The following is a 57,671-nucleotide window of genomic DNA, read 5'->3' on the forward strand; positions in this document are numbered from 1 at the left end:
CAACTGAGCTAAGGAGGAATTTAACTCTTTTATTTCAATCTCGATAGCTCCTCTGATTAATCCCGCATGTGCGGGACTCTAACCAACTGAGCTAAGGAGGAATTTAACTCTTTTATTTCTATCTCAATAGCTCCTCTGATTAATCCCGCATGTGCGGGACTCTAACCAACTGAGCTAAGGAGGAATTTAACTCTTTTATTTCAATCTCGATAGCTCCTCTGATTAATCCCGCATGTGCGGGACTCTAACCAACTGAGCTAAAAATGGATTTTGCGAGTGCAAATATAATTTAAATTTTAAATACTAAAAAACAAAATTCTTGATTTTTCAAAAAAAATAGACCGATTTAATCTTTAAACACAAAACGATAAATATCATTACCATTAGCATAAAGCACTAAAGCTATCAGCAAAAAGAATCCAATCATTTGGGCGTACTCCAAAACTTTTTCATTAGGTTTTCTGCCACTTACCATTTCATACAATAAGAAAACGACATGACCACCATCTAAAGCTGGAATTGGCAATATATTCATAAAGGCTAAAATAATAGAAATTAAAGCCGTAGTCATCCAAAAGGACTGCCAATCCCAAGCAGGTGGAAATAAACTACCAATAGCCCCAAAACCACCAACTTGTGAAGCCCCTTTTTTGGTAAACACATATTTAAACTGTGCGATATAATCTCTTAAGGTCCAATATCCGTAACTAATCCCAGAGCTAATACTTTCACTTAGTGAATAACTTTTATGCTCAAATCGATCAGCTAGTGAATTTTGAACAGCAATACCAATTTTCTTGTCTTCATTTAACACAATTTCAGTAGTGATTTTTTCTGAATTTGAGTTGATATAAGTCAACTGGATGGTATCGGATTTAGCTCCAGCAACGGCTTTTGTAAAATCATCCCAATAAGGTGTTGATTTTCCATCAACGGCTAAAAGTTTGTCGCCTTTTGCTAATCCTGCTTTGACACCAGGTTGATTAGGCAATACGGAATCAATTATAGGTTCTAGTTTAAAACCAAAAGGAAACATCACACCTTTCTGAAATAATTGACTGCCTATATCCTCAGGAAGTTTAATGGTTTCTCTGTTTCCATCAGCATGTTCTACAGTGATTGTGCTGACATCTCTTAACATCAAATATTTATTGACCTCAGGTTGATTTTTTAATGGCTCGCCATCCACACTTAGAATCACATCACCATCTTGAAACCCATAATCGTATAAGACTTCGTTTACGGCTAAGCCATTGTCTAAATTTTCCTTAGGAATATAATCTGTACCCCAAACAAAAAGCACCATGATATAAATGACAATTCCCACAATAATATTCACAGTAACTCCACCAAGCATAATTATGAGTCGTTGCCAAGCGGGTTTGCTTCTAAATTCCCATGGTTGAGGTGGTTTTGCCATTTGCTCTTTATCCATGCTTTCATCGATCATTCCTGCAATTTTCACATAACCACCAAGTGGCAACCAACCAATGCCATAAACGGTTTCTCCAATTTTCTTTTTAAACAAAGAAAATTTTACATCAAAAAAGAGATAAAATTTTTCAACCCTAGTTTTAAATAGTTTTGCTGGTATAAAATGGCCTAATTCGTGCAATACCACTAAGATTGATAAACTTAAAATGAGTTGTATAGCTTTTATCCAAAAGGTTTCCATAAAATTTTTATATCAAAAAGTTGACAAAAATAGACTTTTAAAATTGCATAAAAAAATATGCCTTTTTTTTATTTTCATCTTAACAAAATATTGTAGAATACATCCACTCAAACTCTTTATAGCATTGGTTATATTTGTAAAAAATTAGAATGCTCAAGTTTTTTTCAAGATATAAGTTTATTGCTGTGGTGATGTTTATCTTATCTGTGATCATCGTCACAATAATTTATAATCTCTACAAACCCGAACCTCGATTAAAAGTTTATCAACCTGATGAATTTACCAAAGAACTTGTAGATACTTCACTTCAACGCGTAAGAAAATTTCATCATATTAGTGATTTTAAGCTGATTAACCAATACGGCGACACTGTAACTCAAGACAATTTCAAAAACAAAATTTACATCACAGATTTCTTTTTTACCACTTGCCAAAGCATCTGCCCAATTATGACCAAACATATGGAAAAAATTCAAGCAACTTTTAAAAATGATGATGAGGTTATGTTGCTTTCACATTCCGTAACCCCACAAATTGATGATGTTGAGCGTTTGCGAAAATACGCAGAAGAGCACAACGCCATAAAAGGGAAATGGCATTTGGTCACTGGCGATAAGAAAGCAATTTACAAATTAGCTCGCCAGTCTTACTTTACCACCAAAACCACAGGCGATGGCGGAAAATACGATATGATTCATACTGAAAATTTTGTATTGATTGACAAAGAAAAACGCATTCGTGGCGTTTATGATGGCACCAATCCCGAAGAAATTGAACAAGCAATTAAAGACATCAAAATTTTAAAGCAAGAATATTTACAACAGTAATTAAGAGATTTTTTTATGCCATATCACACTAAACTATATTTTAATTAATTAACTTATTCTTAAACTTCATTCTCTTTATAAGTAGTTAAATACTTTAACTTTGTTTCATAAAAAAAAACTAAACATGAAAACACTTTACCAAAAATTTTTACTCATCGGTGTTTTAGCCCTTTTGGCTATACCAAATGCCTTTGGACAGACGACGATTTACAACGCAGACTTTTCCAACGAGGGAGATGGTTTTGCAGATCACACAACTTCTAACCCTCCTGCTCCTGCACCAGCAAGTGTAGGTCCATTTGGTACTGCACCAAATTCTTGGATATTAAGTTATACATCAATTCCAGGGACTGATACCTCTGCTAATTCTTTTAAGGTTGTAGGCGGAGTTTTAAAATCAGATGACTGGGGCGGGCAAGGTATTTTTGAGAGTCAAGTAATTGATGTTTCAGGGATGGCTAGTGTTGATGTTAGTGCTACTTCAGTGAATTCTGGTGCCAATGATGATAATTTCACTTATTTCTATATTTTAGATGGTGGTGCGAGAGTTAATACAAATATTGGTGCTACTATCACAGGTGATGCTGTTAACTACAATGTCTTAAATTTAGATGTTTCAGCTGCTTCAACTTTAGTAGTAGGATTTGAATTTAATGAAAATGGTGGAGGCGACGGTTATGAAACATCTTCGTTTACTGTAACTGGAACACCCTTATCCTCAGACACCCAAGTCAATTTTGCCTCGGCATCAACTTCAGTTTTAGAAAATGCTGGTAGCGTTGATTTAACTTTGAGCATCACCAATGAAGACGATACCAACCCCACTTCGGTTGATGTGGTCTTAACCACAGGTAACTCCACCGATATTGGTAATTATACCACACAAACGGTAACTTTTCCTGCGGGTTCAGCTGCTAATCAAACGCTAACGGTTAATGTCACAGATAATGCAATAGATGATGCCGATAAAAATTTAACTTTTACATTGCAAAACGTTACAGGAGGAACTAATGCCCAAATCGGTGCTCAAAACACATTTGATTTAACGATACAAGATGATGAATTAGCAGCACCAATAGCTTTACCTTACAATGAAGACTTTGCAAGTTGTGCCACAGCAGAATGGACAGCATTTGACCAAGCGGGTTCAAATTCTTGGACTTGCGGTGGTGGAGAATATGCAATGAATGGTTTTTCTGGTGGCACTGGCGATGATATTGATTGGTTAGTCTCTGATTTTAGAATCAATTTTGATGACTTTGCATCGGTTACCATAGCAGTTACAACTGCTGAACAATTTGGTGGTGTAGTTAATGAACCCGGCGAATTTAGATTAGTTTACTCAACTGATTATGACGGTTTAGGCAATCCCACTACGGCAACTTGGACAGACTTGACCTTTGACCCAAATAACACTTCAACTGGCTCTGGCTTGTCAGCACCTTCAACCTTTAATGTTGATGCATCAGGAGTTTCTGGAACGGCTTTTTTAGCCTTTATTTATGACGAAACCGTTACAGGTGCAGATACTGAAGATTGGAGAATTCAAAACATCAATATCATTTCAGGTTCTACACCAATCATAACTTTGTCTGAAACTTCACTTTCTGGATTTACTTATGAAGAAGGCAATGGTCCATCTTCAGAGCAAACTTTTACTGTAGAAGGGACTAATTTAAGTGGTGATCTCAATCTAACAGCACCGACAAATTTTGAAATCTCAACAACTTCAGGTTCAGGTTTTGCAAACTCAATTGCATTAACACCCACAAGTGGCGAAGTTGCAATTACAACAATTTATGTAAGATTATCTTCTGGCTTAACTGTTAACACTTTTAGTGGAACTCTTACAGCAACAAGCTCAGGTGCTTTACAACAAGACCTCAGTTTAGCTGGTGAAGTTACAGTAGCTGGCTTAACAACCATTGCAATAGAAGATTTTGATGGTTCTACGCCAAGCTGGACTTTTTCTAATGACATACTATTTTTTGACAATGGAACTGACGGCAAATATGGTGTATTTCCTGTGTCAACAAATCCAAGTTTAAATAACCCTAATTTTTCTCAAAACGTTTTATTTGAAAATGACTTAGATGACGAAGGAGATAATGGAACTACTGGTTTTGCCACAGTAACTTTTGAAGAAATTTCTGTTGTTAATTTTTCAAATATAACTCTTAGTTTTGATTGGCAAGTGATCAATTATAATGCTAATAATGATGATGCTAAATATGAAATTATAGTCGATGGTGTAAGTCAAGGTGAAGTTTTTCTTGTTGACGGTGGCGTTGACGCTACTGATGGATCTGGAAGTGTTTCTTTTAATGTTCCTGATAACTCAACCAGTGTAAGTTTACTTATTTCTGTTAGAAATAATGGAGGAGATGGTTTTTCTGCATTTGATAATATAAAATTAGAAGGAGTCTATAACGGCGACTTAATTTATACTGCTGGAGCTTGGTCTCCAAACGCTCCAAGTGCTTCTACTGGTGCAGATGATGCTTTGGTTCAAGACGGAACATATGTAACTTCTGGTGATATCAATTTAAATTCTATTTCTGTTCTATCTGGTGCTAATGTTGAAATAAGCTCTGGCAATGTGCTTAATATTGGCTCATCGATAAATAATAACGGAACTTTTACTTTCAAAAGCGATGCAACTAGCACAGCCCAACTTGCTGATGCCTCTGGTGTAAGCATTACTGGAAACGTAACAGTTGAACGCTTCATTCCTGCAGGAGACAACAACCTTAGAGCCTTTAGATTTCTCGCTTCACCTGTAACCACAAGCAATTCTATCAGAATGAACTGGCAAGAAGGTGCTGCGAGCAATACAGATGATCCAAATCCAGGATTTGGAACACACATTACAGGCTCAACTATAGATGGTACAAATGGTTTTGATGGAACAATCTCTGGAAACCCATCTTTATTGCTATTTGATAATTCAACTCAAATCTGGAGTCCAATTGACAATACTGATGTTAATACGTTAGAAGTTGGTAATGCCTATAATTTATTTGTTCGTGGAGACAGAAGTGTTGACTTAACAAGCAGTCCTCAAACGCCCACCAACACTACCTTACGAGCAACAGGAAGTCTAATTACTGGAAGTTTAGATTTATCATCAAGTCTTGCTACAGGCAATGCCGAATGGAGTTTGCTCGGTAATCCTTACCAAGCCATTGTTGATTTTAATGCCTTAACTTTTAATGGTGACATTAATAGCAATATGTTGTTTATTTGGAATCCTAATGCCTCCACACAAGGTGCTTATGAAGCTATTGATAATACAACGCCAGCTCAACAAGTGATACAACCTGGACAAAGTTTCTTTGTACAAAACTCCGCAACAGTTACAACTGCTCCTGGATTGGTATTTACAGAAACGGCTAAAAATACTTCAGGTATGATTACAAGTGTGTTTAACACAGATCAAATCGCAATAGCAAACCTTGAGTTGTATAATCCGAGTGATGTGCGTCTAGATATTGTCAAGTTCAGATTTGAAGCTGGAGCCAATAACGGCATTGATGATTTTGATGCGGGTAAATTATCAAACCCAACTGAAAATTTAGCCTCTGTTAATGGAAATACACTCTTGTCTATTGAAAGACGAGATATGCCTCAAGCAGATGAGATTGTGCCGTTGTCTATCACACAATTCCAAACCGCACAATACGAGTTCAGATTAGACACCGCCAACTGGGATGATGCGATTAATGTATATGTGGTTGATAATTATCTCAACACACAAACATTAATAACACCAAATCAAGCCTATAGTTTTAGTGTTGATACAAGTATTCCAGAAAGTATGTCAGAAACCCGTTTTGGCTTAAACTTTGATAACACGACTTTAAGTGTCAATGATAGCAACTTTGGTGCAGGCTTTAGCCTTTATCCTAACCCATCTCAAGATGGGGTATTTAGCATCAAAACGAGAAACTTAAATGGAGACAAGGTTGATGTAAAACTTCACAATATTTTAGGTCAACAAGTTTTGAGCCGAACGTTTAACGTAGAAGCTAATGGCGAAGTAAAAGTTAACGCATCTGAACTCTCATCTGGCGTTTATATGGTAGAGCTTAATCAAGCAGACCAAAGATATAAAAGCAAATTAATCATTAAATAAACAATCAAAATGAAAAGCACAATCTTAAAGACAAGTTTAATTTTAGCCGTGATATTGGTTACAACTTCATCACTGTATGCACAGTTGCCACCTGGCTTTGGCGATACCAATGTAGATGACACCACAGCACCAGCACCTATTTCTGGTTTGGTAGCCTTAGGAGTGATTGTTGGAGCAGCGATTGGTTATAAAAAACTAAAATAGCGACGAAAGAGACATATATCCTAGTTTTGATTTAAATCCCACTTCTTTAAAAAAAGAAGTGGGATTTTATTGTTTAATGTTATTTTAGATGTCTCCCATATATACGAGATTCTTAAAACACCTGTTTACCACAGGCTGATACATCGGTATTATGCTTTTTTTAATGACATTATTATTTCAGATTGGTATAATTTGACATCAATACAATTCTCTATCCTGACTGCCGTAAATTTGATTAGTCGAACTCTCGTTATTTAAACAATCTCAGCATTGATTCTTTCATCCAAAATCTTAGAACATCGGGGTTTTAAGTCTTTGTATGTACCTGATTTTACAGCACATTTACCTTTGTAGTGAATAAGGATTGTGCATTGTTCAGCTTGGATAGGATCGTGATCACAGGCTTTAATTAATGTTTCAATGACATGGTCAAATGTGTTGACTTCGTCATTATAAACAATGATTTCGTGTTCTTTTGAAATCTGTTCTTCTAAGACAACATCTTCTTGTATTTGTTCTTTTTGACTCATACTGCAAATATAATAGTCCAAAATTAATTTTTCATATATTTTGCACAAATCCAGTCGTTTTTTAATTGGTATTTAACACAATTTAAGTCTAATTCTTGGCAAACATCATCAATTTTGCTTAAATCATTTTCGTAAAATCCGCTTAAAAAAACTTTGCCACCTTTCTTTAAATGTCGATTATAAACAGGTAACTGTTCTAAAAGTATGTTTCTGTTGATATTGGCTAACACCACATCAAATTGACCTTCAATTAGTTCTTCGTCACCTTGTTTTACAGTGATATTTTTACATTGATTTCGGTCTTTATTTTCTAAAGTATTGATAAAACACCATTCGTCAATATCAATAGCTAAAATATGTTTTGCACCCAGTTTTTCTGATAGAATTGATAAAACGCCAGTGCCACAACCCATATCGAGAACCGAAAGATGTTTTAAATTTTCTTCGAGGAGCATTTCCATCATCATATGTGTTGTAGGATGATGACCTGTGCCAAAAGACATTTTAGGTTCGATGATCAATTCATGTTCAACATTAAAAGCCTTGTGAAACGGAGCTCTTATCACACAGTTTGAAGTGATGTAAACGGGTTTAAAATTATCTTCCCAAGTTTGGTTCCAATTGACATCTTCAATATCGTGCAATGTGTAACTCAACTCAAAATCTGAATTGTGAAATATTTGACAATCATCAATGTTTAGAGTTGATAAGTGTTCAGTTTTAATGTAAGCCTTAAGCTGTTTGTTTTCTTCAACAAAACTTTCAAAACCGAGTTCGTCGAGTTGAGCGATTAAAATTTGTGTGCCTTCTTCTTTAGGTTTTACTTTAAAACGAACTTCCGTATATGTCATTTTTAAAACTTTAGAAAGCCTTGATTATACTCACAAAATCATCTGCTTCTAACGAAGCACCACCGATTAAACCGCCATCGACATCGGGTTGAGAAAAAATTTCTTTGGCGTTGTTAGGCTTCACGCTACCGCCGTATAAAATCGACGTATTTTCAGCCGTTTCTTGATTATACTTTTCAACCAAAAGCGAACGTATAAACGCGTGCATTTCTTGGGCTTGTTCTGGGGAAGCGGTTTCGCCAGTGCCGATAGCCCAAACAGGTTCATAAGCTAAAACCACTTGTTTGAATTCATCTTTGCTCAATTGAAAAACAGAATCTTCAAGTTGTTGTTTCACTACATCAAAATGTTTGTTGTTTTTTCTGTCTTCTAGAACTTCGCCTATACAAAACATCAACTGCATTCCAGATTGAACCACTTTAGATGATTTTTGTGCTAATAGTTCGTGACTTTCGTTAAAAATAGAACGGCGTTCGCTATGTCCAATAATCACCGTTGAAACGCCAACACTACTCAACATATCTGTGCTGACTTCACCTGTAAAAGCACCGCTATCAGCAAAATGCACGTTTTGAGCCGCAAGTGAAATATTAGAATTTTTTATCAATTCGTTAACGGAATATAAATTTGGAAATGTCGGTGCAATAACCACTTCAACTTTAGTATTTTTAGGCACTTTAGTGGTTAATTCTTTTGTGAGTTGTTGAGACTCTTCAAGGGTTTTGTTCATTTTCCAGTTTCCAGCAACAATGTGTTTTCTCATCATATTTTTATTTAGGTTAAGTAGAATATCTAATTCTTGGGTCGAGCCAAGTGTAAATTATATCTACAAATATATTGATAATGATAAACATAAGTGCAATGATAAGCACAGCACCCATAATAATTGGTAAATCTAAGGTTTCTAAAGCGTTAACAATTTCTTTTCCCAAACCATTCCAACCAAAAATATATTCAACGAAAACGGCTCCAGCAAGCATTGATGCAAACCAACCTGAAATAGCAGTAATCACAGGATTTAATGCGTTTTTAAGTGCGTGTTTGTAAATGATATTAAACTCAGAAAGCCCTTTGGCACGTGCGGTTCTGATGTAATCTTCTTGCAACTGTTCTAATAAAGCATTTCTCATCAATTGTGAGACAACCGCCAAAGGTCTAATGCCAAGCACCACAGCAGGAAGCAGTAAATTTTTTAAAATCAAATGTCTTTGCTCACCAAAATCATCTAATTCATAAAGATTTCCTGTCATGTTTAAACCCGTTAAATCTTTAAGTACATAAGCAAAAAACCAAGCAAATAAAATAGCACTGAAAAAAGAAGGCAAGCTCATCCCTAAGGTGCTTAGCAGTTGAATACTTTTATCTAAAACCGTGTCTTGGAAAATAGCTGAAAAAATACCGAGTAAAATTCCTACGAGTAATGCAATCGTAATCGCACTGATAGCCAAAATAGCGGTATTAGGCAAAGTTTCAGCAATAATTGAAGCTACAGTTCGACCATTTTGCTGAAATGATTCTCTTAAATATGGCGTTTTGAGAGCGATTTCGTAATTTGAAATACTAAATAATTGTGTTGCTTTATATTTATTTGAACTTAACGAAGTGTAATGATTGTCATCTTTTTTATGAATGGATAATGGCGATAAATCATTTAAATAGTATAAATACTGCACTGAAATAGGTTGATCAAAACCATATTTTTGTTTGATTTTATCAATTTGTTCTTGCGATTGGTTTTGACCTAACATCATTTGAGCTGGGTCTCCAGGCAATACCGAAAACATAAAAAATATAACCGTGACCACACCAAATAAGGTGAGTAATGCGTAGCCTATTCTTTTAAATAATAAAATCAGCAAAGTTGTATATTTTAAACTCTGATTGAGCGTAATCTAAAACTCTAAATCTTCAGCATCATGCCAATGCACTTTTTGTTTGATGGTACCTTTGTTCAAAACTAATAACCCAGGGTTAGAACGCACAATGGTTTTGATAGCGGTTTCATCTGCAAAGTAAAAATCGAGCTCGGTTTGTAATTGTTCATTTATTATGTTTTGTGCTTTTATACCTGATGAAGTCAACACAATCAGCTTATAGCCTTTTGATTTTGCTTTTTCAAGAACAGGTTGAATCGCTTTCCAAGCTTCAATTTCGCTTTTAGATAAATTATAAGATGCTATCATAAGCAATTGAGGTTCAGCCATCAATTCTTCGGTATAATCTTCTCCGTTTTTTTCTAATGAAAAATCGTGAATTGGCGGAATATAACCTTCATCAACAAGCTCAGTTTCATATTCAATAAGTTCGCCGTCAACTTGTGGATAACTGCCTTGAGTGGTTATGGTTTTTTCTTCACCGTCAATATTAAATTTCCAATGATAATTATAAACAGCTTTTTGTGCACCTTCAGGCACAGTCATCGACTCGGGAATGTTGGCACCGATGTGGTATGGTCTAAAATCCACAACAGGTAAATGGTTTAAGCCATAATAGCTTAAATATCCACTAACCACAAACGCAATTAAAAACACCACAAACGCCACAGATTTTGGCAGAATGGGTTTGAGATATTGTTTTTTAAAGAAAATAAATAGAATTAAAACCAATAAAATCACGTCTTTATAAAATGATTGCCAAGGATTTAATGGAATAGCATCACCAAAACATCCACAATCTGTTACTTTATTGAAAAAAGCCGAATAAAAGGTTAAAAACGTAAAAAAGATAATCATCAATAACAAGCTCCATCGTGTGAATTTAGGAGCAAAACCGAGTAATAAAGTTAGACCGAGAAGCAATTCAAAAATTACGATAAAAACTGATAGAGGCAATGCTAATGGGACTAAAAATTCTAATTCAAAAACACCAGGACCAAAATATTCTTCTAGCTTATACGAAAAACCCAAAGGGTCAACGAGCTTAACATATCCACTGAAAATGAATAAAGCTCCTACTATTATTCTTGCAATTTGATAGATATATTTCATAACTTCATTATTTTGATTCTTTCATTAATATTAAAGCAAATACAGCATAGTTCAGCATATCTTGATAGTTGGCATCAACACCTTCACTGACTTGAGTTTGACCTTTGTTGTTTTCTATTTGTTTGACTCTCAATAGTTTTTGTAAAATTAAATCGGTAAGCGAACTCACACGCAAATCTCGCCAAGCTTCACCGTAATCGTGGTTTTTGTTTTCCATCAAAGCCTTCGTGTCTTTGACCACTTGATCGTAAAGTTTTGTGGCTTCTTCAACGTCTAAATCGGGTTGTTGAGCTACGCCTTTTTTAAGTTGAATCAAAGCCATAGCCGAATAATTGATAATACCAATAAATTCACCTTCTATATCATCGGCAACTTTTTGAGGTTTACCGTCTTGCAAACTTCTGATGCGCTGGGCCTTGATAAAAATTTGATCGGTCAGTGATGGTAATCTTAAAATACGCCACGCACTACCGTAATCAGACATTTTTTTTATAAAAAGTTCTCTGCATTTTTTGATTACATCATCAAATTCTTGTGAAGTCTTGCTCATACATTTTAACTTAAATTCTCAAATATAAAACACATGTCTTAAACATTGTCTATTTTTTTAAAATTAAAAACCGAATTATCAATTCTAATTAAATATCTACTTAACGGACGTTAAATTTTAAAAATTCTGTTGCACAAATAAAAAGTAGTTTATAGTTTTATAAAAAATTGAAAGATGAAAAGGCTTAATTTATTAAAAAAATTAGATAAAGAACGTTCTAAAGCAAATGAAGATAAGCTTTTGGATGATGTAAAGAGTTTTTTAAATCAACTTCAAAATGAGGATGAAAACATTAGAAAGCAAGTTTTAAAAAACATAGATTCTGATGATGATGTGAATGATTTTGTATTTGACGATTTAGACACCAAACGCATTTATCATATCTCTCAGATTGAAAAAATATGTGTGAATTACCGTTTGCGGTTTTTAAATTCTAACTTATTTAAAGGTGATTTGCCACAGGAAGCAATACAAGAAATCAAACGCCTTAATACTGAACACCATACAGAATTAAAAGGCTTTAAAATCATAGCACCATCAAAATTATTTAAATTAAAAAACGCTGATGATCCTATTTTAATGGCATCAATGGGAAATGACTACTATTATTTTATCCACAAATGGGGTGACGATTTACATCCTTTACGCAGGTTTTTGGTTTGGCCAGTCAAAACCTTAGAAAATTTTGTTTTTTCAATGTTTGCGTTGAGTTTAATTATCACATCATTAGTGCCGAATGGTCTTTTTATGAACGAAAATTCTAACACAGAATTTTTCCTTTTATTTATTTTTATGTTTAAATGGTTATTGGGAATGGCAATTTATTATGGATTTGCTAAAGGTAAAAATTTTAATACGGCGATTTGGCAAAGCAAATATTTTAATGCTTAACTTTGCAGAAATTTCAATACTTTTGAAACCCTGCCAGTTTGGTGGGGTTTTTAGTTTAATATTTTAAAAAAATGAAAACACAAGATTTAGTTCACATTGCCGAAGAATTTGGAAGTCCTGTTTATGTTTATGACAGTGAAAAAATTATTTCACAATACAAACGCTTGACTAATGCTTTTAAAAATGTAGAAAATTTGCGTTTGCATTACGCTGTTAAAGCACTTTCAAATTTGAGTGTTCTGAAGCTTTTCAATCAATTAGGTAGTGGTTTAGATACGGTTTCTATTCAAGAAGTTAAACTCGGTATAGAAGCTGGTGTTGAGCCTTCTAAAATTATTTATACGCCTAATGGTGTTTCAATTGAAGAGCTTGAAGAAGCGATAGGCTTAGGGGTTCAAATCAATATAGACAATCTTGTAGTTTTAGAACAATTTGGTACAAAACATCCTGAGGTGCCAGTTTGTATTCGTATCAATCCGCATGTGATGGCTGGTGGTAACACCAATATTTCTGTCGGACATATCGATTCTAAATTTGGGATTTCTATTCACCAAATGCCACATATTTTACGTATTGTAGAAAACACCAAAATGCACATCAACGGCGTTCATATGCATACGGGAAGTGATATTTTAGATATTGATGTGTTTCTGCATGCAGCTGAAATTTTGTTTGAAGTCGCAGAAAATTTCAAGGATTTAGAGTTTTTAGATTTTGGTAGCGGTTTTAAAGTGCCTTATCACGACAACGATATTCAAACCGATATTGATGAATTGGGCAAAAAACTCACTAAGCGTTTTAATGCATTTTGCAAATCTTATGGCCGTGAGTTGGCTTTAGCCTTTGAACCAGGTAAATTTTTGGTGAGTGAAGCTGGATTTTTTTTAGTGAAAGTGAATGTTGTTAAGCAAACCACATCAACGGTTTTTGCACAGGTTGACTCGGGTTTCAATCATTTAATTCGTCCGATGCTTTACGGTGCACAACACGACATTATCAATGTGTCTCATCCTGATCGTAAAAAACGATTTTATTCTGTTGTGGGTTACATCTGTGAAACCGATACGTTTGCCAACAACAAAATGATCAGCGAAATCAGTGAAGGTGATATTTTGGCTTTTAAAAATGCTGGTGCTTACTGTCAAACTATGGCCAGTAATTATAATTCTAGATTTAGACCTGCTGAAGTGTTATGGCATAAAGGCAAAGCCCATTTGATTCGCCAACGAGAAACTTTTGAAGATTTGGTAAGAAATCAGGTGGTTTTGGAATTAGATGTTTAGTTTTTTATTTGGTTCTTAAATAATGATGTTATTTTTGAGGATGTTTTATCTTTACATTTGACTAAAATAAAACCTGATGATTTCCCAATCCTCCATCCAAAACGTTCTTGACGCCGCTCGGGTTGAAGAGGTGATAGGCGATTTTGTTCAACTAAAAAAATCCGGAAGTAATTTTAAAGGTTTAAGTCCCTTTACTGACGAACGCACGCCGAGTTTTATGGTGTCTCCTGTTAAGCAAATATGGAAAGATTTTTCGAGTGGCAAAGGTGGCAATGCCATTTCCTTTATCATGGAGCACGAACATTTTTCGTATCCCGAAGCCATCAAATATCTCGCCAAAAAATACAATATTGAAATAGAAGAAACCGAACAAACCGACGAGCAAAAAGAAGCAGCTAGCGAGCGTGAGAGCATGTATTTGGTTAATAGTTTTGCACAAGATTTTTTTGTTAATCAAATGATGAAAACCGACGAAGGTCGGTCTGTGGGTTTAAGTTATTTTAAAGAACGTGGTTTTAATGAAGACAGCATAAAAACTTTTAAATTAGGTTATTCGCCAGAAGCTTGGCAAGCACTTACTGACAAAGCCATCAGCAAAGGCTACAAACTTGAGTTTTTAGAAAAAACAGGTCTGACTGTTGTTAAAGACGATAAAAAATTTGATCGATTTCGTGGCAGAGTCATTTTCCCTATTCACTCACTCACTGGGCGTGTTCTCGGGTTTGGTGGTCGTATTTTGTCGCAGGACAAAAAAACAGCAAAATATCTCAACTCACCAGAAAGCGAGGTTTACCACAAGAGTAAGGTTTTGTATGGTTTGTATCAAGCCAAAGCTGAAATTGCCAAAGCTGACAATTGCTATCTTGTAGAAGGTTATACCGATGTGATTCAGTTTCATCAAGCGGGAATTAAAAATGTTGTCTCTTCATCTGGAACGGCATTAACCGAGCAACAAATTAGACTTATTCAGCGACTCACTCCTAATATTACAGTTTTATTCGACGGAGACGATGCAGGAATTCGAGCCTCAATTCGAGGAATTGATATGATTTTGGAGCAAGATATGCAAGTCAAAGTTTGTAGCTTTCCCGAAGGTGAAGACCCAGATAGTTTTGCTAAAGCTCATAGTCAAGAGGAAATCAAAGCCTATTTAGTAGAAAATTCTAAAGATTTTATACGCTATAAAGCTCAACTGCTCAATGCTACAGCAAAAGATGACCCAAGCCAAAAAGCGGTAGTTACTCGCGACATTATCAACAGCATTGCTAAAATTCCTGATCTTATCCAACAAGAATTGTATGTAAAAACTTGTGCAGAAATCATGCAAGTTTCTGAAGAGGTTTTATTTAGCACTTTGGCTCAGATTAAAACCAGAAACGAAAAAGAAGCCCGACGCACTGAAAGACAAAGCCGTCAAAATCAACAAATGGCAGTGGTTACTCAAGAACCTGCTTCACAAAAAAAAGTCAATCAACAAGAAGAGTTAGAACGCATCATTATCAGTTTGTTGTTGCGTTATGGCAATCAAAAAGCGGAGTTTGTAGATTATCTTCTCAAAGAAAATGATGAAGGTGAACTTGAGTTGGCTACTGAAAAAAATGAGGAAATAGTCTTCAATAAAATTTATATGGAATTGCAAGAAGATGAAATTGAATTTACAAACCCAATATTTAAGACCATATATGAATTGATTTGTGAACAATATTCAAAGTATCAATCCATAGATCATAAAAGTTTATCATCACAAGACAACCAAGACATTAATGCTGAAATATCTTCAGCTTTGCTTGACAATGAAAGTCATAATTTACACCGTTGGGAAGACAAAAACATATTTGTTACTCCAAAAGAAGACATTGACCCTAAAGAAGTAACACAAACCATCTTGAACCTACGCCGATTATTGATTCAAAAAAAAATTGAAGATTTAAGTTATAGTATAAAAGAAAATGTTCAGGAGAGCCATATTGAAGTTTTGATGGAAACCAAAGACTACAAAAAATTAGAAATGCTGATCTCAGACAAAATTGGTCGTGTGATGTAGAATGATAATTAAGTGTGAAGACTTATAAATTTTCTCCTATATTTAAGCTTTATATTTTCCTATGAAAGCACTTGGTTTAATTTTAAAATCTAAGTATTATTTCGCTCCAGCATTTATTTTTCTATCACTCAATTTGTGTGTAGGAACTTGGGCTGTGAGTATTCCTCAGATAAAATCTAGAATTGGATTTTCTGAAGCCGAGTTAGGTATTGCCATTTTATGTTTTGGATTAGGGACGTTTATAATGCTTTTGATTACCCCAAATCTCATCAAGCGTTTTGGTTTAGGCAAAGCCTGTTTACTGGGTATAATTTTTGTTGGGTTAAGTTTTTTAGGACCATATCTTGTTTCTTCTTATGTGATTTTATGTGTAGCTTTATTTATTCTTGGACTCAGCACAGGATTTATTGATATTGGGATGAATACTTTAGTTTCACAAATAGAACAAATACAAGATGTTAATATCATGTCAGCAAATCATGGTTTTTTTAGTTTAGGTGGGGTTTTAAGCGGAGGTTTAGGAGCTTTATGTATGGCATATTTTGGAGACATCCCATTGAGTTATGTGCTTGTTTTGTGTGTTTTGGTTTTGGCTTTAAATATTTATTTTTCAAAATTTTACATCAATATTGATTTGGATCACAGCAATTCGCCATCATTTGATTTAAGGTATATCAAGCCATTATTTGTGTTACTCATCATTGGGTTTATTTGCATGGGAGCAGAAGGTGCTGTGGCCGATTGGAGTGCATTATACCTTAAAGATATATCAAAGGCAGAGCCATTTTGGTTGGCGATTGGGTTTTTGTCTTTTTCGGTTTTTATGACCTTAGGTCGATTTTTAGGCGATGCCATTAGTAATCGTTATGGGAGTAAAAAAGTCTTGGTGGTTGGTTTGTTGACTTCTGTTTTAGGGTTTGGTTTAGTGTTGTTAAAAGATGTTTTATGGACAATTTCCGGTTTTGGTTTGGTCGGTTTTGGGCTTTCTGTAGTGATTCCAGAATTGTTTAGAATGGGCGGTCGATACCAATATTTAGAAAAATCTCGAGCTATTGCATTAATTGCAGGTTCTGGATATATTGGCTTTTTAATCGGTCCAGTTTTTTTAGGTTTTATAGCTGATTTTAGTAGTCTATGGTGGTCATTTGTCCTGATTTTGGCAATGATCCTGTTGTCTTTGATGTTGAGTTTGATTTATAAAACGCCAAAGCATTAACTCGAAATTTAATTTTAAAGTCCAAATTATTAGGGTTTCCACAGAAAGTCAGAATTTAAAGTTATAGATTTCGGATTTGTTATAAATAGAATGGCTCCAATCCAACTATTTAGTGGTTTATAGAAGAATGAGGATATCCTTATTAAAAGTTCAAAAATTCGTATAATCAAACCTGAATTTCAGGTGTCCACAAATGTTGCTCAAAATTGATAATTTTATCATCTTTTATTTTTATGCCTTCAGCTTCCAACATTTGTTGCATAACATCTGTTCCTGGAAAATGATGTTTACCAGTTAAAACTCCATTACGGTTCACCACACGATGAGCTGGTACATCGTCGTATTGATGTGAAGCATTCATGGCATAACCTACTGTTCTTGAGCTTTTAGCGGCTCCAAGTGCTTTGGCAATTGCCCCGTAAGTTGTGACTTTTCCCTGTGGAATTTGACGCACAATGTCGTAAACTTTTTCAAAAAAATCTGAAGAGGTTTTAGCCATACAATCGATAAAGGGTTATTAGTAATAAAGACAACATCAACGCTGCCATAAAGTAATTTGAATATTTTTTGAACAACAGATTTTGCTTGATAATTTTATCAAAAAAATAGACGTACAACAAAAACGTAGTCAAACTGCCTAAAGCAGCAGACAAAGAAAAAACAAGTTTGGTTGTCCAAGAAAACTCAATATGGTTTTGAGGCGTAAACAATGTTGATATCACGACAAAATAAGGAATAGGAAAAACATTAAGCCCTGAAATAAAGACACCTTTCAAAAAACTTTGGGTCAATTTTGTGCTTTTAGGTTGTAAGGCACTATACTTTTGTCGTCTTGCAGAGATTATAAAATAGACAAATAAAATAGACAAAACGATTATGCCCACAAATAGTATATTATCTTTAAAACTCGGATTTTTTAATATTGCTTTTGCAATAAGTATAGCAATTAAAGCTTGAATAAACACAACACTTGCTGCACCAAAGGCTTTGAATTTGCCTGCTTTTATGCTCACATTAACACAGGTTTTAGCCACTTCCATATTGACTAACCCAGGTGGAATAACTCCAGCTAAGGCTGCAAAAAAGGTGATAATAAACAGGTTAACTTCGTGCAAAATAGGTTCAGTTCAGTTTAAATTTTAGATATGTTATCGGTTTAGCTTTTTCTAAATATTGTTTTTCATAAAACGTTTGAATACCAACGACATCTTCTGGAGCTTCATGATTGACATAAATATCGTGATGGCTATACAAAATTTCTTGATTTAAACCTTCAAGGATTCCCAACGTATAGCCGTGCATAAATTCACTATCGGTTTTTAGATGAACAATACCTTCAGGCTTGAGAATATGTTTGTATTTGTCTAAAAACTCAGGATTGGTCATACGGTGTTTGCTGCGTTTATATTTAATTTGCGGATCTGGAAAGGTAATCCAAATTTCGCTAATTTCATTTTCTCCAAAAACATCAGCCACTAATTCGATTTGGGTTCTTAAAAAGGCGACGTTATTCATTTTTTGTTCAATTGCCGTTTTTGCACCACGCCAAAATCGAGCACCTTTTATATCGATACCTATAAAATTTTTATCTTGGTATTTTTTTGCTAAACCAACTGTATATTCACCTTTGCCACAACCGAGTTCAACTATTATAGGGTTGGTGTTTTTAAAATATAAAGCGTTCCAATGGCCTTTATATTTAAAACCCTGATTGACAACTTCTTCTCGGCTTGGCTGAATAACGTTGCCGAATGTTTCGTTATCTTTAAATCTTCGTAATTTATTTTTGCTGCCCAATACTGTTTAGATTTAAATTGTAAATTTAATTAATTTTTAAACTTAAAAAAATCTAATGCAAAAAGGCTTGGTTTTAGTTGCACCGCTCAATTGGGGTTTAGGTCATGCTACACGTTGTATTCCTATCATCAAAGCACTTCAGGTTGATGGGTATAAACCCGTTTTAGCTTCAGATGGTGCGGCACTAAGCTTGCTCAAAGAAGAATTTCCAGATTTGGAATGGTATGAGTTGCCTTCGTTAAAAATCAAATATGCTAAACGTGGTTTTTGGTTTAAGTTTAAAATTATCATTCAGCTCCTTAAACTTATCAAATGCATCAGAAAAGAACGGCATTTTATCAAAAACTTATCTCAACAAATTGAGATAGAAGGCATCATTGCTGATAATCGGTTAGGTTTATATCATTCTAAAATTCCTTCAGTTGTTATTTCACATCAACTTCGCGTATTTTCTGGCAGTTCTACTTGGTTAACATCTAAACTGCATCAATTTTATATTAAAAAATACGATGAATGTTGGGTGCCAGATAAAGCTGAACGTCCTTATTTAAGTGGAAAATTAGGTCATCTCAAACACTCTAAACTGAACCTGAAATACATCGGTGTTTTGAGCCGGTTTGAATTGAGAAAAGAGCCTATCAAATACGATATTTTGATTTTGCTTTCTGGCCCAGAACCACAACGAAGTTTACTGGAAAAAAGGCTTTTAGAAGAATTAAAACACTACAAAGGAAAAGTTGTTTTGGTCAGAGGTTTGGTTGATGGGAAAGACAATATTTTAGAGGATTCAAAAATTAAAATTTATGATTATCTCACTGCAAAACCTTTAGAAACTATAATCTTACAGAGTAAAGTTGTCATTGCAAGATCGGGTTATACCACTTTGATGGATTTGGCTAAGCTTAATAAAAAAGCCCTTTTTATACCAACGCCAGGGCAATTTGAACAACAATATTTAGCCAAAAGACTTCAAAGACACCATATTGCACCTTACTGTCAGCAAGACAATTTTAAGTTGAGTCAGTTAGATAAAATTGATTTTTATAGTGGATTAAATGCTTCGATCTTCAGTAGAGATCTCAGCTTGATTGATGCTTTCAGCCTTTTTGAGGGTAAATGAAAATTCGCTACCTACGCCGTGGTCGCTTTCTACATAGATTTTTTCATCGTGGGCTTCAATAATGTGTTTGACAATTGAAAGGCCGAGTCCTGAACCGCCTTCGCTTCTTGAACCACTTTTGTCCACTCGATAAAAGCGTTCAAATAGCCTTGGCAGATGATCACTTTCTATCCCTTCTCCATTATCGGTTATTCTTACTAAAATTTTTTGAGTTGACAGATTTTCAATACTGACTTCTGTGGTTCCACCTTGTTTTCCGTATTTAATGGAGTTGACAATCAAATTTGTCAAAACTTGTTGAATGCGTTCTTGATCGGCTTTCACCATAAGAGGTTCATAAACTTTGTCAAAACTTAAATTGATTTCTTTTTTCTCGGCTTTCATCTCCAGAAGTTCAAAAACATTTTTAATAACTTCAATGATATCAAATTCTTCTTCGTAAAGGTGCAGGTCACCTGTTTCGAGTTTTGTAATCATATCTAAATCATTGACGATGTAGATCAAACGATCAACGCCTTTACTGGCACGTTTGAGGTATTTTTTTCTGACTTTTTTGTCTTTTAAAGCACCGTCAAGTAGGGTTAAAATATAGCCTTGAACGGTAAACAGTGGCGTTTTAAGTTCGTGAGATACATTGCCCATAAATTCTTTTCGATAGTTTTCACGAACTTTAAGACTTTCAATTTCTATTTTTTTGTCTTGAGCAAATTTTTCAACTTCCTTGGTCAAAGTTGCCATATCTGTAGTAACGCGTTGTTCTTGAAGTGAAGAGGCATCCAGTAAAGTTACGGAGTCATAAACGGCTTTTACGCGTTTGTAAATAAAATGCTCTATGCGCAATTGTATGACCAAAAAAGCCAATACATAAGCAACTATGGCAAAAATTAAAACACTCAGCCATAAGATATCAAAAAAGAAATATTCAATGAGTAATAGAGTTAAACTTAAAAATAGAGTGATATAAAGCGATGAAAAAAACGCAAATCTGTAAGATCGTTTAAATTGTTGTTCACCCATTTAGACTACAAACTTATACCCGACGCCTTTAATGGTTTTAAACGATTTATCGCCGAGTTTTTCGCGTAACTTTCTGATATGCACATCAATAGTTCTGCCACCAACCACCACTTCGTTGCCCCAAACACTATCGAGAATATCTTCTCGTTTAAAGACTTTGCCAGGTTCTGAGGTCAACAAAGATAAGAGTTCAAATTCTTTTCGGGGCAAAGGCATTTCGGTTTTATCTTTTATGACTTTGTATTCGTCTTTATTGATGGTGATATTGCCGACTTTATAGATTTGTTTTTCTTTTTTATCAGATCTAAAACGGCGTAATAAAGCTTTGACTTTACTGATTAACACCTTGGGTTTTATAGGCTTGGTAATATAATCGTCTGCACCCGCTTCAAAACCTGCTACCATTGAATAATCTTCGCCCCTTGCGGTTAAAAATGCGATAACTGTATCTTCTAAGGATTTAATTTTTCTAATCTGCTCACAAGCTTCAATACCATCCATTTCAGGCATCATCACATCGAGAATAATGAGTTGAGGTTTAACTTTTTTAGCCAGCTTTACGGCTTTAGCCCCATTATCAGCAGTTTCAACCTTATAACCTTCATTAGATAAATTGTAACTGAGTATTTCTAAAATATCAGGTTCATCATCTACAATGAGAATGCTAATGTTCTTTTTTTTCATGATTAAGAAATTTACATAGCAAATTTATGCATTAAATTAATATCAATGTTAAAACTAGTTTATCAATCAAAAAACAAAAACGCCTTTTTGTTAACTTATAATACACTCAATGTAAATTTTATGTAAATTTTTATATTTTTATATATTTATTAAAACGCACATTTACAGTGTTTTAACTAATTCACTTGTTCGAGTTGCTTAAAGATTATTTAACATAACATAATTTCATAATAATATACAATTAAACATTTACAGTTGTTGAATTGCTTTATTTGCATCAAAATAATTCTGAATGAGAAAGTTTTCACTGTTATGTTTGATTGGATTATTGAGCTTACAAGTATTGGCTCAAGAAACTACAGGAAACATCGTAGGTAAAATTACAGATAAAGAGTTCAATAACGAACCCTTGCCATTTGCTAATGTTGTTCTTAAAGGTTCAAATAAAGGGACTACAACAGATGCTGATGGACTTTACAATATTGGTAATCTTCAACCAGGAAAATATACCGTAGAATTTTCATACGTTGGTTATGAAACCATTACAGTTGAAAATGTAGAAGTTGTGGCAGGCAAAGTAACAGAAGTAAATACTGCAATGGGAGCTACTGCAGCAACTTTAGATGAAGTTGTAATCACAACAGTAGCTAGGCAAGATTCTGAAGTGGCTTTATTATTAGATCAAAAAGGAGCAATCAATATTAAAGAAAGTATCGGTTCAATTGAATTATCAAAAATGGGGATTTCTAGTGTAGCAGTCGCTACAACAAAAATTTCGGGAGTTTCTAATTCTGAGGGTTCTGGAGATATTTTTATTCGAGGCTTAGGTGATAGGTATTTGGTTACAACTATGAATGGATTGCCAATTCCATCTGATGATGTGGAAAGGAAAAATATAGATTTAGACCTTTTCCCAACAAGAGTTGTATCTAATATTTCTATAAGTAAAGCTTATACTTCAAATCTTTATGGTGATCAAGCATCTGGTAATATTGATATTTCTTCTAGAGAGTTAGTAGGTAATGAAGAGTATTCTATAGGGTTTAAGACTGGAGTTAACACAAAAGCAATTGATGCCGACAACTTCTTTATTGGTGCTTACGAAGACGAAGTGACATTGGGTTTTCACAGTGAAGATTTCACTAATCTTCAAGCCATCACACAACAAACTTGGAATACGTCAACAGAAGATGCACCTATCAACTCTAGCTATGACTTCACACTTGGTAAAAAATTTGGGGATAACTTCAGAACTTTATTAACGGTATCTCAGAAAAATGACTTTGAATACAGAGAAGGAACCTTTCAGGAGTATGACAACAATAACTTTAGAGATAAGTTTACTGATGTAAATGAGTTCAAAAAAACCGTGACTACTTCAGCACTTCTTGATTTACGCTACAGTTATAATGAAAACGATGACATCAAATTCACAAGTTTGTTTATCAACAAGCTTCAAGGGAATGTATTTGAATCAGGTAGAAATGGTGAAGGTGTTGTTTTTGATGAGGTTGACCCTAACTCTAGTCTTTCTCAATTTATAAGAGACCAAAATTTAAGAAAAACTCAACTTTGGATTAATCAACTTATAGGAGAAAATAATTTTGGGAATCACAAAATTGATTGGGCAGTTGGTTATAACATTGTAACTGCAGACGAACCCAACAGAATTAGAAATGAAATCAACTTTGATGACAACACAATAGAGCTTGGAAGAACTGGTGGTTTTCAGCAAAGAAAAAGTGGTCAATTTATTGATGACGATGAAATAAATGCAAGAATAAATGACTCATTTAAAATAACCAATATAGACGAAGTAGATAATGAAAATGGGCTACGACTTGATATTGGCGGTAATTATAGACATAAAAAAAGAGACTTCCTATCGCAGTTTATTGGAGTTCAAGAAACAAACCTAAATAATGTAAACCCAACATCATTGGATGATCTCTCTGCTGTTTTTATTCCAGCAAATTTTGAAAACAATCTTTTAACTATTTTAGACAGAACACCAGACATATACGATGGAACACTAGACGCATATGCAGGTTATATGATTGGAAATTATAAATTGAATAAATGGAACTTCAATTTAGGTCTAAGATATGAGGTTGACGAAATAGAAACAAATTGGGATGTAAACAACTACCCTGGCAGAACAGGAACTGCAACGAAAGACTACGATAACTTCTTACCAAGTGTGAATATTAAATACGAGTTAAACGAAAGAAATAATTTAAGACTTTCTGCAAGTAAAACCATTACTCTTCCTGAATTTAAAGAAATTGCACCTTTTCAATATGTTGACCCAAGAGGTCAAGTCACTCAAGGGAATCCTGAAGTTGAAGCAAGTGAAAACTATAACTTAGACTTAAAATGGGAAATGTTTCCGACAAAAGGTCAATTGATTTCTTTAACTGGATTTTATAAACAAATCAATGATCCTATCAACCGTGTATTAGAGCGAGGAGCAGCAGGTATTTTTTCATACTTTAACTCAGGTGATCAAGCTGAAATATATGGTTTAGAAATTGATACAAAACTAGATGTTATTGGTAAAAACAAAGATTTAGGTTACGCTTTAAAGCTTAACTTTAACGCAACTAGAATGTGGCACGAACAAGATCTTAAAGAAGTTTATGGAGATGTTAATGGCGAAAGGCGTCTTTTAAGAACATTTAGATATAATGGTAAAACTAAAACTGATTTACAAGGTGCTTCGGATTGGATTTTTAACTTAAATACAACATTTGAAACGACTAATGAAAATCCACTTATAGCCAATATTTCTGCAAACTTTGCTTCTGATAAAATATACTCATTAGGTAACCCAGAAAATCAAGTCAGTCCTGATGAATATTTTAATGAAGAAATTGTAGAACAAGGTTTCGTAATTCTCAATGCTATTGTGATAAAAGACATCAATGAAAATTTAAGTTTACAACTCTCTGGGAAAAATTTATTAAATCCAGAAATTGAACAAACACAAATCATAAGACCTCTTAACACTGGTATTGCAAGAAAAGAAGTCGTTAGATCTTACAAAAAAGGTGCTCAAATCTCTTTTGGTATAAATTATAAATTTTGATAAACAGTAAATAACAATTAAATTAATTTAAACATGAAAACAACAATTAAATCTTTTGCTTACTTGCTTACGCTTTTAGCATTTACCTTTATGGTAACAAGCTGTAGCAGTGATGATGACAATGGCACAACAAATCCGCCAATAGAAGGGGAAGATACCGAGTTAGGTGGCGATTTTGTCACTGAAAACTTAACTCTAGATGCGACATTAGATTATACTTTAAATGGTATTTTAACAGTTGAATCTGGAGCAACCTTAACTATTCCTGCTGGAACAAGTATAACAACTGGTACAGGAACAAATGTTTACATCGTAGTCCAAAAAGGTGCTGACATCGTAATTAACGGTACAGAATCTAATCCAGTAGTTATGAAACCTGGGGGAACTGGTGTTTGGGGTGGTTTAGTCATTGCGGGTAATGCAACTACTACCGAAGGTGTTGATGCTGTTGCAGAAGTTGGAGGTATCCTATATGGTGGTACTGATGACAATGATAGTTCAGGCTCTATCAGCTATTTATTGTTAAGCCAAACAGGGGCTCAAATCAATCCAGAATCTCAATTTAATGGCTTAACACTCTATGCTGTTGGTTCAGGAACTACGCTAGAAAATATTGCTGTATTAGGTGGTCAAGACGATGGTGTTGAGTTCTTTGGTGGCTCTGCTAATGTGACTAATTTTTATGCAGAAAATCTTCAAGATGATGCTGTAGATTGGACTGAAGGCTGGAATGGAACTTTAGAAAATGCTTATATTCTTCATACTGATGCTAACTTTTCTACTGCAGTTGAAGCAGACGGTCAAAATGGTAACCCAACACTTCAAAACTTAACAGCGGTTTCTACTGTTGGTGGTACTGCTTTACAATTTAAAGCTCAATCTGGAGCTACAATCAATAATATTTCTCTTTCAGGCTATGAGACATCAGTTGATATGAGAGATGATGGTCCATTAGCTAATGTTCAAATTGATGGGGCTGATGCAGATCCTGCTATGGGTTATACTGGACCCGCTACGGTTGACATAAACATGTTTGACTGGGCAACTGGAAATAGTGGAAATCAATCAGAAATACTTTCTGGTAGCATTACAGGTGATGTTAGCTTAGATGCTGCTGTAAATTATCAATTACCTGGTATTTTAAGCGTTGAGGATGGAGCAACTTTAACTATCCCAGCAGGTACTAATATCACAACAGGAACTGGTACAGATGTTTATTTAGTCGTTCAAAAAGGTGGCACTATAAACATAAATGGAACTGAAGCTAACCCAGTAGTTATGGAACCAGGTGTAGATGGCGTTTGGGGTGGCTTAGTTATTGCTGGTAAGGCTATAACTACTGAAGGTATAGATGCTGTCGCTGAAGTTGGTGGTATCCTTTACGGTGGTACTGATGCTGCAGACAATTCAGGTTCTATTAATTACCTTATATTGAAAGATACTGGTGCTCAAATTAATCCAGAATCTCAATTTAATGGCTTAACACTCTATGCTGTTGGTTCAGGAACTACACTAGAAAATATTGCTGTATTAGGTGGTCAAGACGATGGTGTTGAATTCTTTGGTGGCTCTGCTAATGTGACTAACTTCTATACAGAAAATATGGAAGACGATGCTGTAGATTGGACTGAAGGCTGGGACGGTACTTTAACTAATGCTTATATTCTGCATACTGATGCTAACTTTTCTACTGCAGTTGAAGCAGATGGTCAAAATGGTAACCCAACCCTCCAAAATTTAACAGCAGTTTCTACTGTTGGTGGTACTGCTTTACAATTTAAAGCTCAATCTGGGGCTACAATTAATAACATTTCTCTTTCAGGCTATGAGACATCAGTTGATATGAGAGATAATGGTCCATTAGCTAATGTTCAAATTGATGGGGCTGATGCAGATCCTGCTCTTGGTTATACTGGACCTGCAACAGTTGACGTAACCATGTTTGAATGGGCAACTGGAGATGATAGTAGTGTAACAGAAGTGCTTTCTGGTAACATTTCTGGAAACAAAACCCTAGATGCTAATGTAAATTATCAATTACCTGGTATTTTAAGCGTCGAGGATGGAGCAACTTTAACTATCCCAGCAGGTACTAATATCACAACTGGAACTGGTACAGATGTTTATTTAGTCGTTCAAAAAGGTGGAACTATTAATATAAATGGAACTGAAACTAACCCAGTGGTTATGGAACCAGGCGTTAGTGGCGTTTGGGGTGGCTTAGTTATTGCTGGTAAGGCTATAACTACTGAAGGCATAGATGCTGTCGCTGAAGTTGGTGGTATCCTTTACGGTGGTACTGATGCTACAGACAATTCAGGTTCTATTAACTATTTAGTATTGAAAAATACTGGTGCCCAAATTAATCCAGAATCTCAATTTAATGGCTTAACACTCTATGCTGTTGGCTCAGGAACTACACTAGAAAATATTGCTGTATTAGGTGGTCAAGACGATGGTGTTGAGTTCTTTGGTGGCTCTGCTAATGTGACTAACTTTTATGCTTTAAATATGGAAGACGATGCTGTAGATTGGACTGAAGGCTGGGATGGTGTATTAACTAATACATTTGTTAAGCACACAGACACTAACTTTTCAACTGCATTAGAAGCAGATGGCTTCAACAACAATCCAACAATCAATAACTTTGCTGCTGAAAATACTAATAATTCAGGTACAGCATTGCAATTTAAAGCTTCTTCAGGAGCTACATTTAATGGTTTATCATTAACAGGCTATAACACTATTATCGATATGAGAGATAATGGTCCATTGTCTAACGTCCAAATAGACGGAGCTGATGGTGACCCTAATGCTACTTACGATACTGCTACAGTTACAGAAGCTGACTTTAGTTGGGCAACTAACTAATTATAATTAAATATTTTGTTCTCAAAAGGCTACGGAAACGTAGCCTTTTTTTCATTTTTAGGAAAATGTTAATACAAAACACATTTCCTTTAATAAATCTTATATTTGCATTTAATCTAAATAAGTTTTAATTATGATTAAAGTAAGTAACCAAGCCAAATCAAGGCTCGTCAGTCTGATGACTGAAGAAGGCTTTGATCCCAAAGTTCATTTTGTGCGGGTTGGCGTAAAAAGCGGTGGTTGCTCAGGCTTATCATACGAATTAAAGTTTGACAAAAACCACCAAGACAACGATAAAATTTTTGAAGATAACGACATAAAAATTGCTGTCAACAAAAGCAGTTTTCTTTACCTTGCCGGTACCACTTTAGAATTTTCTGGTGGTTTAAATGGCAAAGGATTTGTATTTCACAACCCCAATGCACAACGAACTTGCGGATGTGGTGAAAGCTTTAGCCTATAAGTGGGTAGTAGATAGTTGGTAGTTAGTAGAATACTACAAGCTAATCCACTCAATATAACTACCCTCTAATTACTAATGACTAAAAACTATTAAAAATGGCTTATACTGAACAACAACTTGAAAAAGACCTGAAAAACAAAGAATACGAATATGGTTTTTATACCGATATTGATTCAGATACTTTACCTCCAGGTTTGAATGAAGATATCGTTATTGCCATTTCTAAAAAGAAAGAAGAACCCGATTGGATGACCCAATGGCGTCTTGAAGCTTATCGCCATTGGAAAACTATGACAGAACCTAACTGGGCAAATGTCGGTTATGAAAAACCTGATTATCAAAACATTTCTTATTATTCGGCCCCAAACAAAAAACCAAAATACGAAAGCCTTGACGAAGTTGATCCTGAATTGTTAGATACATTCAAAAAATTAGGCATTTCAATTGATGAACAAAAAAAACTGGCTGGAGTTGCTGTTGATGTGGTCATGGACTCAGTTTCTGTAACCACAACTTTTAAAAAAACATTAGCTGAAAAAGGCATCATCTTTTGTTCCATTTCTGAAGCCATAAAAGAACATCCTGAGTTAGTTAAAAAATATATAGGAACGGTTGTGCCACATAAAGATAATTTTTTTGCAGCTTTAAATTCTGCTGTGTTTAGCGATGGTTCATTTTGCTATATTCCAAAAGGCGTAAGATGCCCGATGGAATTGTCAACCTATTTTAGAATCAATCAAGCTGGCACTGGCCAATTTGAAAGAACTTTGGTTATTGCTGAAGAGTCCAGTTATGTCAGTTACCTTGAAGGCTGCACTGCACCAATGCGTGATGAAAATCAATTGCATGCTGCTGTAGTAGAGTTGATTGCTCTCGATAATGCTGAAATAAAATACAGCACCGTTCAAAATTGGTTTCCTGGCAACAAAGAAGGCAAAGGCGGTGTTTATAATTTTGTTACCAAACGTGGTCTATGCGAAAAAAATGCTAAAATTAGTTGGACACAAGTAGAAACAGGCTCTGCGGTAACTTGGAAATACCCGAGTTGTATTTTAAAAGGCGATAATTCTATTGGAGAATTTTACTCCATTGCCTTAACCAACAATTTTCAACAAGCGGATACCGGAACCAAAATGATTCATTTGGGCAACAATACCAAATCGACAATCATTTCTAAAGGTATTTCTGCGGGTCGTTCTCAAAATTCGTATCGCGGTTTGGTCAAAGTGAGTCCGCGTGCAAACAATGCAAGAAACTTTTCTCAATGTGATTCGCTGCTAATGGGCAATAAATGTGGTGCACATACTTTTCCTTATATAGAAGTGTCTAATAAAACGGCTCAAATTGAGCACGAAGCCACAACGAGCAAAATCGGTGAAGATCAAATTTTTTATTGCAATCAGCGTGGTATAGATACAGAAAAAGCCATTGCTCTGATTGTAAACGGTTTTAGCAGAGAAGTTTTAAATAAATTGCCAATGGAATTTGCCGTTGAAGCTCAAAAATTACTTGAAATCTCACTCGAAGGTTCAGTCGGATAATCTTAATCTTTATAAAATGAAAAACCTAAAATTATTATTTGTTGTCAGTTTAATTACGCTTAGCTTTCTATTTAGCTGCAAGTCTGATTCTAAAAACAAATCAGATGAAAATAATGCTAAAGAAATTGTTGAAAGCCAATTTAAAACCTATCACGGCGAATTTATCGATGTTGATACAGCTGCGGTTTTAAATGGTAATAGTTTTATTTATGGCGTCAAAATGGATGAGCAAGCCAAACGTTTAATCAAAAAAGTCGATGCCATCAAAAAAGATGATTATGATGTGATTAAAGTCATTGTAAAAGGTGAACTCCATCCTAATACAGAAGAAGGTTGGGATGAGATTTTAACCATCAAATCTATCGATAGCATTTATAAACCCGAACTTAAAAAAGAAACCAAAGTTGTTAAATTCAGCTCAAAACAAAACGAATAAATATGCTAAAAATACTTAATCTACACGCTGAAGTCGAAGGAGAAAAAATTCTCAAAGGGATCAATTTAGAAATTAATCCAGGAGAAGTTCACGCCATTATGGGCCCAAATGGTTCTGGCAAAAGTACCTTAGCTTCAGTTATAGCAGGCAATGATGAATATGAAGTTACAGAAGGAGAAATTTTATTCGACAAATCTAACATCTCTGAACTTTCAGCTGACGAACGTGCTCACAAAGGTATATTTTTGTCGTTTCAATATCCTGTTGAAATACCTGGCGTTTCGGTAACCAATTTTATCAAAACCGCTATCAATCAAATCAGAAAAGCTCAAGGTTTAAAAGATATGCCAGCTAATGAAATGCTGAAAAAAATCAGAGAAAAGTCGGCTATGCTAAATATGGATAGAAAATTTTTATCGCGTTCACTCAACGAAAGTTTTTCAGGTGGTGAAAAAAAACGAAACGAAATCTTTCAAATGGCTATGCTTGAACCTAAATTAGCTATTCTCGATGAAACTGATTCGGGTCTTGATATCGACGCTCTAAAACTTGTTGCCGACGGTGTCAATAAGCTGAGAACCAAAGATAACGCAACTTTAGTGATTACTCACTATCAGCGTCTTTTAGACTATATCATTCCCGATGTGGTTCACGTGTTAGTCGATGGAAAAATTATCAAATCTGGCGATAAAGAATTGGCTAAAGAACTTGAAGTCCGTGGCTACGACTGGCTTAAAGAAGAACAAATAGCTTAAAGTTTTATGGTTTCTAATTTAAAGTTTAAAATTATGGCGAAAATTATTCATTTTGAACATCTCATTAAAAGACCATAAAGGCAATAAATTTAAACAATTGTAATAACAAACAACCAAAAACCAGAAACGAGTCAAAGATCCCGAGAGCTTAAGCGATTCGGGAAAACCAGAAACGAGAAATACAAAACTTGAAACATTTTTAAAAATGAAACTTAAAGAAAAATTACTATCTTCTTATTTGGCTTTTGAAGAAAATATCGATTTGGAAAACGATATTCACAATATAAGAAATGAAGCGATAAAATTTTTTGAGCATTCTGGTTTTCCTCATAAAAAACAAGAAGCTTGGAAATACACTTCGCTAAATTCTATCTTGAAAGAAGACTACAGTATTTTTCCTAAAAAGGAAGAAACCATTGAATATCGCGATATCAAAAAATATTGCGTCCACGATATCGACACCTACCAAATTGTATTTATCGATGGGATTTATGCTTCACATTTATCGCAAACCACACACGACAAATTTGATGCGTGTTTGATGTCTTCAGCACTTAATAAAGCCAAGTATAAGTCTATTATCAAAAAATATTTTAACAAAGTTGCACCACAAGAAAGTTTGACAGCTCTCAATACGGCTTTTTCTCATGAAGGTGCATACATCAAAATTCCAAAAGACATTATTGCCGAAAAACCTATTCAGATTTTAAACTTTTCTACAGGCAATGAACACGCTTTAATGGTTCAACCGCGCAATTTGATTATAGCTGAAGACAACGCTCAAGTACAAATTATAGAACGCCATCAAAGTTTGACCGACAATGCGGTTTTAACCAATTCAGTAACTGAAATATTTGCAGGCAAAAATGCCAATATAGATTATTACAAAATTCAAAATGATAAAATCACTTCTTCTTTGATTGATAATACTTTTATCAGTCAAGACCGTGATTCTGAAGTGTCTATGCATACGTTTTCTTTTGGAGGAAAATTGACTCGAAATAACTTAAACTTTTATCAAAACGGTAGCAATATCAACTCTATTTTAAAAGGAGTCACTATCATTGAAGGCAAACAACACGTCGATCACAACACTTTAGTGCATCACAGAAAACCACATAGCGAAAGCCATCAAGACTATAAAGGTATTTTTGCTGAAAAATCCACAGGGGTTTTTAACGGTAAGGTTTTAGTTGATAAAATTGCTCAAAAAACCGATGCTTATCAAAGCAACAACAATATTTTAATCGATGATCAAGCAACTATAAACTCAAAACCTCAACTCGAGATTTTTGCAGATGATGTCAAATGTAGCCACGGTTGTACCGTTGGACAGTTAGACAAAGAAGCTTTATTTTATATGAAAACCCGTGGTATTCCTCATAAAGAAGCACGTGCATTGCTGATGTTTGCTTTTGCCAATAATGTGTTGAACAGTGTAAAAATACCTGAAATCAAAAAACGCATTACTGGGCAAATCGCTTCAAAAATTGGCGTTCAACTTGGATTTGATTTATAAAATTTAATAACTATGAAGGTTGCAGAACAATTTGATGTAGAAAAAATAAGACAAGACTTCCCGATACTCAACAGGAAAGTTAACGGAAATCCTTTGGTATATTTTGACAATGCTGCAACTTCTCAAACGCCCCAACAAGTTATAGATTGCATTGTAGATTATTATCAAAACTACAACGCCAATATTCATCGTGGCGTTCATGCTTTATCTCAAGAAGCTACAGAAGCTTATGAAAATGCCAGAATCACAATTCAAAAGCATTTTAATGCCAAAGAAGCCAAAGAAATTATTCTAACTTCAGGGACAACCCATAGTATAAATTTGGTTGCCAGTGGTTTTGAAAAATTTTTAAACCCAGATGATGAAATTTTAGTCTCAGGTTTAGAACACCATTCCAATATTGTGCCTTGGCAAATGTTGTGTGAAAAAACTGGAGCTCAGCTCAAAGTTTTACCTATGACAAGAGATGGCATTCTGAATCTTAGCCAATTTGAAGTTATGCTCAATAGCAAAACCAAGTTGGTTACAATCAATCACGTTTCAAATGCACTTGGCACTATCAATCCCATTCAAGAGATTATTGAAAAAGCTCACGAAGTCGGTGCAAAAGTCTTAGTCGATGGAGCACAAGCGGCTCCACATATCAAAGCTGATGTTCAAGCTTTAGACGCCGATTTTTATGCTTGTTCGGCACATAAAATTTGTGGCCCAACGGGCATTGGTATGTTGTATGGCAAAAGAGAATTATTAGAAACCCTACCGCCTTATCAAGGTGGTGGCGAAATGATAGATCAAGTCAGTTTTGAAAAAACCACTTATGCTGATTTACCTAATAAATTTGAAGCTGGCACACCCAATATTTGCGGTGGAATAGCTTTTGGCAGAGCTTTAGATTATATGAATGAAATAGGTTTTGAAAATATTCAAGCTTATGAACACGAACTTCTACTTTATGCCACAAAACGCTTAGAAGAGTTTGATAATATCATTATTTACGGCACAACTCCTGAGCAAAAAACAGCGGTGATTTCTTTTAATTTTGAAGGTCTTCACCCTTATGATGTTGGCACCTTGGTCGATAAAATGGGAATTGCAGTAAGAACAGGACATCATTGTGCACAACCGATCATGGACTTTTTTAAAATTCCTGGCACGATTAGAGCCTCATTTTCATTTTACAACACTAAAGCTGAAATCGATTTGATGACTGAAGCCTTACAAAAAGCAAATTCGATGTTACTATGAAACCAATAATCCTTACTTTATTGCTGATTTTTATGTCTTGCAAAACAGTTTCAAATAAAATTAACCAAAATTTTCCTTCTGGAACATATAAAATTGTTACCTTAAATGCTGATAAATTTAATCCTGAAAAAAATTATTTCGTAAATATTAATTCAGAAGAAAAACGACTCGGCGGAAAATTTGATTGTAACAATTACACAGTGGAATATGAAAAAGAAAAAAACAGCATTAATTTTGGTTATGCCATTTCTACAAAAATGTATTGTGAAGGAAAAATGCATAATGAAAATGCTTTTTTTGGAAAACTCAATGCCATTAAAACCTTTAGTTATCAAAACAAAACTTTAAAGTTATTTAGCGAAGAAAATGATTTAATTGTAGAATTAAAATATGTGAAAGATGAGTAATATTCAACAAATACAAGAAGAAATTGTCGATGAGTTTGCAATGTTTGACGATTGGATGCAACGCTATGAATATATGATAGAGCTCGGCAAATCTCTACCGTTGATAGATGACCAATACAAAACTGACGACTATACCATCAAAGGTTGTCAATCTAAAGTTTGGGTACATGCCGATATGGAAGATGATAAAGTGGTTTTTACCGCAGACAGCGATGCCATCATCACCAAAGGGATTATTGCGATATTAATTCGTGTCTTTTCAAATCAAAAACCTAAAGACATTATTGAAGCCAATACTGATTTTATTGATAAGATTGGATTAAAAGAACACCTCTCACCAACCCGAGCCAATGGTTTGGTGAGCATGATTAAACAGCTGAAAATGTATGCCTTAGCATACGAAAACAAACAACCTCAAAACTAAAATATCATGGCAGATGATACCGTCAATACAGAAAAATTAGGCGATGAAATCGTCAGAGTGATTAAAACCATTTACGACCCTGAAATCCCAGTTGATATATACGAATTGGGTTTAATTTACGATGTGTTTGTCAATGAAGATAATAATGTAAGAATTATCATGACTTTAACCTCACCTAATTGTCCAGTAGCAGAATCTTTACCTCAAGAAGTTCAGGAAAAAGTGAAGTCTATTGATATGGTCAATGATGTAGAAATTGAATTGACCTTTGACCCACCGTGGTCTCAAGACATTATGAGTGAAGAAGCCAAGTTAGAACTTGGAATGTTATAAACAAATATTCATGCCAGAAGAAATCATCAATAGAGTTGCCAAAAGTCCGATAAAGACTTTTAATCTTGAAGCGCTTTATCAAGATGGGCAACGCTTTGAAATCGACTTGAGCCAATGGCTTGATGAAGGTTTTATACTCAAAGAAAAAGAATTTAGGCAAGCCCTCAAAAATCATGATTGGTCACAATATCAAAATGGCTTTATAGCCTTGAACTGCTCTACCGATGCCATAATTCCTGCTTGGGCTTATATGCTGGTTTCTACATATCTCCATCCTATTTCAAAAAAAGTTGTTGTGGGTCATATAGAAGATTTAAACAGCATTTTGTATGCAGAAGCCATTAAAGATTTAGACTTGACTGATTATAAAAATAAGCCTGTCATCGTCAAAGGCTGTAGCGATAAACCCGTTCCACAAACGGCTTATCTCCTATTAATTCAACGTTTACAACCTATCGTAAAAAACTTAATGTTTGGCGAAGCTTGTTCGGCAGTGCCATTGTATAAGCCCAAAAAATAGTTGGTCAATTTATTTAGCATCTTATATTTGCAAAAAAAATCAAATATGAAGAAGTTTTTACTTTTAGCAATTTTCCCAATTATCAGCTTTGCACAAAACGATTCAGTGCCAAAAATATGGAAAAACAAAGGCAATTTTTCTCTGCTTTTTAGCCAATCTGCTTTTAATAACGAATGGCAAAGTGGCGGAACTTCAAACTATGCTGCTAATGCCGTCATCAATTATGAAATTATATATTCAAAAGATAAATGGGAATGGGATACTAAATTATTAGCTGACTATGGTATCTCAAAAAACAAGGACCAAGAGTTTTTAAGAAAAACCAGCGACCGTCTCGAAATCAATTCGGTTTTGGGTCACCAAATCAATGAAAGCCATTGGTATTTTTCTGCTTTCGCTAATATCTTGACTCAGTTTGATCGTGGATATGAATATAGTGAAGACAACAACGGACAGGAAATCAGAACCTTAGAAACCAAATTTCTATCACCAGGTTTCTTTAAACTTGGTTTAGGTACGCTTTGGAAAAAAAGCGACAATCTTAAAGTGAATTTTGCTCCTGCAACCGTGAGATTTATTACTGCCGATGATAGATTTACTACTACACCAGGTTATGTTGATGGTGATTTTTATGGTTTAAATCAAGGCGAAACAATTAGAACAGAATTTGGGGCTTCAGTTGGGGCTTATGCTAAATTTCCTATTATGGAAAATATTACCTTAGAAAATATTTTAAACCTGTATTCAAACTATCTTGAAGATCCACAAAATGTAGATATCGACTATACTTTAAATCTCAATTTAACCGTCAACAAATACATCACCACCAATTTCACTTTCCAAGCCATTTATGACGACAATGCTATCGGTGCATTTCAAATTAGAGAAGTACTTGGTGTGGGTTTAAATTACAAGTTTAAGTAAATCTTTTATTTATATTCAACCAAATCCAAAACCTGAATATTTTCTTTTTCAATAACTTGGGCTATCATTTGATTGATGCTTTCTAACAAGGCTTCATCTTCTTTAGAGAAAGCATTAGCTGTATTAGAATCTATATCAATTTGACCGATATTTTGGTTGTTGACAAATATAGGCACTACAATTTCTGATTTGACATTAAGGCTACAAGCAATGTAGTTGCCTTGAGCATTGACATCATCAACCAAAAAAGTATTGTTGCTTTCAGCCACTTGACCGCAAATTCCTTTACCAAAAGGAATAACAATGTGATCTGTTGGTTCACCAGAAAATGGGCCTAAATGCAATGTTTTTTCAGAATGTTTAGCAAAATAAAACCCAACCCAATCGTACTTGTCTTTTTCATGGTTTAATAAATCAACAAGCTTTTGTAAACGTTCTACTAGATTGAGTTTAGTATCATCTAGTATTTTCTTTGATTTTGCTAGAACTTTAGAATTACTCATTTCAAAGAAATTTATTTTCAAAAGTATTTATTATAAGCTAATTGAGGTTGAAAAGTATTTATATAACTTTGTTAAAAATTTCATTAGAGTGAAAATTAAAGAAATAATAAAAAAAAACAAAGCGGTAATAAAGTTCTTATCAGTCTTTTTTGGGAGTTATATTGTTTTAGCTCTGATATATCAAGCTTATTTAAAATATTATCCTTCAGAGCAATTTTATCCTGATTATATAACTCATCAAGTCGCCCAGCAAAGCTATCATCTTATTGATATGCTTGGTTATGAAACTTATATAACAAAACATCCTAGAAAACCTTCCATGGTTTTGGCTGTCAATGATAAATATGTTGCCAGTGTTATAGAAGGATGTAACGGTGTAAGTGTTATTATTTTATTTTTGTCGTTTATTTTGGCATTCAGCAAGGGTTTAAAACAAACTTTGATTTACAGTATTCTAGGAATTTTATTGATTTATATTTTAAATTTAATTCGGATAGCTCTATTAACACTAGGTTTGTATTACTATCCACAGTATAGTAATTTCATGCACGAAGTGTTGTTTCCTCTTTTTATATACGGTGTCGTTTTTATGCTATGGATTTTATGGATTAGAAATTATAAAAAAACTTAAATGAAACACAAACTACTTTTCAAAATAGCTGTTATCGTTTTTGGAGCTTGTTGCTTGGCATTAATCAGATTTTACGAAACTTCATTATTTTATGACCCTTTAATTGATTTTTATAATGGTAGATTTCATTTAAAGCCTTTTCCAGAGCTAAAGTTTTGGGCTTACAATTTAAACCTAACTTTTAGATATCTGCTAAATACTTTAGTGTCTATTGGCATAATTTGGTATCTCTTTAAAAATAAAACATACATAAAATTTAGTGTTTTAATATACATTGCTGTCTTTATTATCGGTCTAATAACATTTTGGATTATAGCACATAATATTCAATCTAAAGATTTTATGCTGTTATTTTATATCAGGCGTTTTTTAATTCAACCGATTTTAGTTATCGTCTTAATTCCAGCCTTTTACTTTCAAAAACTCAACAAAAAAGGACACAAATAAAATCATTATCTGATACTTTCAAGCAATTTGTTTTGAATGAGTATAAGAATTTAAAATGAAGATAATCAAGTCTATTTTTCGTCTCTCATCTTGAGCTTTTATAATTTAAAAATTGTTTTGTAAAGTTTTCACTAACTTTAGCCGTTTAGCCTAATTATATTTATAATTTTGCCAAACATCAATTTAATTATGTCTCGACAAAAAATACTTGTTCTCCTAGTTTTAGTTTTCAGTTTATCTTATAGTTCAGCTCAAGAAAAAGCTTTTCAAGAAGGCGAATGGTTGAATTATAGAATCAAATACGGTTGGTTTAATGCCAGCAAAGCAACCTTAGAGGTAAAGCTCGACACCCTTGATGGCAAAAGTGTTTATCATATTAAAGGTTATGGCAAAACTACAGGTTTACTCGATATGTTTTTTAAAGTCAATGACCGCTATGAAACATATGTCGATACCCAAGATATTAAACCTTATAAATTTATAAGAAATCTTTACGAAGGTGGTTATACCAAAAACAAGATGATTCGCTTTGATCATGATCAAAACATAGCAACAGTTCACAACTATAAATACGACACTATTCAGAAACATAAATTTACAAAAAACACGCAAGACATGCTCTCTGCACTTTATTTTCTTCGAAATCAGGTTAAAAATGATGAGTTAAAAAAAGACGATGAGTTTAAATTGAATATGTTTTTTGACGAACAAAATTTTGATTTCAAAACAATATTTCTTGGCCGAGAAATTCTTGAAACCAAGTTCGGTAAAATAAAATGTCTCATATTTAGACCTTATGTTAAATCTGGACGCGTTTTTGAAGAACAAGAAAGCTTAACCATTTGGATTTCTGATGATAAAAACAAAATCCCTATTCAGGTTAAAGCTGACTTAGCTGTTGGATCACTTACCGCTAAATTGGATAATTTTAAAGGTCTGAAACATCCTTTTAAGATTATCATGTAAAATCAGAAAACACTTCTATTTTCTGAAAACACCTTATCTTTGCATTTTCAAATTTTTTATAAATGGCATTATCTGAACAAGAACGCGTAAGACGAGAAAAATTAGCTCAGCTTAAATCAAAAAACATAAATCCTTATCCAGCTCATCACGTTGATATTGATACTCATACCGATGACATCAAATCAAATTTTGTAGAAGGCAAAACCGTAAAAATTGCAGGGCGATTAATGTCGAGACGTATTCAAGGCAAAGCTTCTTTTGCCGAACTTCAAGATGCCAAAGGTCGTATTCAAGTTTATTTTAATCGCGATGAAATTTGCCCAAACGAAGATAAATCAAAATATAACGATACTTACAAAAAATTATTAGACATAGGTGATTTTATTCACATCACAGGTAAATTATTTAAAACCAAAGTCGGTGAAATGACCGTTATGGTCAAAGATTTTGAACTCTTAAGCAAAGCCTTAAAACCTTTGCCGCTTCCTAAAAAAGACAAAGAAGGAAACCAATACGATGGCTTTACGGACGAAGAACAACGCTATCGCCAACGCTATGCCGACCTTGTTGTGAATGCTCATGTTAAAGACGTTTTTGTCAAACGCACAAAACTCTTTACAGCGATGCGAGAATTTTTTAATGATAAAGGCTATTTAGAAGTTGAAACACCTATTTTGCAACCCATACCAGGTGGTGCTGCGGCTAAACCTTTTATCACACATCACAATGCTTTAGACATTCCTTTATATTTGAGAATTGCCAACGAATTGTACCTCAAACGCTTGATTGTCGGTGGATTTGATGGCGTATATGAGTTTTCTAAAAACTTCAGAAATGAAGGTATGGACAGAACACACAACCCAGAATTTACAGCCATGGAAATTTATGTGGCTTACAAAGACTACAACTGGATGATGCAGTTTACCGAGCAGCTATTAGAATACTGTGCAAAGGCTGTCAACAACACAACCAAAGCGACTTTTAAAGAACACCATATCGACTTTAAAGCACCTTATAAACGCGTTACGATGACAGATGCTATCAAAGAATATACAGGTCTTGATATCACAGGTAAATCTGAAGAAGAATTACGTCAAGCTTGTCAAGATTTAGATATCGAGATAGATGATAGTATGGGCAAAGGCAAATTGATTGATGAAATATTTGGTGAAAAATGCGAGTCGCATTTCATTCAACCAACTTTTGTTACCGATTACCCAAAGGAAATGAGTCCGTTATGTAAAACACATCGTGACAATCCAGAATTGACCGAAAGGTTTGAACTGATGGTTTGCGGAAAAGAAGTTGCCAATGCCTATTCTGAACTTAACGACCCAATTGAGCAGAGAGAACGTTTTGAAGAACAGCTCAAACTTGCTAAAAAAGGAGACGAAGAAGCCACAGAATTTATTGATTACGACTTCTTACGTGCCTTAGAATATGGGATGCCTCCAACTTCTGGACTTGGTATTGGAATGGATAGGCTTATCATGTTTTTAACCAACAATCCATCTATTCAAGAGGTGTTATTCTTCCCACAAATGAAACCCGAAAAGAAAAAAGTAGAGCTATCTGCCGAAGAAAAAACCATTGTTGAAATCTTGAAAAATTCTGAAATGATAGAACTGAATAAAGCAAAAACTAAAAGTGGTTTATCTAATAAAAAATGGGATAAAGCTTTAAAAAGTTTACGGGCTAAAGAATTAGCAAAAGTAGATAAAACAGATGAAGGCTTGTTTGTGATTGGACTCAGTTAACTGATCTCAGGTTGAGACAACTTCATTTAAAATTACTATCAAAATGAAGTACAAATTCAAACATTTATGACCGAAGGCAATTTTGTAGATTACGTAAAAATACACCTCAATTCTGGAAATGGTGGCAGAGGCTCTGCACATTTGCGTCGAGAAAAGTATATCCCAAAAGGCGGTCCAGATGGTGGTAATGGTGGTCGTGGTGGTCATGTCATTGTTAAAGCTAATAAAAACTTATGGACGCTTTTTCACCTTAAATTTAAACGCCACATTCGTGCTGAACACGGCGGTAATGGAGGAAAACAAACCAGCACTGGTGCTGATGGCCAAGATCAATATATTGAAGTTCCGCTCGGGACTGTGATTCGCGACACTGAAACCCAAAAAGTTATCAAAGAGTTGACTGAAGATGGGCAGGAATATATCGCCGCCAAAGGCGGTCAAGGTGGTTTAGGTAATACTTATTATAAAAGCTCTACCAACCAAACACCACGCTATGCCCAATCTGGCATGGAAGGCGAAGAAAAAGACATTACCTTAGAACTGAAAGTCTTGGCAGATGTCGGTTTGGTTGGATTTCCAAATGCAGGCAAATCTACTTTACTTTCGGTAATCACTGCCGCAAAACCCAAAATAGCCGATTATGAATTTACAACGCTCAAGCCCAATTTAGGCATCGTTAAATACAGAGAATTCAAAACTTTTGTGATTGCTGATATTCCTGGAATTATTGAAGGTGCCGCCGAAGGAAAAGGCCTCGGACATCGATTTTTAAGACATATTGAACGCAATTCTATTTTGCTGTTTTTAATTCCAGCCGATGCCAAAAATATCAAAAAAGAATACGATATTTTGCTCGATGAATTAAAACGCTACAACCCAGAATTGTTAGACAAAGACCGTTTAATTGCCATTTCCAAAAGCGATTTGCTCGATCAAGAATTGCAACAAGAATTAGACAGCGAATTGAAGCAATCTTTTAAAGATATTCCCTATTTGTTTATTTCTTCTGTGGCTCAACAAGGCTTGCAGGATTTAAAAGATAGACTTTGGGCAATGTTGAATTAGCTATTAGTTGGTAGTCGGTAGTTGGTAGTTTTCAGTGAGCAGTCAGCAGTTTTCAGTGAACAGTTTTCAATTTCAGTGAACAGTCAGCAGTTTTCAGTCGCAGTTTCAGTATTTTATCGGATTGAATTTTTCATGGGGGTTTTTTTATGTGCATTACTCAAAAATCTTTGCGATTTTTCGTCTTTGCGTGAAATAAATTTTATAATATTGAATAAACATACTAAAAGTATATACTTTATTTATTAAAATAGTATATATTTGAAATAAAAAGCATGAAAACACTCTCATTAAAATTAGATAAGGAAATTTTTGGCGAAACTGAAAAAATCTTAGAACAACTAAAAAAGCCAAGAAATAGATACATCAATGAAGCACTTGAGTATTATAACAAAATTCAGCGAAGAAAACTCATTGAAGAGAAAATGGAAAAAGAATCAAAATTGATCAGAGAAGATTCTATGAGCGTTTTGAAAGAATTTGAGGATATAGATTATGGAAATTAAGCAATTTGAAATTTGGATTGCTGATTTAAACCCAAGAATTGGCACAGAACCTGGCAAAAAAAGACCAGTTTTGATCATTCAGTCTAATTTATTGAACAAATTGAAACATCCTTCCACACTAATATGTCCATTGACAACAAACGTGAAATTAAACGTTGACATTTTAAGAGTTCATATCGGCAAAGATATCGTCAATTTAAAAAAACCATCAGATATTATGATTGACCAGATAAGAGCTATTGATAATAACAGATTAGTCGAAAAAATAGGGCAACTTCCCAAAAAACAGGCCAATAAAGTTAAAGCTAACCTTGAAATCATATTTGATTTATCTTTTTAAGAATTTTGGCTTTAGTTGGTAGTCAGCAGTTTTCAGTCGCAGTTTCAGTATTTTATCGGATTGAATTTTTCATGGGGGTTTTTTTATGTGCATTACTCAAAAATCTCTGCGATTTTGCGTCTTTGCGTGAAATAAATTTTATAATATTGAATAAACATACTAAAAGTATATACTTTATTTATTAAAATAGTATATATTTGAAATAAAAAGCATGAAAACACTCTCATTAAAATTAGATAAGGAAATTTTTGGCGAAACTGAAAAAATCTTAGAACAACTAAAAAAGCCAAGAAATAGATACATCAATGAAGCACTTGAGTATTATAACAAAATTCAGCGAAGAAAACTCATTGAAGAGAAAATGGAAAAAGAATCAAAATTGATCAGAGAAGATTCTATGAGCGTTTTGAAAGAATTTGAGGATATAGATTATGGAAATTAAGCAATTTGAAATTTGGATTGCTGATTTAAACCCAAGAATTGGCACAGAACCTGGCAAAAAAAGACCAGTTTTGATCATTCAGTCTAATTTATTGAACAAATTGAAACATCCTTCCACACTAATATGTCCATTGACAACAAACGTGAAATTAAACGTTGACATTTTAAGAGTTCATATCGGCAAAGATATCGTCAATTTAAAAAAACCATCAGATATTATGATTGACCAGATAAGAGCTATTGATAATAACAGATTAGTCGAAAAAATAGGGCAACTTCCCAAAAAACAGGCCAATAAAGTTAAAGCTAACCTTGAAATCATATTTGATTTATCTTTTTAAGAATTTTGGCTTTAGTTGGTAGTCGGTAGTTTTCAGTGAACAGTTAGCAGTTTTCAGTGAGCAGTCAGCAGTTTTTAGTATTTTATCGGATTGAATTTTTCATAAGTGTTTTTTTCTATGCACTTTGTCTAATTCTTAGCGACTTTGCGTCTCTGCGTGAAAATATTAAAGTTCAGTAAAACCTTATCAACTTTGCGACTCTGCGTGAAAAAAATATCAAACCCACTCTTTCAATTCATCAAAATCTAATCCGCCATAATTCCCGCTACTCATCAATAACAAAACATGATTGTTAAAATGTTTAGCTTTCAGAAAAGCTTTAAAATCTTCAGCATTGGTATAAACGCTTAAATCATCTCGGTTAAAAGCCTCTTGAATTTGCTCTTTTGTCAACTCTGGCATTTGTTTGATTTTCAAAGCTTTTTTTGAATAAAAAATCACCACTTCGTCTGCTTTGTCTAAAGTTTTGTGATATTCTTTTAAAAAAGAAGCTGTTAAACTGCTGTAAGTATGCAATTCAAAACACACCAATAAAGTTTTATTCGGAAATTGTGCTTTTACTGCCTTAGTGGTTGCTTCAACTTTTGACGGGCTGTGAGCATAATCTTTAAAAACTAGACATCTCGGTGTTTTTATGACTTCTTCTAAGCGTTTTGATGCACCTTTAAAACTGGCAATGGCTTCATAAAAATCATCTTCATCGACGCCCATATGTTGGCAAATCCATTTGGCACCAGCAATATTTTGTAAATTATGCTCGCCAAAAACCTCAATTGGCATCGGACCTTCGTTGGTTTCAAGATAAGTAACGCCGTCTTCTATATGATGCTCTGGAATATGATAGGCATGTTTGCGTGTAGGTTTTGTCGCATTTAAAGCGATGTCTTTTAACACATCGTCTCCTTCATTATACACCAATGTGCTACCATTAGTCATCGATTCTACAAATTTTTCAAATTGGTTTTTATAAACTTCAAAATTCGGAAAAACATTAACGTGATCCCATGCAATTCCGCTAATTAGTGCAATATTGGGTTGATACCATAAAAATTTAGGTTTAGGATCAATAGCAGAGGACAAATATTCATCACCTTCGAGCAATATAAAATCGTTTTCTTCGGTTAAATGCACCATATTGTCAAACCCATCAAGTTGAGCACCAACCATAAAATCAGTAGGTTTTTCGTGATAATTCAACACGTGCAAAATCATAGAAGTGATTGTGGTTTTGCCATGTGAACCTGCAATAACCACGCGGGTTTTCTTTTTAGAATGTTCATATAAATATTCAGGATACGAATAGATTTTTAAACCTAATTCTTGAGCTTTCAACAATTCGGGATTATCAGATTTGGCATGCATACCAAGAATGACTAAGTCGATTTCATTTGAAATTTGCTCAGGATGCCAGCCCATTTGATGGGGTAAAATATCGTGTTGCTTTAATCTTGAATACGAAGGTTCAAAAATGTCATCATCGCTACCAGTTATAGTTTCACCTTTAAGTTTTAAGGCAATGGCTAAATTGTGCATAGCGCTTCCGCCAATGGCTATAAAATGAATATGCATAGTTGTTGAAAATTAAAACAACAAATATAAAGAATTAGAGTTGCTGTATGCGTTTCAATTCTGTTTTTGCTTGGATAGAATCTGGATTATCAGATAGAGCTTGATTCAAACAAAATTTTGCTTCATCAACATCACCTAATCTGTAGTGTAATTTTGCTTTCAAAATTAGAGCTTTGTCTAAAGAAATCAGTGATGAATTATGGTTTTTAATAAAAACATCAATATTTTTTAAAGCTTGACTTGAGTTTGAATTAGCTTGCAAAGCAATTGCTGCAAATCTGTAATTAAAGTCGATGTGGTTCAAATTTTGAATAGCTTCTTTGGTTGTCAAAAGTGCTTTATCATAATGATTATTTTGAACATAAAGATCTATTAATTTGTTGTAGCAAGTTTTAGAACCACCAATTTCAACTGCTTTTTTGAAGTGTTTTTCAGCAGTATAAAAATCGTTTTCATAATCTGCAATTCTGCCATAAGCTAAAGCTCCATCAACTGGGCTGATATTTTGAAGTTGTGAAGCATAATTTTTGGCTTTATCAATGCTGCCACCAATGACGCCAGGTAATTCTAAATACAATTCAAGTAAAGCCCAACGCACATCAATATGATTAGGGTCTAAATCAGCAGAACGTTTTAAATACTTCTTGACATCGTTGAGTAAAAATAAAGCTGTGAATTTATCTGAACTTTTAGCTTTCATACCAATTGATCCACCGTATTTGTAATTATAATCGGCGTTGTCAGGTTGTTTGTCAATCAAATATTCAAAAGTATTTATAGCTTTATCCCATAGGTGTTGAGCGGCATAAGCATCGCCCAGATATTCATAAGCTTTATAATTGTTTGGCTCGCTTTTAGCGATATCTTCAATGATAGATTGAGCCTTTGCATATTCTTTATTTTCAAAAACTTTGATGCCAAAGTCTAAGTTGGTTTGCCCTATACACAATACGGGTAAAAGTAATAATATGACAAATCTTTTTTGCATATCGCAAATGTATTAAATTCCATTATCTTAACAAATGTTTTATGATTTCATAGAAGTGCATACGGTGAATTATTTTTTAAGTTTTATTTAAAAAATTTTACGTAATTTCAGCATTCTAATCTGAAATGAATGAAAAAATTTATACGTTATCTTTTCTTTATAATTCTATTCCTTGTCTTAAGTTTTTTTACTGCTAACTACTTTGTTTCAAAAAAAATAAAAGGTCTGCTAAATGATAATTCAACTTTTTCTTACAGTGCTTTTCAAGTGAACAGTTTTTCTGGAAATTTGAATCTTGAAGATGTTGAATTCATAGATATTGCCAAAACAATTCGCATAAAAGAAATCGATATTAATGTTGACATAATTCATTATTTAATTCACAAAGAAATCAAAATTGAAATTATTGATGCAGAAGGTTTAGATTTAGTATTTGACTTATCTTCAAATTCAAAAAAAGAAAACAAAAGCAACTCAGAGTTAGATATTATAAGTATTGAAAAAATCAATTTGAAGAATGCAAAAATCACCTTAGAAGATGGCGACAAAACTGTTTTTGAAGCATCTCATATCGATTTAAAAGTAAAAGATATTTCTATGCCTTTAATCGATAATTACAAATGGTTAGAAAACAAAAGTTTACAGGCAGAAGCAGATTCTTTATTTTATGACCTTGATGATTTACATGTTTTAAAATCTGAAAGGTTTACTTTTAAAAATCATTCAATACAACTTTCAAACTTTAAAATAGAGCCTAAATTTTCAAAATCAGATTACATCAATCATATCAAAACTGAAAGAGATTTGATGGATTTAGAAACAAAATTTTTAAAATTTTCTCAGTTTAATTTTCAAAAGAAAGACAGTATTATTTACATCACTTCAAAGAAAATCCAAATCGATAGTTCAAACTTCAATATTTATAGAGACAAAACAATTGCTGACGACACTACTATAAAACCTTTATACAGTAAGGCTTTAAGAGAGCTTGGAATGAAACTAAAAATTGATTCCCTTTCGGTTTTAGATTTGAATCTCACTTATCAGGAGTTGTTGAACAAAAATCGAGAACCTGGTACTATCAAATTCAATGCAATTCAAGGTGATGTTGTTAATCTGCATAACTTTCTGAAAAACGAAAATCCAGATATCAAAGCAAAATTAAAAGCTAAGTTTACAGAGCAGTCTGACATTTACTTCAATTTAAGTTTTGTGCCAGATCATGAACGTTTCTATCTTTCTACACTTATAAAAAAAGTTGAAGATAAATCCATTAACAGCTTTTTTGCTCCTGCAATGCGGATGAAATTAGACGGACAAATAGACGAAATAAGGACCTCTTTCAATGGAAATAATTCTGAGCTCAATGGCGATTTTAAGATGGCTTATAAACAACTAAAACTTAACATTCTCAAAAAAGATGATTCCAAAAATAATTTTGCAAGTTTGATCAGCAACATTTTTGTTAAACATAAAGATGTAGAAGAAAGCTTTAAGCTTGAAAACGTCAAAAGAAACAAAACTAAATCCTTTTGGAACTATGTTTGGATATTTCATTTTGAAGGATTGAAAAAATCTTTACTCTAAGAAAATCACAACATTTTGAGTCCTTGCAAATTAAATAAAATCATTTAACCCGAATTATTCAATAGAAAATTTCCTATTAAATAATGAGGACAAAAGCCATTATATGTTATTAATCGAACTTACGTAAAATTATTAAGTCAAACCAACATTAATTTAATTTTTCCTTAAAATCATTGATAATACCGCCTTTAAGCATAACCTGTATTTGTCTTTCGCTCATGGTGTGTTTTACTTTTATATGTTTTTCTTCACCAGAAGTTTTAATCAATTTGATATTGATTTGGTCTCCTTTTTTTACTTGTTCAATCAAATTGTCAAGTGATATTTCGTCACCTTGTTCAATTTTATCATAATCGGATTCGTTTATAAATTCAAGGGGTAAAATGCCAAAATTTATCATATTTTGCCATGCGATTCGTGCATAATTTTTGGCTAAAACGGCTACTTGACCCAAATATTTTGGTGCTAAAGCTGCATGTTCTCGACTTGAGCCTTGGGCATAATTTTCGCTTGCCACAACAACGTGACCACCATGACTTTCTTTGGCGTCTAAAGCACGGTCGTAAAAAGTATCATCAATTACCGTAAAGGAATATTTACTGATTTCAGGAAGATTACTTCTAAAAGGCAAAACTTCTGCACCAGCTTTGAGAATTTCATCAGTCGAGATATTGTCGCCCATTTTTAGCAAAACAGGAACGCGATAGCTGTCTTTTAATTTTGGTATTTCAGGTAAACTTTTGATGTTTTCGCCTTTTTCAAGTTCAACAGATTTATTATCATCAATTGGTGCAACAAGCATTTCACGATTGATTAATTCGTGTGTTGGATATTCAAATTTTGGATAAGACATACCATAAGATTGTTCTAAAGTTCTTGGGTCGGTTATTTTTCCAGTTAAAGCCGAAGCTGCAGCGGTCTCGGGACTACACAAATGCACTTGATCGTCTTTTGTACCACTTCTGTCGGGGAAGTTTCTCGGCATAGTTCGTAAACTGATGGTTCCACTTGCTGGGGCTTGACCCATGCCAATACATCCCATACAACCCGATTGGTGATAACGAGCACCTGCTGTTATCAAATTTGCGAAAGTTCTGTTTTCAATCATATTTTGCATCACTTGACGAGAAGTTGGGTTGATGTCAAAACTCACTTCTGGACTCACGTTTTTACCTTCCACAATTTTTCCAGCTATCCAAAAATCACGCAAACCAGGATTGGCTGACGACCCAATAACCACTTGGCTGATAGGTTTTCCAGCAACTTCTTCAACAGGGACAACATTGCCCGGACTCGTTGGTAAAGCGATCAGTGGGACTAAATCGTCCAAAACAATTTCTTCATAATATTGATATTGGCAACCTTCATCGGCTTTTAATTCAATCCAATCATCTTCTCTTTCTTGAGATTTTAAAAACTTTTTTGTTTCTTCATCACTTGGAAAAACCGTTGTAGTGGCTCCAAGCTCAGCACCCATATTGGCAATAACATGTCTATCCATGGCACTTAATTCTTTTAATCCATCGCCGTAATATTCAATAATTTTACCAACACCACCTTTGACATCATAACGGCGAAGCATTTCTAAAATCACATCTTTTGCACTCACCCAATCTGGTAATTTTCCAGTTAATTTTACGCCCATCACTTCAGGCATTTTTACATAATAAGGTTTTCCTGCAATGGCAGTAGCCACATCAAGTCCACCAGTTCCTATAGCTAACATCCCTAATGAACCCGCGGCACAAGTATGCGAGTCTGAACCTACCATAGTTTTGCCTGGCTTGCCAAATCTTTCCATATGAACGGGATGGCTAACACCATTACCAGGGCGACTAAACCACAAACCAAATCGTTGGGCAGCTGATTTTAAAAATCTATGATCATCTGCATTTTTAAAATCGGTTTGTAAAAGATTATGATCTACATATTGCACTGCTACTTCGGTTTTAGCACGATCTAAATTCATCGCTTCAAGCTCAAGTTGAACCAATGTGCCTGTAGCATCTTGCAATAAAGCATGATCTATTTTTAATCCAATTTCGTTTCCAGGCTTTAACTCGCCTTCAATAAGATGAGATTCTATTAATTTTTGTGTTACATTTAATGCTGACATATTTCTTTTTTTTTCTAAAGTATCATTATAAATTATTGAAAACAAAAGAATAACAAAATTTTAAAATATATTTTCAGAAATCCCTTTTGCGTTTAAATCAATTCTAAATTAAATTTAAAAACAACTCTAAAGTTGGCAAATAATGCATTTAAACTTATTTTTGATGTCAAATAAAAATATTTTATAATGGGAGGAATTATCAAGTCTTCAATTGCCAGAAAATTTGCCATGGCTTTATCAGGTTTGTTTTTAGTGCTTTTTTTAGCTCAACATTTCACTATCAATATTACTTCGGTTATCAATCCAGACACTTTTAATGAATGGTCTCACTTTATGGGAACCAATATTTTGGTCCAATGGGTTTTGCAACCTATTTTGATATTTGGGGTTATTTTACACTTTGTGTTGGGTTTTGTCTTAGAAATTCAAAACAGAAAAGCTCGAGGTTCTGTTGGTTATTCACAGTATAAAGGATCGACCAACTCCAGCTGGTTTTCTAGAAATATGATTATTTCTGGGGTTGTAATCTTACTCTTTTTAGGTTTGCATTTTTACGATTTTTGGATACCAGAAATTGTAACCAAATATGTTGAAGGCGATATGTCTGGTATGCACAATGGTGATTTGAGATATTATGGAGAAACCGTTGCTAAATTTGCAGGACATCCTGTAAGAACTGGAATTTATGTTTTAGCTTTTATTTTCTTGATATTTCACCTTTTGCACGGCTTTTCATCATCTTTTCAATCTGTGGGTTTTAACAATAAGTATTCTAAAGGCTTAAAATCTTTTACCAAAGCTTTTGCTATTGTCATTCCACTGGGGTTTGCTTTTATTGCTATATATCATTACGTAACACATTTATAATTTTAGATTATGTCAAAATTAGATGCCAAAATACCAAAAGGCCCACTTGCTGAAAAATGGACCAAACATAAAAACGACATCAACCTTGTCAATCCTGCTAACAAGCGAAAGATTGATATCATTGTTGTAGGAACAGGTCTGGCTGGGGCTTCTGCTGCTGCAACATTAGCCGAATTGGGTTACAATGTTAAAACCTTTTGCTTTCAAGATTCACCACGAAGAGCACATTCTATTGCCGCTCAAGGAGGAATCAATGCTTCAAAAAACTATCAAGGCGATGGCGATTCTGATTACAGATTGTTTTATGATACTGTAAAAGGTGGAGACTACCGTTCTCGCGAAGCTAATGTTTATAGACTCGCTGAAGTCTCAGGAAACATTATCGACCAATGTGTTGCTCAAGGTGTGCCATTTGCTAGAGAATATGGTGGCTTGCTAGACAACCGCTCTTTTGGTGGGGTTTTGGTATCCAGAACATTTTATGCTAAAGGACAAACAGGTCAACAACTTTTACTCGGTGCGTATTCTGCGATGAACAGACAAATTAATCGCGGAAAAATAAAATCCTATACACGCCACGAAATGATGGATGTGGTTTTGATTGACGGCAAAGCAAGAGGAATTATTGCCCGAGATATGATTAGTGGCAAAATAGAAAGACATTCGGCTCACGCCGTAGTTTTGGCTTCTGGTGGTTATGGCAATGTTTTCTTTTTATCGACCAATGCCATGGGAAGCAATGTTACAGCCGCTTGGCGTGCCCATAAAAAAGGTGCATTTTTTGCTAATCCGTGTTTTACACAAATTCACCCAACTTGTATTCCCGTTTCTGGTGAATTGCAATCTAAATTGACTTTAATGTCAGAATCGTTAAGAAATGACGGTCGAATTTGGGTACCTGCCAAAAAAGAAGACGCTGAAGCCATTAGGGCAGGAAAACTCAAACCCACTGAAATTCCAGAAGAAGACAGAGATTATTATCTTGAAAGACGATATCCTGCGTTTGGTAACTTAGTGCCACGTGATGTGGCGTCAAGAGCTGCCAAAGAGCGTTGTGATGCTGGATTTGGTATCAATAAAACAGGTGAAGCAGTCTATCTCGATTTCGCTTCAGCTATTGAGCGATACGGCAAGGAAAAAGCTTTTAGCTCTGGTATTGAAAATCCAACAAAAGAACAAATTAAGAAATTTGGCGATGAAGCTATTGAAGATAAATATGGTAATTTATTTGAAATGTATGAAAAAATCATTGACCAAAATCCATACGAAACCCCAATGATGATTTATCCAGCGGTTCACTACACAATGGGCGGACTTTGGGTAGATTACAATTTGATGACCACCATTCCAGGTTGCTATGCTGCTGGTGAAGCTAATTTTTCAGATCACGGTGCTAACCGACTTGGGGCGTCAGCCTTAATGCAAGGTTTGGCTGATGGTTATTTTGTTTTACCGTACACCATTGGCGATTACCTGTCTGACGACATTAGAACTGGACCAATACCAACTGATCATAAAGCCTTTGATGAAGCAGAAAATGCTGTAAAAACTCTATTACAAAAATTAATTGATATTAAAGGTGATACACCAGTTGATGATTTCCATAAAAAACTGGGTAAAATTATGTGGAACAAATGCGGTATGGCAAGGAATGAAAAAGATTTAAAATCAGCCATTAAAGAAATAGCAGAATTGAGAGAAGAATTTTATAGCAAGGTTAGAGTGCCAGGCAAAGTAGATTCTAAAAATGCTGAATTAGAAAAAGCAGCTCGTGTAGCCGATTTCTTAGAATTAGGAGAATTGTTTGCTAAAGATGCTCTACATAGAAATGAATCTTGCGGTGGACACTTTAGAGATGAATACCAAACCGAAGATGGCGAAGCCCTAAGAGATGATGAAAACTTTAGATATGTTGCCGCTTGGGAATATAAAGGTGAGCCTAAAGATGCCATTCTGCATAAAGAACAATTAGTTTATGAAAATATTGAACTCAAAACGAGAAGTTATAAATAACCAAAAAATTGTATTGAAATGAAACTTACACTGAAAATATGGAGACAGGAAAACTCAAGTGCAAAAGGTCGTTTTGAGACCTATAATATTGATGGTATTGAAGGCGACATGTCTTTCCTTGAAATGCTGGATGTATTAAATGACAATTTAGTAAGAGAAGACAAAGAACCTGTAGAATTTGACCACGACTGCCGTGAAGGGATTTGTGGAACTTGCTCTTTGCAAATCAACGGTGAACCTCACGGACCAGATAGACGTATTACGACTTGTCAATTGCATATGCGTCGGTTTAATGACGGTGATACTATTGTGATTGAACCCTTTAGAGCCAAAGCCTTTCCTGTTATAAAAGATTTAATTGTTGACCGTTCTGCGTTTGATCGCATACAACAAGCAGGCGGATTTATCTCTGTCAATACTTCTGGAAACACCATTGATGCCAACACCATCCCAATAGAAAAAGAAAAAGCCGATATGTCTTTTGATGCTGCAACTTGTATTGGTTGTGGGGCTTGTGTTGCTGCTTGTAAAAATGCTTCAGCAATGCTGTTTACTTCGGCTAAGGTATCACAATTTGCACTTTTACCACAAGGTGAAATTGAAGCTACTGACCGTGTGATGCATATGGTGAATCAAATGGATAAAGAAGGATTTGGGAATTGCACCAACACAGGTGCATGCGAAATTGAATGTCCAAAAGGTATTTCTCTTGAAAATATTGCCCGAATGAATAGAGAATATTTATCGGCTTCTATGGCTGGATAGATAGTTCACATAGAAAACATAATTGACTTCAAAGATTTAGATCTAATTCTGTATTGAGTTTATATTAAATCTTTGAGGTTTTTTATTTGCTTTTTGATTTGATAGTTTCAACAGTTTCTCGGCAATTCTTTGCAATCCATTTTGTTTTTGCCAAATAAGCTTTGCAAGCTTTATCAGTAGGAAGTTCTTTGATAAAGTTTTGTGTATTTTGCCCTTTAAATTGTTCTAAAACCCTTATATTTATTTCAATTTGCAGCTATATAATTATCTTTTTTTAATATGATTTATGATTATTGTAACGCGAGTTCGATTTATTGAAAGCTGTAAATCAGATGATTACATATTTTTGTTAGCAAATTTTGTCATTGGTAACAAAGAATGAGGAGAAATCTCATCCTACTGAGATGTCTCGACGCTCATGCTTCGATCTATCGACATGACAAATGATTAAATATCTGTATTTTATATGAATATATTTTATTGGAATTTATATCGAACTCACGTTATTGTAATGCAACCGTATAGACACCAAAATTATGAAGAATTTAAAACAAGCTACATTGCAATCCATCATAAAGAAGTAGTTTAAAATACACTAACTTAGATAAAATAAAATTTTCATGCATCAACTCAAGTCTAAATTACCTCATATCGGAAGGACTATTTTTACCAAAATGAGTCAATTAGCACAAGAGCATCAAGCCATTAATTTGTCTCAAGGTTTTCCTAATTTTATGCCTGACAAAGAACTCATAAAATATAGTGAAGATGCTTTAAACTCTCACAGAAATCAATATGCTCCTTTGGGTGGTTTACCTGAGCTACGACAAAAATTATCCGACAAATTTTACAACCTATACCATCATCGTTACGATTGGAAAAGTGAAATTACTATCACCGCAGGAGCGACGCAAGCTATTTTTACTGCTATTTCTGCATTAGTGCATCGAGACGATGAAGTCATTGTGTTTAAACCTGCTTATGACTGCTATGAACCAGCGGTAGAACTATATGGTGGCATTGTAAAACCTATTCAATTGGATGCACCTGAATATAAAATACCTTGGGATAAGGTTAAAGATTTGATTTCTGACAATACCAAGCTTATTATTATCAACACTCCACATAATCCAACAGGTTATGTATGGACCGAAGAAGATTTTAAGCAATTAAAAGCCGTTGTTAAAGATACTTCAACCTATATTTTAAGCGATGAAGTTTACGAGCATATGGTGTTTGATGACAGAAAACATCACAGCATTTGTAAAGAAGAAGAACTAGCAGCACGTAGCATAGTGACCTTTTCTTTTGGAAAAACCTATCATGTAACAGGTTGGAAATTAGGTTATGCTGTTGCTCCCAAAGCTATGATGAAAGAATTTAGAAAAGTGCATCAATACAATGTGTTTTGCGTTAATCACCCTTTGCAATTTGCCTTAAGTAAGATTTTAGATCAACCTGAACATTATTTGAATTTATCTAAATTTTACCAACAAAAACGCGATAGGTTTTTAAGTCTTATTAAAAACTCTCGGTTTAAATGTGTACCTACACAAGGGACATATTTTCAATTGGCAGATTACACAGAAATATCAGATTTGCCCGACAATGAATTTTGCATAGAACTGATCAAAACTCATAAATTAGCAACTATTCCAGTTTCTGTGTTTAATCATAAAAATATTCAGCAAGGTTATATTAGATTTTGTTTTGCAAAAACCGATGAAACTTTAGAACAAGCCGCCAATATTATTAAAAATATTTAGCCATTGATGTAAAAATAATTCAAATATAAATCACTATCTCTTATCACTTTTCAATTTTACTTTTGATGTTTTGACATGGCAATCAAACCACTTTGTTTATATTTGTTTAAATCTAAAATTGTAAAACATCATAAATACCAACAATTATTCATACTAAGGTGCATGTTCTTTCTAATTGATTTTAGAAGAAATAAAAATTTAAACACATGAGAGATAATTTTAAAATATTTGGAGCTTTTTTTGGATTATTGGCTGTAATCATTGGAGCTTTTGGTACGCACGGATTATCAGATGTTTTAAGTGTTGATCAGTTGCAGAGTTTTGAAACAGGAGTAAAATATCAGATGTACCATGCTTTGTTGATGCTAATTTTGAGTTTTGCCTTAGGTAAAAATGCTAAATACCAAAAAGCAATTTTTTACTTGTTGTGTTTTGGAATTATCTTTTTCTCTTTTTCTATCTATGGGTTAGCAACAAATGAGCTTTACAATTTTGATTTCACAAAATTCGCCTTTCTAACCCCAATAGGTGGAAGTTTAATGATACTAGGTTGGATATTGATGATTATCAGTTTTTTAAAGAAAAATTAAAAATATAACAGTAAATCAATTTTTTTATTAAAGAATCTCTTTAAATTTGTTTAGAATTAAATCTAAAATTATGGATTCTATTTCACAAACTCTCAAAACCATTTCTCTTGAGTCTTATGGCATTAAACATGCTAAAGTTAATTATCAACTCTCACCACAAAAGCTTCATCAAATCACTTTAGAAAAAGGTTTAGGTGAAGAGGCAAGTAATGGTGCGTTAAAAATAAACACAGGTAAATTTACAGGGCGTTCTCCCAAAGACCGCTTTATCGTAAAAGATGACATCACAACAGACGAAATTTGGTGGGGCGACATCAATATCCCTTTTGACAAAAACAAATTTGACCAACTTTATAAAAAGATAACGGCTTATTTATCTGGCAAAGAGGTTTACGCTAGAGATGCATTTGCTTGTGCTGATGACAATTATAAAATTGGAATCAGACACATCAACGAATATCCGTGGAGCAATATGTTTTGCTACAATATGTTTATTAGACCTACTAAAGAGGATCTAAATAGCTTTAATCCAGATTGGCTTGTAATCAATGCACCTGGTTTTAAAGCTGATCCAAAAGTTGATGGTACACGTCAAGAAAATTTTGCGATTCTAAATTTCACTAAAAAGATTGTTATCATTGGTGGTACAGGCTACACAGGCGAGATTAAAAAAGGAATTTTCTCAGCTTTAAATTTTATATTACCTGTTCAAAAAAACGCCCTGCCAATGCATTGTTCTGCTAATCTAGGTCGTGATGGTGATACAGCTATTTTCTTTGGTCTTTCTGGAACGGGCAAAACTACACTCTCTGCTGACACCAATAGAAAACTAATTGGTGATGATGAACATGGCTGGACAAATGAAAATACAATCTTTAATTTTGAAGGTGGATGTTATGCAAAAGTCATTAATTTAACAGAAGAGAATGAACCAGAAATATTTGGAGCTATTAAAAAAGGAGCTATTTTAGAAAATGTTGTCCTTAAAGATAATGGCGATGTAGATTATGAAGATGATAGCATAACTCAAAATACCCGTGTTAGCTATCCTATTGATTTTATTGAAAACGCAGAGTTTTCAGGAGTTGGCCATAATCCTAAAAATATATTTTTCTTAACCGCTGATGCTTTTGGGGTTTTACCTCCAATAAGCAAATTAACACCAGGTCAAGCTGCTTATCATTTTATAAGTGGTTACACGGCAAAAGTTGCTGGTACAGAAGCTGGCATTGATGAGCCTGTACCAAGTTTTTCAGCATGTTTTGGAGCACCTTTTATGCCCATTCATCCAACACGATACGCAGAAATGCTAAGTCAAAAAATGCAAGATGCCAAGGTTAACGTTTGGCTCATTAACACAGGTTGGACAGGAGGTGCTTACGGCACTGGAAGCAGAATGAAACTCAAATATACCAGAGCTATGATTTCTGCCGCCATGGAAAATCAATTGGATAATGTAAATTATAAAGAACATGATATTTTTGGTTTACAAATGCCAAAAACTTGCCCTAACGTACCACCTGAAGTACTTAACCCAAAAGATACTTGGGTAGATAAAGAAGCTTATGATAAAAAAGCTAAACAACTTGCAGATTCATTTGTCAAAAACTTTAAAAAATTTGAACCTTACGCAAGCCAAGAAATCACGAATGGTGGACCAAAAAAGGGTTAAATATTTTTATTCACTATTTTGCAGAAAACAATTTTATATCATTATGATTAAAAAAACCTGAATTAAAAAATCAAAATAAATTAAATTTGTACTTTAACATTCAAACTAATAATTAAAATATGGAAAAGCACTTAGACCAATTTGTTGATCTATTAATATCCTATGCACCCAAAGTATTAGGTGCAATTATTACACTTGTTGTAGGGCTTTGGCTCATCAAAATTATTGTGAAAGCAGTAAGGAAAACTATGGTAAAAAGAAAAATTGATGAGAGTCTTGTGCCTTTTTTATCAACAATTACCTCTGTTTTACTCAAAATTATTCTTTTTATAAGTGTAATTGGAATGGTTGGAGTAGAAGCAACTTCCTTTGTTGCTATACTTGGTGCTGCAGGTCTTGCTATTGGT

General features: G+C 34.1%; 54 protein-coding genes and 1 pseudogene (1 of these 55 running past the window's edge). 38 read left to right on the forward strand and 17 right to left on the reverse strand.

What is annotated here, in order from left to right; all coding sequences use genetic code 11:
- Positions 1-346: 346 nt before the first annotated feature.
- Complete coding sequence (gene rseP / locus ACSSV5_RS07935) at positions 347-1,675, reverse strand: RIP metalloprotease RseP (RefSeq protein ID WP_211064865.1); 1,329 nt, start codon at positions 1,673-1,675, stop codon at positions 347-349.
- A 149-nt stretch (positions 1,676-1,824) separates the two neighbouring features.
- Between rseP and ACSSV5_RS07940 the strand changes: the two genes are divergently transcribed.
- From ACSSV5_RS07940 to ACSSV5_RS07950, 3 genes are all read left to right on the forward strand, one after another.
- The gene (locus ACSSV5_RS07940) at positions 1,825-2,502 is read left to right on the forward strand and encodes an SCO family protein (RefSeq protein ID WP_211064864.1); all 678 of its coding nucleotides are present in this window, start codon (positions 1,825-1,827) and stop codon (positions 2,500-2,502) included.
- 124 nt (positions 2,503-2,626) lie between these two features.
- Positions 2,627-6,637 (forward strand): T9SS type A sorting domain-containing protein, encoded by a 4,011-nt coding sequence (locus tag ACSSV5_RS07945; RefSeq protein ID WP_454245463.1) that lies wholly within the window; start codon positions 2,627-2,629, stop codon positions 6,635-6,637.
- Positions 6,638-6,646: 9 nt separating this feature from the next.
- Positions 6,647-6,841, forward strand: a complete 195-nt coding sequence (locus ACSSV5_RS07950; RefSeq protein WP_454245464.1) for a hypothetical protein — start codon at positions 6,647-6,649, stop codon at positions 6,839-6,841.
- 254 nt (positions 6,842-7,095) lie between these two features.
- Here the strand turns inward: ACSSV5_RS07950 and ACSSV5_RS07955 are convergent, their stop codons facing one another.
- From ACSSV5_RS07955 to ACSSV5_RS07980, 6 genes are read right to left on the reverse strand one after another with little or no spacing between them, the layout of a single operon-like run.
- The gene (locus tag ACSSV5_RS07955; RefSeq protein WP_454245465.1) at positions 7,096-7,371 is read right to left on the reverse strand and encodes an ATP-dependent Clp protease adaptor ClpS; all 276 of its coding nucleotides are present in this window, start codon (positions 7,369-7,371) and stop codon (positions 7,096-7,098) included.
- A gap of 23 nt (positions 7,372-7,394) precedes the next feature.
- Entirely contained in the window at positions 7,395-8,222 is an 828-nt protein-coding gene (gene prmA / locus ACSSV5_RS07960) for a 50S ribosomal protein L11 methyltransferase (RefSeq protein WP_454245466.1), read from the reverse strand.
- A 10-nt stretch (positions 8,223-8,232) separates the two neighbouring features.
- Positions 8,233-8,985 carry a triose-phosphate isomerase gene (tpiA, locus tag ACSSV5_RS07965; protein ID WP_211066897.1) on the reverse strand — a complete coding sequence of 251 codons (753 nt, stop codon included), beginning with the start codon at positions 8,983-8,985 and terminating at the stop codon, positions 8,233-8,235.
- Positions 8,986-9,001: 16 nt separating this feature from the next.
- On the reverse strand, positions 9,002-10,081 hold the full coding sequence (locus ACSSV5_RS07970; RefSeq protein ID WP_247653476.1) for an ABC transporter permease: 1,080 nt from the start codon (positions 10,079-10,081) through the stop codon (positions 9,002-9,004).
- Positions 10,082-10,114: 33 nt separating this feature from the next.
- On the reverse strand, positions 10,115-11,209 hold the full coding sequence (locus ACSSV5_RS07975) for a BT_3928 family protein (RefSeq protein WP_454245467.1): 1,095 nt from the start codon (positions 11,207-11,209) through the stop codon (positions 10,115-10,117).
- Positions 11,210-11,216: 7 nt separating this feature from the next.
- Positions 11,217-11,759: a DUF1599 domain-containing protein gene (locus ACSSV5_RS07980; protein ID WP_454245468.1), complete on the reverse strand. Its 543-nt coding sequence runs from the start codon at positions 11,757-11,759 to the stop codon at positions 11,217-11,219.
- Positions 11,760-11,933: 174 nt separating this feature from the next.
- Here ACSSV5_RS07980 and ACSSV5_RS07985 point away from each other — a divergent pair, with 174 nt between their 5' ends.
- The 4 genes from ACSSV5_RS07985 to ACSSV5_RS08000 all read left to right on the forward strand — a co-directional run bounded on the left by ACSSV5_RS07985 (position 11,934) and on the right by ACSSV5_RS08000 (position 17,193).
- Complete coding sequence (locus ACSSV5_RS07985; RefSeq protein WP_211064857.1) at positions 11,934-12,650, forward strand: hypothetical protein; 717 nt, start codon at positions 11,934-11,936, stop codon at positions 12,648-12,650.
- A gap of 71 nt (positions 12,651-12,721) precedes the next feature.
- The gene (gene lysA / locus ACSSV5_RS07990; protein WP_454245469.1) at positions 12,722-13,933 is read left to right on the forward strand and encodes a diaminopimelate decarboxylase; all 1,212 of its coding nucleotides are present in this window, start codon (positions 12,722-12,724) and stop codon (positions 13,931-13,933) included.
- Positions 13,934-14,009: 76 nt separating this feature from the next.
- Positions 14,010-15,977, forward strand: coding sequence for a DNA primase (gene dnaG / locus ACSSV5_RS07995; protein ID WP_454245470.1), 1,968 nt, complete (start codon positions 14,010-14,012; stop codon positions 15,975-15,977).
- A gap of 61 nt (positions 15,978-16,038) precedes the next feature.
- A complete protein-coding gene (locus tag ACSSV5_RS08000) occupies positions 16,039-17,193 on the forward strand; it encodes an MFS transporter (protein ID WP_454245471.1) in 1,155 nt (384 codons plus the stop codon).
- Positions 17,194-17,359: 166 nt separating this feature from the next.
- Here ACSSV5_RS08000 and ACSSV5_RS08005 read toward each other — a convergent pair whose 3' ends face one another.
- Genes ACSSV5_RS08005 through trmB form a run of 3 tightly spaced genes read right to left on the reverse strand, consistent with a single transcriptional unit; the run spans position 17,360 to position 18,990 of the window.
- On the reverse strand, positions 17,360-17,692 hold the full coding sequence (locus ACSSV5_RS08005; RefSeq protein ID WP_454245472.1) for an MGMT family protein: 333 nt from the start codon (positions 17,690-17,692) through the stop codon (positions 17,360-17,362).
- Positions 17,685-18,308 carry a LysE family translocator gene (locus tag ACSSV5_RS08010; protein ID WP_454245473.1) on the reverse strand — a complete coding sequence of 208 codons (624 nt, stop codon included), beginning with the start codon at positions 18,306-18,308 and terminating at the stop codon, positions 17,685-17,687. Before ACSSV5_RS08010 ends, ACSSV5_RS08005 begins: the two co-directional genes overlap by 8 nt.
- 7 nt (positions 18,309-18,315) lie before the next feature.
- Positions 18,316-18,990, reverse strand: a complete 675-nt coding sequence (trmB, locus tag ACSSV5_RS08015; protein WP_454245474.1) for a tRNA (guanosine(46)-N7)-methyltransferase TrmB — start codon at positions 18,988-18,990, stop codon at positions 18,316-18,318.
- Positions 18,991-19,045: 55 nt separating this feature from the next.
- Here trmB and ACSSV5_RS08020 point away from each other — a divergent pair, with 55 nt between their 5' ends.
- Complete coding sequence (locus ACSSV5_RS08020; RefSeq protein WP_454245475.1) at positions 19,046-20,110, forward strand: glycosyltransferase; 1,065 nt, start codon at positions 19,046-19,048, stop codon at positions 20,108-20,110.
- Here the strand turns inward: ACSSV5_RS08020 and ACSSV5_RS08025 are convergent.
- Together ACSSV5_RS08025 and ACSSV5_RS08030 are read right to left on the reverse strand one after the other, a co-directional pair.
- A complete protein-coding gene (locus ACSSV5_RS08025; protein WP_454245476.1) occupies positions 20,042-21,127 on the reverse strand; it encodes a sensor histidine kinase in 1,086 nt (361 codons plus the stop codon). The genes ACSSV5_RS08020 and ACSSV5_RS08025 overlap by 69 nt on opposite strands.
- On the reverse strand, positions 21,128-21,811 hold the full coding sequence (locus ACSSV5_RS08030) for a response regulator transcription factor (RefSeq protein ID WP_211064849.1): 684 nt from the start codon (positions 21,809-21,811) through the stop codon (positions 21,128-21,130).
- A 292-nt stretch (positions 21,812-22,103) separates the two neighbouring features.
- Here ACSSV5_RS08030 and ACSSV5_RS08035 point away from each other — a divergent pair, with 292 nt between their 5' ends.
- The 13 genes from ACSSV5_RS08035 (at position 22,104) to ACSSV5_RS08095 (ending at position 36,337) form a co-directional block, all read left to right on the forward strand.
- Positions 22,104-24,899: a TonB-dependent receptor domain-containing protein gene (locus ACSSV5_RS08035; RefSeq protein ID WP_454245477.1), complete on the forward strand. Its 2,796-nt coding sequence runs from the start codon at positions 22,104-22,106 to the stop codon at positions 24,897-24,899.
- Positions 24,900-24,932: 33 nt separating this feature from the next.
- On the forward strand, positions 24,933-27,770 hold the full coding sequence (locus ACSSV5_RS08040) for a beta strand repeat-containing protein (RefSeq protein WP_454245478.1): 2,838 nt from the start codon (positions 24,933-24,935) through the stop codon (positions 27,768-27,770).
- Between the two features lie 133 nt (positions 27,771-27,903).
- Entirely contained in the window at positions 27,904-28,233 is a 330-nt protein-coding gene (locus ACSSV5_RS08045) for a HesB/IscA family protein (protein ID WP_211064847.1), read from the forward strand.
- Between the two features lie 95 nt (positions 28,234-28,328).
- Positions 28,329-29,774, forward strand: a complete 1,446-nt coding sequence (gene sufB / locus ACSSV5_RS08050) for a Fe-S cluster assembly protein SufB (RefSeq protein ID WP_454245479.1) — start codon at positions 28,329-28,331, stop codon at positions 29,772-29,774.
- A gap of 16 nt (positions 29,775-29,790) precedes the next feature.
- The gene (locus tag ACSSV5_RS08055; RefSeq protein ID WP_454245480.1) at positions 29,791-30,210 is read left to right on the forward strand and encodes a hypothetical protein; all 420 of its coding nucleotides are present in this window, start codon (positions 29,791-29,793) and stop codon (positions 30,208-30,210) included.
- A 2-nt stretch (positions 30,211-30,212) separates the two neighbouring features.
- Positions 30,213-30,965: a Fe-S cluster assembly ATPase SufC gene (gene sufC / locus ACSSV5_RS08060; protein ID WP_211064844.1), complete on the forward strand. Its 753-nt coding sequence runs from the start codon at positions 30,213-30,215 to the stop codon at positions 30,963-30,965.
- A 205-nt stretch (positions 30,966-31,170) separates the two neighbouring features.
- The gene (sufD, locus tag ACSSV5_RS08065; RefSeq protein ID WP_211064843.1) at positions 31,171-32,484 is read left to right on the forward strand and encodes a Fe-S cluster assembly protein SufD; all 1,314 of its coding nucleotides are present in this window, start codon (positions 31,171-31,173) and stop codon (positions 32,482-32,484) included.
- 12 nt (positions 32,485-32,496) lie between these two features.
- On the forward strand, positions 32,497-33,729 hold the full coding sequence (locus tag ACSSV5_RS08070; RefSeq protein WP_454245481.1) for an aminotransferase class V-fold PLP-dependent enzyme: 1,233 nt from the start codon (positions 32,497-32,499) through the stop codon (positions 33,727-33,729).
- Positions 33,726-34,136, forward strand: coding sequence for an META domain-containing protein (locus ACSSV5_RS08075; protein ID WP_211064841.1), 411 nt, complete (start codon positions 33,726-33,728; stop codon positions 34,134-34,136). Before ACSSV5_RS08070 ends, ACSSV5_RS08075 begins: the two co-directional genes overlap by 4 nt.
- The gene (locus tag ACSSV5_RS08080) at positions 34,129-34,560 is read left to right on the forward strand and encodes a SufE family protein (RefSeq protein ID WP_211064840.1); all 432 of its coding nucleotides are present in this window, start codon (positions 34,129-34,131) and stop codon (positions 34,558-34,560) included. Before ACSSV5_RS08075 ends, ACSSV5_RS08080 begins: the two co-directional genes overlap by 8 nt.
- Before the next feature lie 6 nt (positions 34,561-34,566).
- On the forward strand, positions 34,567-34,893 hold the full coding sequence (locus ACSSV5_RS08085; RefSeq protein ID WP_211064839.1) for an SUF system Fe-S cluster assembly protein: 327 nt from the start codon (positions 34,567-34,569) through the stop codon (positions 34,891-34,893).
- 10 nt (positions 34,894-34,903) lie between these two features.
- Entirely contained in the window at positions 34,904-35,413 is a 510-nt protein-coding gene (locus ACSSV5_RS08090) for a DUF2480 family protein (RefSeq protein WP_211064838.1), read from the forward strand.
- A gap of 45 nt (positions 35,414-35,458) precedes the next feature.
- Positions 35,459-36,337 carry a DUF3078 domain-containing protein gene (locus ACSSV5_RS08095; RefSeq protein ID WP_454245482.1) on the forward strand — a complete coding sequence of 293 codons (879 nt, stop codon included), beginning with the start codon at positions 35,459-35,461 and terminating at the stop codon, positions 36,335-36,337.
- A gap of 5 nt (positions 36,338-36,342) precedes the next feature.
- On the opposite strand, the gene ACSSV5_RS08100 is transcribed toward ACSSV5_RS08095, so the two are convergent.
- Complete coding sequence (locus tag ACSSV5_RS08100; protein WP_454245483.1) at positions 36,343-36,840, reverse strand: GAF domain-containing protein; 498 nt, start codon at positions 36,838-36,840, stop codon at positions 36,343-36,345.
- A gap of 88 nt (positions 36,841-36,928) precedes the next feature.
- On the opposite strand from ACSSV5_RS08100, the gene xrtF reads away from it, so the two are divergent.
- The 9 genes from xrtF to ACSSV5_RS08145 all read left to right on the forward strand — a co-directional run bounded on the left by xrtF (position 36,929) and on the right by ACSSV5_RS08145 (position 43,331).
- Positions 36,929-37,471: an exosortase family protein XrtF gene (gene xrtF, locus ACSSV5_RS08105; protein WP_247653473.1), complete on the forward strand. Its 543-nt coding sequence runs from the start codon at positions 36,929-36,931 to the stop codon at positions 37,469-37,471.
- Positions 37,472-37,918: an exosortase F system-associated membrane protein gene (locus ACSSV5_RS08110; protein ID WP_211064835.1), complete on the forward strand. Its 447-nt coding sequence runs from the start codon at positions 37,472-37,474 to the stop codon at positions 37,916-37,918.
- A 189-nt stretch (positions 37,919-38,107) separates the two neighbouring features.
- A complete protein-coding gene (locus ACSSV5_RS08115) occupies positions 38,108-38,884 on the forward strand; it encodes a DUF3108 domain-containing protein (RefSeq protein ID WP_454245484.1) in 777 nt (258 codons plus the stop codon).
- 62 nt (positions 38,885-38,946) lie between these two features.
- The gene (gene lysS, locus ACSSV5_RS08120; RefSeq protein WP_454245485.1) at positions 38,947-40,641 is read left to right on the forward strand and encodes a lysine--tRNA ligase; all 1,695 of its coding nucleotides are present in this window, start codon (positions 38,947-38,949) and stop codon (positions 40,639-40,641) included.
- Positions 40,642-40,707: 66 nt separating this feature from the next.
- On the forward strand, positions 40,708-41,706 hold the full coding sequence (gene obgE / locus ACSSV5_RS08125; RefSeq protein WP_211064834.1) for a GTPase ObgE: 999 nt from the start codon (positions 40,708-40,710) through the stop codon (positions 41,704-41,706).
- 272 nt (positions 41,707-41,978) lie between these two features.
- Positions 41,979-42,209 carry a hypothetical protein gene (locus tag ACSSV5_RS08130; protein WP_211064833.1) on the forward strand — a complete coding sequence of 77 codons (231 nt, stop codon included), beginning with the start codon at positions 41,979-41,981 and terminating at the stop codon, positions 42,207-42,209.
- Positions 42,199-42,549, forward strand: a complete 351-nt coding sequence (locus tag ACSSV5_RS08135; protein WP_211064832.1) for a type II toxin-antitoxin system PemK/MazF family toxin — start codon at positions 42,199-42,201, stop codon at positions 42,547-42,549. The genes ACSSV5_RS08130 and ACSSV5_RS08135 overlap by 11 nt, the downstream gene beginning before the upstream one ends.
- Before the next feature lie 211 nt (positions 42,550-42,760).
- Positions 42,761-42,991, forward strand: coding sequence for a hypothetical protein (locus tag ACSSV5_RS08140; RefSeq protein ID WP_211064833.1), 231 nt, complete (start codon positions 42,761-42,763; stop codon positions 42,989-42,991).
- Positions 42,981-43,331, forward strand: coding sequence for a type II toxin-antitoxin system PemK/MazF family toxin (locus ACSSV5_RS08145; RefSeq protein WP_211064832.1), 351 nt, complete (start codon positions 42,981-42,983; stop codon positions 43,329-43,331). Before ACSSV5_RS08140 ends, ACSSV5_RS08145 begins: the two co-directional genes overlap by 11 nt.
- 216 nt (positions 43,332-43,547) lie before the next feature.
- Here the strand turns inward: ACSSV5_RS08145 and ACSSV5_RS08150 are convergent, their stop codons facing one another.
- Together ACSSV5_RS08150 and ACSSV5_RS08155 are read right to left on the reverse strand one after the other, a co-directional pair.
- Entirely contained in the window at positions 43,548-44,900 is a 1,353-nt protein-coding gene (locus tag ACSSV5_RS08150) for a UDP-N-acetylmuramate--L-alanine ligase (RefSeq protein WP_211064831.1), read from the reverse strand.
- A gap of 34 nt (positions 44,901-44,934) precedes the next feature.
- Positions 44,935-45,888 (reverse strand): tetratricopeptide repeat protein, encoded by a 954-nt coding sequence (locus tag ACSSV5_RS08155; RefSeq protein WP_454245486.1) that lies wholly within the window; start codon positions 45,886-45,888, stop codon positions 44,935-44,937.
- 129 nt (positions 45,889-46,017) lie between these two features.
- Here ACSSV5_RS08155 and ACSSV5_RS08160 point away from each other — a divergent pair, with 129 nt between their 5' ends.
- Complete coding sequence (locus tag ACSSV5_RS08160; RefSeq protein WP_454245487.1) at positions 46,018-47,475, forward strand: hypothetical protein; 1,458 nt, start codon at positions 46,018-46,020, stop codon at positions 47,473-47,475.
- A gap of 148 nt (positions 47,476-47,623) precedes the next feature.
- Here ACSSV5_RS08160 and ACSSV5_RS08165 read toward each other — a convergent pair whose 3' ends face one another.
- Positions 47,624-49,591, reverse strand: a complete 1,968-nt coding sequence (locus tag ACSSV5_RS08165; protein ID WP_454245488.1) for an aconitate hydratase — start codon at positions 49,589-49,591, stop codon at positions 47,624-47,626.
- Positions 49,592-49,777: 186 nt separating this feature from the next.
- Here ACSSV5_RS08165 and ACSSV5_RS08170 point away from each other — a divergent pair, with 186 nt between their 5' ends.
- From ACSSV5_RS08170 to ACSSV5_RS08180, 3 genes are read left to right on the forward strand one after another with little or no spacing between them, the layout of a single operon-like run.
- Positions 49,778-50,458: a succinate dehydrogenase cytochrome b subunit gene (locus ACSSV5_RS08170; protein ID WP_211064827.1), complete on the forward strand. Its 681-nt coding sequence runs from the start codon at positions 49,778-49,780 to the stop codon at positions 50,456-50,458.
- A gap of 9 nt (positions 50,459-50,467) precedes the next feature.
- The gene (locus tag ACSSV5_RS08175) at positions 50,468-52,471 is read left to right on the forward strand and encodes a fumarate reductase/succinate dehydrogenase flavoprotein subunit (protein ID WP_454245489.1); all 2,004 of its coding nucleotides are present in this window, start codon (positions 50,468-50,470) and stop codon (positions 52,469-52,471) included.
- Positions 52,472-52,489: 18 nt separating this feature from the next.
- On the forward strand, positions 52,490-53,236 hold the full coding sequence (locus ACSSV5_RS08180; RefSeq protein ID WP_454245490.1) for a succinate dehydrogenase/fumarate reductase iron-sulfur subunit: 747 nt from the start codon (positions 52,490-52,492) through the stop codon (positions 53,234-53,236).
- 136 nt (positions 53,237-53,372) lie between these two features.
- Here the strand turns inward: ACSSV5_RS08180 and ACSSV5_RS08185 are convergent.
- Positions 53,373-53,474 (reverse strand): annotated as a pseudogene (locus ACSSV5_RS08185) (IS1595 family transposase); the annotation flags it as partial.
- 382 nt (positions 53,475-53,856) lie between these two features.
- On the opposite strand from ACSSV5_RS08185, the gene ACSSV5_RS08190 reads away from it, so the two are divergent.
- The 4 genes from ACSSV5_RS08190 to ACSSV5_RS08205 form a co-directional block, all read left to right on the forward strand.
- Positions 53,857-55,002, forward strand: a complete 1,146-nt coding sequence (locus tag ACSSV5_RS08190; protein ID WP_454245491.1) for a methionine aminotransferase — start codon at positions 53,857-53,859, stop codon at positions 55,000-55,002.
- 206 nt (positions 55,003-55,208) lie between these two features.
- Entirely contained in the window at positions 55,209-55,592 is a 384-nt protein-coding gene (locus ACSSV5_RS08195; RefSeq protein WP_454245492.1) for a DUF423 domain-containing protein, read from the forward strand.
- Between the two features lie 70 nt (positions 55,593-55,662).
- Positions 55,663-57,264, forward strand: coding sequence for a phosphoenolpyruvate carboxykinase (ATP) (gene pckA, locus ACSSV5_RS08200; RefSeq protein WP_454245493.1), 1,602 nt, complete (start codon positions 55,663-55,665; stop codon positions 57,262-57,264).
- A gap of 119 nt (positions 57,265-57,383) precedes the next feature.
- Positions 57,384-57,671, forward strand: the start of a protein-coding gene (locus ACSSV5_RS08205; RefSeq protein WP_454245494.1) for a mechanosensitive ion channel family protein. The gene runs 525 nt beyond the window's last position; only the first 288 of its 813 coding nucleotides appear in the window; it begins with the start codon at positions 57,384-57,386; the stop codon falls past the right edge of the window.

It is taken from the genome of Psychroflexus sp. MBR-150, assembly GCF_053628795.1.

Excerpts from the sequence above, each read along its gene's own strand:
- sufB (WP_454245479.1), top strand. The coding sequence starts at position 28,329 with ATGGCTTATACTGAACAACAACTTGAAAAAGACCTGAAAAACAAAGAA.
- dnaG (WP_454245470.1), top strand. The coding sequence starts at position 14,010 with ATGATTTCCCAATCCTCCATCCAAAACGTTCTTGACGCCGCTCGGGTT.
- lysA (WP_454245469.1), top strand. The coding sequence starts at position 12,722 with ATGAAAACACAAGATTTAGTTCACATTGCCGAAGAATTTGGAAGTCCT.
- lysS (WP_454245485.1), top strand. The coding sequence starts at position 38,947 with ATGGCATTATCTGAACAAGAACGCGTAAGACGAGAAAAATTAGCTCAG.
- ACSSV5_RS08045 (WP_211064847.1), top strand. The coding sequence starts at position 27,904 with ATGATTAAAGTAAGTAACCAAGCCAAATCAAGGCTCGTCAGTCTGATG.
- sufD (WP_211064843.1), top strand. The coding sequence starts at position 31,171 with ATGAAACTTAAAGAAAAATTACTATCTTCTTATTTGGCTTTTGAAGAA.
- sufC (WP_211064844.1), top strand. The coding sequence starts at position 30,213 with ATGCTAAAAATACTTAATCTACACGCTGAAGTCGAAGGAGAAAAAATT.
- ACSSV5_RS08135 (WP_211064832.1), top strand. The coding sequence starts at position 42,199 with ATGGAAATTAAGCAATTTGAAATTTGGATTGCTGATTTAAACCCAAGA.
- ACSSV5_RS07985 (WP_211064857.1), top strand. The coding sequence starts at position 11,934 with ATGAAAAGGCTTAATTTATTAAAAAAATTAGATAAAGAACGTTCTAAA.
- ACSSV5_RS07955 (WP_454245465.1), bottom strand. The coding sequence starts at position 7,371 with ATGAGTCAAAAAGAACAAATACAAGAAGATGTTGTCTTAGAAGAACAG.
- ACSSV5_RS08100 (WP_454245483.1), bottom strand. The coding sequence starts at position 36,840 with ATGAGTAATTCTAAAGTTCTAGCAAAATCAAAGAAAATACTAGATGAT.
- ACSSV5_RS08070 (WP_454245481.1), top strand. The coding sequence starts at position 32,497 with ATGAAGGTTGCAGAACAATTTGATGTAGAAAAAATAAGACAAGACTTC.
- ACSSV5_RS08195 (WP_454245492.1), top strand. The coding sequence starts at position 55,209 with ATGAGAGATAATTTTAAAATATTTGGAGCTTTTTTTGGATTATTGGCT.
- ACSSV5_RS08175 (WP_454245489.1), top strand. The coding sequence starts at position 50,468 with ATGTCAAAATTAGATGCCAAAATACCAAAAGGCCCACTTGCTGAAAAA.
- rseP (WP_211064865.1), bottom strand. The coding sequence starts at position 1,675 with ATGGAAACCTTTTGGATAAAAGCTATACAACTCATTTTAAGTTTATCA.
- ACSSV5_RS08150 (WP_211064831.1), bottom strand. The coding sequence starts at position 44,900 with ATGCATATTCATTTTATAGCCATTGGCGGAAGCGCTATGCACAATTTA.
- ACSSV5_RS08115 (WP_454245484.1), top strand. The coding sequence starts at position 38,108 with ATGTCTCGACAAAAAATACTTGTTCTCCTAGTTTTAGTTTTCAGTTTA.
- ACSSV5_RS08095 (WP_454245482.1), top strand. The coding sequence starts at position 35,459 with ATGAAGAAGTTTTTACTTTTAGCAATTTTCCCAATTATCAGCTTTGCA.
- ACSSV5_RS08145 (WP_211064832.1), top strand. The coding sequence starts at position 42,981 with ATGGAAATTAAGCAATTTGAAATTTGGATTGCTGATTTAAACCCAAGA.
- ACSSV5_RS08165 (WP_454245488.1), bottom strand. The coding sequence starts at position 49,591 with ATGTCAGCATTAAATGTAACACAAAAATTAATAGAATCTCATCTTATT.
- ACSSV5_RS07980 (WP_454245468.1), bottom strand. The coding sequence starts at position 11,759 with ATGAGCAAGACTTCACAAGAATTTGATGATGTAATCAAAAAATGCAGA.
- ACSSV5_RS08005 (WP_454245472.1), bottom strand. The coding sequence starts at position 17,692 with ATGGCTAAAACCTCTTCAGATTTTTTTGAAAAAGTTTACGACATTGTG.
- ACSSV5_RS07940 (WP_211064864.1), top strand. The coding sequence starts at position 1,825 with ATGCTCAAGTTTTTTTCAAGATATAAGTTTATTGCTGTGGTGATGTTT.
- ACSSV5_RS07950 (WP_454245464.1), top strand. The coding sequence starts at position 6,647 with ATGAAAAGCACAATCTTAAAGACAAGTTTAATTTTAGCCGTGATATTG.
- ACSSV5_RS08030 (WP_211064849.1), bottom strand. The coding sequence starts at position 21,811 with ATGAAAAAAAAGAACATTAGCATTCTCATTGTAGATGATGAACCTGAT.
- prmA (WP_454245466.1), bottom strand. The coding sequence starts at position 8,222 with ATGACATATACGGAAGTTCGTTTTAAAGTAAAACCTAAAGAAGAAGGC.
- ACSSV5_RS08110 (WP_211064835.1), top strand. The coding sequence starts at position 37,472 with ATGAAACACAAACTACTTTTCAAAATAGCTGTTATCGTTTTTGGAGCT.
- ACSSV5_RS08040 (WP_454245478.1), top strand. The coding sequence starts at position 24,933 with ATGAAAACAACAATTAAATCTTTTGCTTACTTGCTTACGCTTTTAGCA.
- ACSSV5_RS07945 (WP_454245463.1), top strand. The coding sequence starts at position 2,627 with ATGAAAACACTTTACCAAAAATTTTTACTCATCGGTGTTTTAGCCCTT.
- ACSSV5_RS08130 (WP_211064833.1), top strand. The coding sequence starts at position 41,979 with ATGAAAACACTCTCATTAAAATTAGATAAGGAAATTTTTGGCGAAACT.
- ACSSV5_RS08035 (WP_454245477.1), top strand. The coding sequence starts at position 22,104 with ATGAGAAAGTTTTCACTGTTATGTTTGATTGGATTATTGAGCTTACAA.
- ACSSV5_RS08190 (WP_454245491.1), top strand. The coding sequence starts at position 53,857 with ATGCATCAACTCAAGTCTAAATTACCTCATATCGGAAGGACTATTTTT.
- ACSSV5_RS08080 (WP_211064840.1), top strand. The coding sequence starts at position 34,129 with ATGAGTAATATTCAACAAATACAAGAAGAAATTGTCGATGAGTTTGCA.
- pckA (WP_454245493.1), top strand. The coding sequence starts at position 55,663 with ATGGATTCTATTTCACAAACTCTCAAAACCATTTCTCTTGAGTCTTAT.
- ACSSV5_RS08090 (WP_211064838.1), top strand. The coding sequence starts at position 34,904 with ATGCCAGAAGAAATCATCAATAGAGTTGCCAAAAGTCCGATAAAGACT.
- ACSSV5_RS08180 (WP_454245490.1), top strand. The coding sequence starts at position 52,490 with ATGAAACTTACACTGAAAATATGGAGACAGGAAAACTCAAGTGCAAAA.
- ACSSV5_RS08055 (WP_454245480.1), top strand. The coding sequence starts at position 29,791 with ATGAAAAACCTAAAATTATTATTTGTTGTCAGTTTAATTACGCTTAGC.
- ACSSV5_RS08170 (WP_211064827.1), top strand. The coding sequence starts at position 49,778 with ATGGGAGGAATTATCAAGTCTTCAATTGCCAGAAAATTTGCCATGGCT.
- ACSSV5_RS08000 (WP_454245471.1), top strand. The coding sequence starts at position 16,039 with ATGAAAGCACTTGGTTTAATTTTAAAATCTAAGTATTATTTCGCTCCA.
- ACSSV5_RS08075 (WP_211064841.1), top strand. The coding sequence starts at position 33,726 with ATGAAACCAATAATCCTTACTTTATTGCTGATTTTTATGTCTTGCAAA.
- ACSSV5_RS08020 (WP_454245475.1), top strand. The coding sequence starts at position 19,046 with ATGCAAAAAGGCTTGGTTTTAGTTGCACCGCTCAATTGGGGTTTAGGT.
- ACSSV5_RS08160 (WP_454245487.1), top strand. The coding sequence starts at position 46,018 with ATGAAAAAATTTATACGTTATCTTTTCTTTATAATTCTATTCCTTGTC.
- tpiA (WP_211066897.1), bottom strand. The coding sequence starts at position 8,985 with ATGAGAAAACACATTGTTGCTGGAAACTGGAAAATGAACAAAACCCTT.
- ACSSV5_RS08140 (WP_211064833.1), top strand. The coding sequence starts at position 42,761 with ATGAAAACACTCTCATTAAAATTAGATAAGGAAATTTTTGGCGAAACT.
- obgE (WP_211064834.1), top strand. The coding sequence starts at position 40,708 with ATGACCGAAGGCAATTTTGTAGATTACGTAAAAATACACCTCAATTCT.
- ACSSV5_RS08025 (WP_454245476.1), bottom strand. The coding sequence starts at position 21,127 with ATGGGTGAACAACAATTTAAACGATCTTACAGATTTGCGTTTTTTTCA.
- ACSSV5_RS07975 (WP_454245467.1), bottom strand. The coding sequence starts at position 11,209 with ATGAAATATATCTATCAAATTGCAAGAATAATAGTAGGAGCTTTATTC.
- ACSSV5_RS08155 (WP_454245486.1), bottom strand. The coding sequence starts at position 45,888 with ATGCAAAAAAGATTTGTCATATTATTACTTTTACCCGTATTGTGTATA.
- ACSSV5_RS08085 (WP_211064839.1), top strand. The coding sequence starts at position 34,567 with ATGGCAGATGATACCGTCAATACAGAAAAATTAGGCGATGAAATCGTC.